The sequence below is a fragment of the Actinomadura macra NBRC 14102 genome (genome assembly GCF_001552215.1).
GTDB lineage: Bacteria > Actinomycetota > Actinomycetes > Streptosporangiales > Streptosporangiaceae > Spirillospora > Spirillospora macra.
Genome location: NZ_BCQT01000023.1, coordinates 168,801 through 226,471, shown reverse-complemented (window position 1 = coordinate 226,471; position 57,671 = coordinate 168,801). Strand labels below are relative to the sequence as shown.

The 57,671-nt window shown below is 68.1% G+C and carries 45 protein-coding genes and 2 tRNA genes (1 of these 47 only partly in view); 33 read left to right on the top strand and 14 right to left on the bottom strand.

The annotated features are described in order from the left end of the window. Nucleotides 1-128: 128 nt before the first annotated feature. Nucleotides 129-515, bottom strand: a complete 387-nt coding sequence (locus tag AMA02S_RS34270) for a pilin (protein ID WP_218005211.1) — start codon at nucleotides 513-515, stop codon at nucleotides 129-131. Between the two features lie 618 nt (nucleotides 516-1,133). Between AMA02S_RS34270 and AMA02S_RS34265 the strand changes: the two genes are divergently transcribed. The 5 genes from AMA02S_RS34265 to AMA02S_RS42435 all read left to right on the top strand — a co-directional run bounded on the left by AMA02S_RS34265 (nucleotide 1,134) and on the right by AMA02S_RS42435 (nucleotide 5,251). Further along, nucleotides 1,134-2,006 carry a hypothetical protein gene (locus AMA02S_RS34265; RefSeq protein WP_169806949.1) on the top strand — a complete coding sequence of 291 codons (873 nt, stop codon included), beginning with the start codon at nucleotides 1,134-1,136 and terminating at the stop codon, nucleotides 2,004-2,006. A gap of 26 nt (nucleotides 2,007-2,032) precedes the next feature. Next, complete coding sequence (locus AMA02S_RS34260) at nucleotides 2,033-2,884, top strand: TRM11 family SAM-dependent methyltransferase (RefSeq protein ID WP_218005210.1); 852 nt, start codon at nucleotides 2,033-2,035, stop codon at nucleotides 2,882-2,884. Next, complete coding sequence (locus tag AMA02S_RS42440) at nucleotides 2,881-3,246, top strand: hypothetical protein (protein ID WP_157431013.1); 366 nt, start codon at nucleotides 2,881-2,883, stop codon at nucleotides 3,244-3,246. The genes AMA02S_RS34260 and AMA02S_RS42440 overlap by 4 nt, the downstream gene beginning before the upstream one ends. 320 nt (nucleotides 3,247-3,566) lie before the next feature. Then, nucleotides 3,567-4,826, top strand: coding sequence for a recombinase family protein (locus AMA02S_RS34255; protein ID WP_067467134.1), 1,260 nt, complete (start codon nucleotides 3,567-3,569; stop codon nucleotides 4,824-4,826). Further along, nucleotides 4,727-5,251 carry a hypothetical protein gene (locus AMA02S_RS42435; RefSeq protein WP_157431011.1) on the top strand — a complete coding sequence of 175 codons (525 nt, stop codon included), beginning with the start codon at nucleotides 4,727-4,729 and terminating at the stop codon, nucleotides 5,249-5,251. The genes AMA02S_RS34255 and AMA02S_RS42435 overlap by 100 nt, the downstream gene beginning before the upstream one ends. Here AMA02S_RS42435 and AMA02S_RS34250 read toward each other — a convergent pair. After that, nucleotides 5,213-5,301 (bottom strand) — tRNA-Leu (locus tag AMA02S_RS34250). The genes AMA02S_RS42435 and AMA02S_RS34250 overlap by 39 nt on opposite strands. A gap of 126 nt (nucleotides 5,302-5,427) precedes the next feature. On the opposite strand from AMA02S_RS34250, the gene AMA02S_RS34245 reads away from it, so the two are divergent. The 3 genes from AMA02S_RS34245 (at nucleotide 5,428) to AMA02S_RS34235 (ending at nucleotide 9,815) form a co-directional block, all read left to right on the top strand. Further along, on the top strand, nucleotides 5,428-6,738 hold the full coding sequence (locus AMA02S_RS34245; RefSeq protein WP_245667952.1) for a M20/M25/M40 family metallo-hydrolase: 1,311 nt from the start codon (nucleotides 5,428-5,430) through the stop codon (nucleotides 6,736-6,738). 88 nt (nucleotides 6,739-6,826) lie between these two features. After that, complete coding sequence (locus AMA02S_RS34240; RefSeq protein ID WP_067467131.1) at nucleotides 6,827-7,456, top strand: hypothetical protein; 630 nt, start codon at nucleotides 6,827-6,829, stop codon at nucleotides 7,454-7,456. Nucleotides 7,457-7,604: 148 nt separating this feature from the next. Further along, complete coding sequence (locus AMA02S_RS34235; protein ID WP_067467129.1) at nucleotides 7,605-9,815, top strand: chaplin family protein; 2,211 nt, start codon at nucleotides 7,605-7,607, stop codon at nucleotides 9,813-9,815. Nucleotides 9,816-10,082: 267 nt separating this feature from the next. On the opposite strand, the gene AMA02S_RS34230 is transcribed toward AMA02S_RS34235, so the two are convergent. Continuing rightward, the gene (locus AMA02S_RS34230; RefSeq protein ID WP_067467126.1) at nucleotides 10,083-10,268 is read right to left on the bottom strand and encodes a DUF5703 family protein; all 186 of its coding nucleotides are present in this window, start codon (nucleotides 10,266-10,268) and stop codon (nucleotides 10,083-10,085) included. Between the two features lie 271 nt (nucleotides 10,269-10,539). On the opposite strand from AMA02S_RS34230, the gene topA reads away from it, so the two are divergent. The 8 genes from topA to AMA02S_RS34190 all read left to right on the top strand — a co-directional run bounded on the left by topA (nucleotide 10,540) and on the right by AMA02S_RS34190 (nucleotide 22,416). Next, complete coding sequence (topA, locus tag AMA02S_RS34225) at nucleotides 10,540-13,239, top strand: type I DNA topoisomerase (protein WP_067467123.1); 2,700 nt, start codon at nucleotides 10,540-10,542, stop codon at nucleotides 13,237-13,239. 28 nt (nucleotides 13,240-13,267) lie between these two features. Next, the gene (gene tmk / locus AMA02S_RS34220; RefSeq protein ID WP_067467121.1) at nucleotides 13,268-15,403 is read left to right on the top strand and encodes a dTMP kinase; all 2,136 of its coding nucleotides are present in this window, start codon (nucleotides 13,268-13,270) and stop codon (nucleotides 15,401-15,403) included. A gap of 104 nt (nucleotides 15,404-15,507) precedes the next feature. After that, nucleotides 15,508-16,677: a DNA polymerase III subunit delta' gene (locus AMA02S_RS34215; RefSeq protein ID WP_067467118.1), complete on the top strand. Its 1,170-nt coding sequence runs from the start codon at nucleotides 15,508-15,510 to the stop codon at nucleotides 16,675-16,677. A 360-nt stretch (nucleotides 16,678-17,037) separates the two neighbouring features. Next, nucleotides 17,038-18,648 carry a S8 family peptidase gene (locus AMA02S_RS34210; RefSeq protein WP_245667951.1) on the top strand — a complete coding sequence of 537 codons (1,611 nt, stop codon included), beginning with the start codon at nucleotides 17,038-17,040 and terminating at the stop codon, nucleotides 18,646-18,648. Between the two features lie 230 nt (nucleotides 18,649-18,878). Further along, nucleotides 18,879-19,358, top strand: a complete 480-nt coding sequence (locus AMA02S_RS34205; RefSeq protein ID WP_067467111.1) for a low molecular weight protein-tyrosine-phosphatase — start codon at nucleotides 18,879-18,881, stop codon at nucleotides 19,356-19,358. A gap of 5 nt (nucleotides 19,359-19,363) precedes the next feature. Then, entirely contained in the window at nucleotides 19,364-20,215 is an 852-nt protein-coding gene (locus AMA02S_RS34200) for a fructosamine kinase family protein (RefSeq protein ID WP_067467108.1), read from the top strand. A gap of 110 nt (nucleotides 20,216-20,325) precedes the next feature. Continuing rightward, nucleotides 20,326-21,336: a TolB-like translocation protein gene (locus tag AMA02S_RS34195; RefSeq protein WP_067467105.1), complete on the top strand. Its 1,011-nt coding sequence runs from the start codon at nucleotides 20,326-20,328 to the stop codon at nucleotides 21,334-21,336. Nucleotides 21,337-21,561: 225 nt separating this feature from the next. Beyond that, nucleotides 21,562-22,416 (top strand): PSP1 domain-containing protein, encoded by an 855-nt coding sequence (locus AMA02S_RS34190; protein ID WP_439951621.1) that lies wholly within the window; start codon nucleotides 21,562-21,564, stop codon nucleotides 22,414-22,416. A gap of 87 nt (nucleotides 22,417-22,503) precedes the next feature. On the opposite strand, the gene AMA02S_RS34185 is transcribed toward AMA02S_RS34190, so the two are convergent. Beyond that, a complete protein-coding gene (locus AMA02S_RS34185; protein WP_067467102.1) occupies nucleotides 22,504-23,319 on the bottom strand; it encodes an SAM-dependent methyltransferase in 816 nt (271 codons plus the stop codon). A 751-nt stretch (nucleotides 23,320-24,070) separates the two neighbouring features. Between AMA02S_RS34185 and AMA02S_RS34180 the strand changes: the two genes are divergently transcribed. Continuing rightward, a complete protein-coding gene (locus AMA02S_RS34180; RefSeq protein ID WP_067467099.1) occupies nucleotides 24,071-24,916 on the top strand; it encodes a GNAT family N-acetyltransferase in 846 nt (281 codons plus the stop codon). A gap of 185 nt (nucleotides 24,917-25,101) precedes the next feature. On the opposite strand, the gene AMA02S_RS34175 is transcribed toward AMA02S_RS34180, so the two are convergent. After that, nucleotides 25,102-25,839: a DUF427 domain-containing protein gene (locus tag AMA02S_RS34175; protein WP_067467096.1), complete on the bottom strand. Its 738-nt coding sequence runs from the start codon at nucleotides 25,837-25,839 to the stop codon at nucleotides 25,102-25,104. A 307-nt stretch (nucleotides 25,840-26,146) separates the two neighbouring features. Further along, on the bottom strand, nucleotides 26,147-27,613 hold the full coding sequence (locus AMA02S_RS34170; protein ID WP_067467092.1) for an MDR family MFS transporter: 1,467 nt from the start codon (nucleotides 27,611-27,613) through the stop codon (nucleotides 26,147-26,149). A gap of 96 nt (nucleotides 27,614-27,709) precedes the next feature. On the opposite strand from AMA02S_RS34170, the gene AMA02S_RS34165 reads away from it, so the two are divergent. From AMA02S_RS34165 to AMA02S_RS34155, 3 genes are all read left to right on the top strand, one after another. Beyond that, on the top strand, nucleotides 27,710-28,426 hold the full coding sequence (locus tag AMA02S_RS34165; RefSeq protein WP_067467090.1) for a TetR/AcrR family transcriptional regulator: 717 nt from the start codon (nucleotides 27,710-27,712) through the stop codon (nucleotides 28,424-28,426). Nucleotides 28,427-28,528: 102 nt separating this feature from the next. Further along, a complete protein-coding gene (locus AMA02S_RS34160) occupies nucleotides 28,529-30,001 on the top strand; it encodes an alpha/beta hydrolase (RefSeq protein ID WP_439951623.1) in 1,473 nt (490 codons plus the stop codon). Nucleotides 30,002-30,065: 64 nt separating this feature from the next. After that, nucleotides 30,066-30,141: transfer RNA gene (locus tag AMA02S_RS34155), tRNA-Thr, on the top strand. 160 nt (nucleotides 30,142-30,301) lie between these two features. Here the strand turns inward: AMA02S_RS34155 and AMA02S_RS34150 are convergent. Then, entirely contained in the window at nucleotides 30,302-31,627 is a 1,326-nt protein-coding gene (locus AMA02S_RS34150) for a sensor histidine kinase (protein ID WP_067467084.1), read from the bottom strand. After that, nucleotides 31,624-32,280, bottom strand: a complete 657-nt coding sequence (locus AMA02S_RS34145) for a winged helix-turn-helix domain-containing protein (RefSeq protein WP_067467081.1) — start codon at nucleotides 32,278-32,280, stop codon at nucleotides 31,624-31,626. Before AMA02S_RS34145 ends, AMA02S_RS34150 begins: the two co-directional genes overlap by 4 nt. 139 nt (nucleotides 32,281-32,419) lie before the next feature. Between AMA02S_RS34145 and AMA02S_RS34140 the strand changes: the two genes are divergently transcribed. Next, nucleotides 32,420-33,592 carry a serine hydrolase domain-containing protein gene (locus tag AMA02S_RS34140; RefSeq protein WP_067467078.1) on the top strand — a complete coding sequence of 391 codons (1,173 nt, stop codon included), beginning with the start codon at nucleotides 32,420-32,422 and terminating at the stop codon, nucleotides 33,590-33,592. Nucleotides 33,593-34,625: 1,033 nt separating this feature from the next. On the opposite strand, the gene AMA02S_RS34135 is transcribed toward AMA02S_RS34140, so the two are convergent. Then, entirely contained in the window at nucleotides 34,626-35,237 is a 612-nt protein-coding gene (locus AMA02S_RS34135) for a dihydrofolate reductase family protein (RefSeq protein WP_067467075.1), read from the bottom strand. Between the two features lie 323 nt (nucleotides 35,238-35,560). On the opposite strand from AMA02S_RS34135, the gene AMA02S_RS34130 reads away from it, so the two are divergent. Further along, nucleotides 35,561-36,904: an MFS transporter gene (locus AMA02S_RS34130; protein WP_067467072.1), complete on the top strand. Its 1,344-nt coding sequence runs from the start codon at nucleotides 35,561-35,563 to the stop codon at nucleotides 36,902-36,904. A 173-nt stretch (nucleotides 36,905-37,077) separates the two neighbouring features. Beyond that, entirely contained in the window at nucleotides 37,078-38,295 is a 1,218-nt protein-coding gene (locus AMA02S_RS34125; RefSeq protein WP_245667959.1) for a hypothetical protein, read from the top strand. Nucleotides 38,296-38,904: 609 nt separating this feature from the next. On the opposite strand, the gene AMA02S_RS34120 is transcribed toward AMA02S_RS34125, so the two are convergent. Continuing rightward, complete coding sequence (locus tag AMA02S_RS34120; protein ID WP_067467260.1) at nucleotides 38,905-39,297, bottom strand: MarR family winged helix-turn-helix transcriptional regulator; 393 nt, start codon at nucleotides 39,295-39,297, stop codon at nucleotides 38,905-38,907. A gap of 75 nt (nucleotides 39,298-39,372) precedes the next feature. Here AMA02S_RS34120 and AMA02S_RS34115 point away from each other — a divergent pair, with 75 nt between their 5' ends. Beyond that, on the top strand, nucleotides 39,373-40,848 hold the full coding sequence (locus AMA02S_RS34115; RefSeq protein WP_067467069.1) for an MFS transporter: 1,476 nt from the start codon (nucleotides 39,373-39,375) through the stop codon (nucleotides 40,846-40,848). Between the two features lie 187 nt (nucleotides 40,849-41,035). Here the strand turns inward: AMA02S_RS34115 and AMA02S_RS34110 are convergent, their stop codons facing one another. Both AMA02S_RS34110 and AMA02S_RS44435 read right to left on the bottom strand, forming a co-directional pair. Next, nucleotides 41,036-43,600, bottom strand: a complete 2,565-nt coding sequence (locus AMA02S_RS34110; RefSeq protein ID WP_067467066.1) for a VIT domain-containing protein — start codon at nucleotides 43,598-43,600, stop codon at nucleotides 41,036-41,038. Further along, nucleotides 43,597-44,487: a MerR family transcriptional regulator gene (locus AMA02S_RS44435; protein WP_245667948.1), complete on the bottom strand. Its 891-nt coding sequence runs from the start codon at nucleotides 44,485-44,487 to the stop codon at nucleotides 43,597-43,599. The genes AMA02S_RS34110 and AMA02S_RS44435 overlap by 4 nt, the downstream gene beginning before the upstream one ends. 89 nt (nucleotides 44,488-44,576) lie before the next feature. Here AMA02S_RS44435 and AMA02S_RS40905 point away from each other — a divergent pair, with 89 nt between their 5' ends. Then, on the top strand, nucleotides 44,577-45,392 hold the full coding sequence (locus AMA02S_RS40905) for a nuclease-related domain-containing protein (protein WP_084265896.1): 816 nt from the start codon (nucleotides 44,577-44,579) through the stop codon (nucleotides 45,390-45,392). A gap of 181 nt (nucleotides 45,393-45,573) precedes the next feature. Here AMA02S_RS40905 and AMA02S_RS44430 read toward each other — a convergent pair whose 3' ends face one another. Then, nucleotides 45,574-46,146 carry a hypothetical protein gene (locus AMA02S_RS44430; protein ID WP_067467058.1) on the bottom strand — a complete coding sequence of 191 codons (573 nt, stop codon included), beginning with the start codon at nucleotides 46,144-46,146 and terminating at the stop codon, nucleotides 45,574-45,576. A 1,335-nt stretch (nucleotides 46,147-47,481) separates the two neighbouring features. Between AMA02S_RS44430 and AMA02S_RS34085 the strand changes: the two genes are divergently transcribed. Continuing rightward, nucleotides 47,482-48,783, top strand: coding sequence for a C40 family peptidase (locus tag AMA02S_RS34085; RefSeq protein ID WP_084265895.1), 1,302 nt, complete (start codon nucleotides 47,482-47,484; stop codon nucleotides 48,781-48,783). Nucleotides 48,784-48,984: 201 nt separating this feature from the next. On the opposite strand, the gene AMA02S_RS34080 is transcribed toward AMA02S_RS34085, so the two are convergent. Further along, nucleotides 48,985-49,476 carry an inorganic diphosphatase gene (locus tag AMA02S_RS34080; protein ID WP_067467049.1) on the bottom strand — a complete coding sequence of 164 codons (492 nt, stop codon included), beginning with the start codon at nucleotides 49,474-49,476 and terminating at the stop codon, nucleotides 48,985-48,987. Between the two features lie 265 nt (nucleotides 49,477-49,741). On the opposite strand from AMA02S_RS34080, the gene dacB reads away from it, so the two are divergent. The 7 genes from dacB to folP form a co-directional block, all read left to right on the top strand. Next, nucleotides 49,742-51,007 carry a D-alanyl-D-alanine carboxypeptidase/D-alanyl-D-alanine endopeptidase gene (gene dacB, locus AMA02S_RS34075; RefSeq protein ID WP_245667947.1) on the top strand — a complete coding sequence of 422 codons (1,266 nt, stop codon included), beginning with the start codon at nucleotides 49,742-49,744 and terminating at the stop codon, nucleotides 51,005-51,007. 182 nt (nucleotides 51,008-51,189) lie between these two features. Continuing rightward, nucleotides 51,190-52,302 (top strand): zinc-dependent metalloprotease, encoded by a 1,113-nt coding sequence (locus AMA02S_RS34070; protein ID WP_067467046.1) that lies wholly within the window; start codon nucleotides 51,190-51,192, stop codon nucleotides 52,300-52,302. A 44-nt stretch (nucleotides 52,303-52,346) separates the two neighbouring features. Continuing rightward, nucleotides 52,347-53,393 (top strand): tRNA lysidine(34) synthetase TilS, encoded by a 1,047-nt coding sequence (gene tilS, locus AMA02S_RS34065; protein WP_067467043.1) that lies wholly within the window; start codon nucleotides 52,347-52,349, stop codon nucleotides 53,391-53,393. 99 nt (nucleotides 53,394-53,492) lie between these two features. Beyond that, nucleotides 53,493-54,056: a hypoxanthine phosphoribosyltransferase gene (gene hpt, locus AMA02S_RS34060; RefSeq protein ID WP_067467040.1), complete on the top strand. Its 564-nt coding sequence runs from the start codon at nucleotides 53,493-53,495 to the stop codon at nucleotides 54,054-54,056. 441 nt (nucleotides 54,057-54,497) lie between these two features. Next, nucleotides 54,498-56,513, top strand: a complete 2,016-nt coding sequence (ftsH, locus tag AMA02S_RS34055; RefSeq protein ID WP_067467037.1) for an ATP-dependent zinc metalloprotease FtsH — start codon at nucleotides 54,498-54,500, stop codon at nucleotides 56,511-56,513. 32 nt (nucleotides 56,514-56,545) lie between these two features. Then, nucleotides 56,546-57,133 (top strand): GTP cyclohydrolase I FolE, encoded by a 588-nt coding sequence (gene folE / locus AMA02S_RS34050; protein ID WP_084265909.1) that lies wholly within the window; start codon nucleotides 56,546-56,548, stop codon nucleotides 57,131-57,133. Nucleotides 57,134-57,330: 197 nt separating this feature from the next. Next, a protein-coding gene (gene folP, locus AMA02S_RS34045; protein ID WP_169806947.1) for a dihydropteroate synthase crosses the window boundary here: on the top strand, nucleotides 57,331-57,671 show its beginning. Its footprint extends 595 nt past the window's final position; only the first 341 of its 936 coding nucleotides appear in the window; it begins with the start codon at nucleotides 57,331-57,333; its stop codon lies beyond the right edge, outside the window.

Sequence of the window (57,671 nt, the reverse complement as noted above, 5' to 3'; positions counted from 1 at the left end):
CGCGGCTCGCACCGGTTCCGCCGACATCCATAGCCACGCACCCGCTACCAATGAGGTCAGCACGATGACTCTGCCTGGGCGTTTCAGCAGTGCTGTCCTGTCCGATGCAGGCGAACCGGTGGTGGGTGTCATGATGGTTCGCCCACGATGCTCTGCAGCAGTTTGACCAGGACCGGGGCCAGCGCCGCGACCGAGTATCCGATCGCGGCGTACCGCAGCGTCTTCTTGGCTGCCTCGACTTCACCGGGATCACCGCCGGCCAGCATGTAGCGGACGCCGCCGATGGTGGCGAACAGGGTCGCGAGCCCCACCAGCAATCCGGTGATCACGTTGCGCAGGTTGGTGATCACCTCGTCCAATGACGCTGCCGCGGCCAGGTTCGTGCCGGCCTCGGCGACGCCGGGCACCAGCAGCGCGGTCACCGCGCACCCCGCCGACCATGACAGCGATGCGGCCAGCAGCCGCCTGCGGCCGGGGCGCTGTCTGATGGGAGGCGTGGTGGCTGGCGGCTCCACGGTGGGCTGACTGCTGACAGGACGCCGTGGACGGCGGTCGTTGAAGCGTGGACGGACTCGGTTGGTGTGCATGGCAGCAGCTCCGGAACATTCAGCACGTGTACGGACTGCCAGGCGAGATCACCGGCGGATGGCGCTGCCCTGAAGGCTGCGGGTGTCCTCCTCTAATGGGACACGAGGTGGCGGGATGGATGCGGCGGGGACCGGGTCTCGACCGTCCGCCCTTAGAGCAGCACCATCCGCCGGTGATCTCGACTGGCACCCCTGAAGCACCGCGCCACGGTCCCGAATTGGCCTCGATCCCAGCAGGGATTACCGAATCTTGATCATCGATGGTCGGCTGATTCTCACACTGCGCGCCGACGCAACCTCGAGCGGACCAGCGATGTGTCCCCTTGTGCCGTCCGGGGCGCGCGGGGTGCGGGCAAAGGGGCGAGCGGGTGATCTTGACCGGATCCTGGTGCGGTTCGAGGGACAAAACCGGGGCCGACTGCGGTGCTTCAACGGTGTACGGGGATCGGGTGGCCGTCTCGGGTCACCCAGCACATGAACCACACACCGTTTAATCCCGACCAATCACCTGCCGGTCACCGCACCGGTCCGACTACTACCCGCCGGATGGTGCCGCTGACTGTCTGGTTGTGCTCCGACACCACCACCGGCGGCAGCAACGACAACGCGCACCGCACCGGCACGACCAACCCCGCCCGTTCGCGGGCCACCAGCGCAGCGCTGCTGATCTGCCCGCAGCATCGGCGGTCGGTCGGCCGAGAGTTGGCGCGGCATCTGATCAGCACGTGCACCCGGGAGGGCGACGTCGTCGCAGAAGGGTTCACCACCAGCGAGGCCACCCTGGTTGCGGCCGCTGACCTGGACCGCCGCGCCATCGCGCTAGTCCCGCACTTTCCGCTCGCCCAGCACATCGGCACCCGCCTTCGCACCGTGCTTACGCAAGAGCATCTGGGGCGGGTGCAGATGCGTCCCTGCCGGCCCGACCAGATGGCCCGTGGCTTGGCTGACCATATCGGTGACATTGCCTTGGTCATCGCCGCCCCACCAGTGCACGAGACCGGCGGTCGCACGTCTGGGAACAGCAAGCGTGGCTGCCCGGCGTGCCGGGCGGAGGTGTGGATGCTCACCAGCCAGCAAATCGGGTTGTTCCTGGCCGCGGCCTGGCGGGTGCTGCGACCTGGCGGGGTCCTGGCGGTCACCACCACCGCCCGCCACCAGGCCGGACGTCTCATCGACCCCGCTCCACGCATCATCCGGCAGGCCCAAAGGCTTGGGTTCGGCTACTCCCAGCACGTCATCGCCTTGCGCGTGCCCATCGACGGCGACGTCCTGGTCGTTCAGGGCGGGCCCGCCGATCTGGCTCAGCTGCGCGACACTCGCTCGCGCGCTCTGCCGCCCGTCGTCAGCGTCCACGCCGACGTCTGCTTGTTCACCAAACCGAAGGCGCCGCATGACTGGCAGGACGGTGTCACCCGATGAACCATCATCATCCGCTCGCGTCGAGGATGACCTCGGTGTTGGCGACCGGGCAGCGCCCCTCCCGGCTCCAGCGCCGGGGCCGCTACACACCCGAGTCGATGCGCCATCCCGGCAAGATGCTGCCCGCTATCGCCGCCACCGTCATCAACGCCTTCACCCACCCCGGCGACCTGGTCATCGACCCGATGTGCGGGATTGGCACCACCCTCATCGAAGCCATCCACCTGGACCGCGACGCCGCCGGCATGGAGTACGAACCCCACTTCGTCCACCTCACCCTGGACAACGTGCGCCACGCCCACCACCAAGGAGCTACCGGCCGAGCCCAGCTGATCAGCGGCGATGCCCGCAACATCGCTGTCGTCTACGGAGTTTTGCGCGGCAGGGCGGCGCTGGTGCTCACCTCACCGCCGTATGGGGCCCGCACCCACGGACACATCCGCTCCGGCCGCGACAACGGCGGCGGCAAGGTCATCAAACGCCACCACCGTTACTCGGCCGATCGCGGAAACCTCGCTCACCAGCCTTTGACCGGCCTGCTGGAGGGATTCGGCCGCATCCTGGCCGGCAGCGCCACCCTGCTGCGGCCAGGCGGCGTAGTCGCGGTGACCATCCGCCCTATCCGGATCAAAGGCGAACTGACTGATCTGCCCGGACGAATCATCGAGACCGCCCAACGGCACGGCCTGACCCTCGTCGGCCGCCACGCCGCCCTGCTGGCCGGACTGCGTGACGGCGGTCTGGTCAACCGGGCCTCCTTCTTCCAGATGCTGGAGACCCGCCGCGCCCGAGACCGCGGTATCCCCGCCTGCGCCATCGCCCATGAAGACCTCCTGGTCTTTCAACCCACCCTCGGCCTGGAGGAGGCACGCCGATGAACCAGCACCGGCACCGGCACCGCATACGACCGGCGGAAGGCAAGGCGTTGGAAGTGCTGGCACTCCTTCAGATCGGGCTGTGCGGACGCTGCGGACGCGCCCGCTACGCCACCCGCCGCCACGCCCGCCACGCCGCCCGAATCGCCGCACCCGGCACCCGGCTGCGCGCCTACCGATGCGGTGACTCCTTCCACCTGACCACGCCCACCGGCCGACCGCAGCTCATCGCCCCACCCGTCACCGTCTCAAACACGCGTCCAAGGACCGGACTTGACCAGCGCAAACGAGATGAGCGTCGATACGGCGACCGCCGTGATCGCAGGCACCCCGATGACGGACCGGACGAGGCAGGACGGCGGTGACCGGCAGGAGGCTGCGTGTGATCACTCCCGACGAGCCGCCAGGGCTCACTCCAGGTGCAGCTCGGGCGCTGCTGCGGATCTTGCACAAAGCAATCGAGAACCGTTCAGATCCGCATGGGAAGGAGTCGCGGACGAAGTGATCAGACCGTGCGCGGTCTCAGCGCGGCCCTGTCTAAAGGAGCGGCACTGTATCGACCTGTTCTCCATCACCGATAGGAACATTCATGATCGGAAGACCAGGCAATCCGCCACCGCGGGAAGCCGGAAGAGCCAGCGAGATGCGTTCAGGGCCGCCAGAGGTCACCGCGGCGAGATCGGCATTGCTGGTACCGCCGATTCTTCGGTTCGCGTTCTATGGGCGCGTCTCGACCGAGGACAACCAAGACCCGGCGGCCTCGCGTGCCTGGCAGCTTCGCCGGGCCCGGGCGCTCATCGAACCCAAAGGCGGCTCGATCACCGCCGAATTCTTCGACGTGGACAAGTCCCGATCGATTCCCTGGGCTCGCCGTCCGTACGCCTCGGCGCTGATCGAGCAGCTCAAGAACCCAGCACGCGACTTCGATGCGGTTGTCGTGGGGGAACCGCACCGTGCCTTCTACGGCAACCAGTACTCGCTGACCTTCCCGTTGTTTGAGCACTTCAATGTGCCGCTGTGGGTTCCCGAGGTCGGCGGGCCGATCGACCCGGCCAACGAAGCCCACGACATGATCATGGGGGTCTTCGGGGGGCTGTCCAAGGGAGAGCGGAACCGGATCAAGATCCGGGTCCGCTCGGCCATGGCCGCGATCACCGCGACCGAAGGCCGCTACCTCGGCGGGCGCCCACCCTATGGGTACGAGCTGTTCGACACCGGGCCGCACCCCAACCCCGCCAAGGCGGCCGACGGCAAGCGCCTTCGGCGGCTGGTTCCGCATCCGGTGTACTCGCTGGTGGTGAAATGGATCTTCGCCCAGTTCCTCCAAGGCAGGGGCCTGTTCGACATCGCCGAGGAACTCACCCGCGAAGGTGTGCCGAGCCCCTCGGCGGCCGACCCGGCCCGCAACCGTCATCGAGAACAGCGGGCCTGGTCGAAGTCGGCGGTGCGGGTCATCATCACCAACCCGCGTTACACCGGTCGCCAGGTCTGGAACAAACAGCGCAAGGACGAGGTGCTGCTCGATGTCAACGACGTCTCGCTCGGCCATGTGTCCAGGCTCCGCTGGAACGAACGCGACCAGTGGGTCTGGTCCGAGCAGCAGGCGCACGAGCCGCTGGTGTCGGTAGAAGACTTCGAGCGCACCCAAGCCGTTCTGGCCTCACGCGGACGTGGCCCCGCCACCCACAAGCCGCACCGGACCCGGCGCCCCTACGCGTTCCGAGGGCGCCTGCACTGCGGATTCTGCAACGCAGGATGCAAGGGAGCTGGAACAACGACCAGGCGTACTACCGATGCCGGTTCCCCGCGGAATACGCCCTGGCGAACAAGATCGTCCATCCCAAGGTGGTCTATCTACGCGAGGCCGAGATCATCGGCGACATCGACGCCTGGCTCATCACCGCGTTCTCTCCGACGCGGATACAGGCCACGATCCAGACGCTGACCGAGCAGACCACCGGCGGGCAGAACCCGGCCGCCGCCCGGCTGCGCACACAACTCGCCGATTGCGACCGGCGCCTCAATCAGTACCGCGCCGCTCTCAACGCAGGCGCCGATGCCGGCCAGGTAGCGAAATGGATCAACGAGACCGAGCAGGAACGTGCGCGCCTCGAAGGTGAGCTACGCCTGATCCCCGCTGACCAGGCGGTCTCCACAGACGGGCTGGCGGAACTGCTTCGCCAGACCGGAAAACTGGCTCACGCCGTCGTCAGCGCTGATCCTGGTGAGAAGGCGGAGCTCTATGCGCAGCTCGGGCTGAAGATGACCTACTACCCGCAGAAACAACTCGTGGAAGCCAAGATCGTCCCGGCTTCCACATGTGCGAATGGTTGGTGTCCGAGGGGGGACTTGAACCCCCATGCCCCGTAAAGGGCACTAGCACCTCAAGCTAGCGCGTCTGCCTATTCCGCCACCCGGACAGGTTGCAGGCCGCAGCCGGGGCTGCGGCGGGCTTCACCATACCAAAGGTCCCGAGTCGCGGCGAAGTCGATCGTAGGGGCACCATGGGACGTGTACGGAGGACGCTAGGTGCGAAGGTGATGACTGTGGCCCACCAGCCGACCGCTGAGGACGAGGTTGTCCGGCTCTGCCAGGAGCTGATCCGGATCGACACCAGCAACCCCGGGGATCATTCGGGGCCTGGGGAGAGGGTGGCGGCGGAGTACGTCGCCGAGAAGCTGGCGGAGGTGGGGCTGGAGGCGCAGATCTTCGAGTCGCATCCGGGACGGGCGAGCCTCGTGGCGCGGATCGAGGGGGAGGATCCGGGACGGGACGCGCTGTTGCTGCACGGGCACCTGGACGTGGTGCCGGCGCGTAAGGAGGACTGGACGCGGGATCCGTTCGGGGGAGAGATCGCGGACGGGTGCATCTGGGGTCGCGGGGCCGTGGACATGAAGGACATGGACGCGATGATCCTCGCGGTGGCGCGGCAGCGGTTGCGGGAGGGGCGCAAGCCCCCGCGGGACGTGGTGCTGGCGTTCCTGGCGGACGAGGAGGCCGGTGGGAAGTGGGGTGCCCGGTGGTTGGTGGACCGGCATCCTGAGCTGTTCGAGGGGTGCACGGAGGCCGTGGGGGAGGTCGGGGGGTTCAGCCTGACCGTGCCCGGAGACCGGCGGATGTACCTCATCGAGACGGCGGAGAAGGGCATGGGGTGGCTGAACCTGACCGCGAAGGGGACGGCGGGGCACGGGTCGATGGTGCATCCGGACAATGCGGTCACCGCTGTGGCGGCGGCGGTCGCGCGGCTTGGGGCGCATGAGTTTCCGGTGCAGTTGACGAAGTCGGTGCGCGCCTTCCTTGAGCGGGTGTGCATGGCGTACGGGGTGGAGTTCGATCCGGAGCGGCCGGAGGAGTGCCTGGCGAAGATCGGGCCGTTGGCGCGGATGATCGGGGCGACGTTGCGGCACACGTTGAATCCGACGCGGCTGGACGCGGGGTACAAGACGAATGTCATTCCGCAGAGTGCCACGGCTCAGGTGGACGGACGGTTCCTTCCCGGATACGAAGCGGAATTCTTCGCGACTGTGGACGAACTTCTCGGTCCGGATGTCGAGCGTGATTTCGTCCATCACGACCAGGCACTCGAGACCGATTATGAGGGGGCGCTCGTCGAGGCCATGGAGGCGGCGCTGACCTCGGAGGATCCCGGTGCGATGCCGGTTCCCTACTGCCTGAGCGGGGGGACGGACGCCAAGTCGTTCGCGCGGCTGGGAATGCGGTGCTTCGGTTTCGCGCCGCTTCGACTTCCCCCAGAGTTGGACTTTTCCGGAATGTTCCATGGGGTGGACGAACGGGTTCCCGTGGACGGTCTGAAGTTCGGTGCCAGGGTTCTCGATCGGTTTATCGATCGGTCCTGATTTTCTCGCGCATTACCGCCACCGGTGCGATCCGTGGTGCTATGGTTACCGTCTGTAGGGATGAGTCGGGCCATAGAAGGGACGACCGGTGGCGGACGAGCGGGCGCAGACGGGTTTCGTCTCGCTGCGCCGTGTCCTCCGAGGGTTGCTCGTCCTGGCCGGCCTGCTGTTCGCGGGCTGGCTGCTCGGTGGTCTCGCACAGTCGGCGCATGCCGACGAGCTGCCCTCGGCGACCACGATCGTCGAGCCCACGGTGGAGCGTGTGGTGAACGAGGTGATCCCGCCTCATACCGCCGTGGCCTCGCCCGTCGTAGAGAAGAAGGCGTCGAAGCCGGCGCCGCCTCCGGTGAGGGTCGCCTCGCCCGCCAGGCCGCGTCCAGTGGAAAAGGTCGTGCAGGCCCCGCGAGCACCGGAGAAGCGGCAGCGTGCGCTGCCTGAACGTTCTGTGGTGCGCAAGTACAGGGTCACCCGCCACCAGACCGCGGCGCCGGCCGAGGCTCATATTCCGGCTCCCGTTGTCCGGCCGGCGCCTGTTCCGGCGCCCGTCCAGGACGAGTCGACCGCGGCCGGCGCTCTCGTCTTCGGTGGCTCCGCAGGGCTCCCGGGCGTTCTCGTCTGGGCCCCGGCGCAGCCGCGGGCGTCGCTCTCGCACGCCTTGAGTCCGGTGCCCCCGGCCGTCCGCACTGCTGCGGACGAGCCGTCCTTCGCGCCCGACTAGTCCCTGATTCCAGGCTCCGGACCTCCCGCGCGGCTCGGGCGGTTCCGGGACGTGCAGTCGCGGCACGTCATCCCCATGAGATCCGAGTGCGTCGACGGACGCGCACGTCTCGTTCCCTTTCAACGAACAATCCCCCGAACGGAGCATCATGCGAACGTGGGCAAAGGGCACCTCGCGTGCCGCGGTGCTCACCGCGAGCTTTGTCGCTCTCGGTGTCACCGCCATCCCCACCAGCGCCTTCGCCGACATCTCGAACGGTGATGGCAGCGTTCTCGGCGGCAACCAGGTCAACCTGCCGGTCTCCGCACCGGTCGACGTCAGCGGCAACGGCGCGGGCGTCGCCGGTTCGGCGCACGGCGTCTCCAAGGGCGGTGCGTCCGTCGCCGGTGGTGGCGGCAGCGGGCAGAAGGCGTCCGGCAAGGGCAGTGTGGCGTCCGGCAACCAGATCAACGCGCCGATCTCCGCCCCCGTGAACGCCTGCGGCAACGCCGTCGCTGTCCTCGGTAAGGCGGAAGCCGGCTGTGAGGGCGGCGCCACCGTCAACAACGGTGCTGAGGGCGGCGGGGTCACCGATGGCACGAGCGGTGTGGTCGCCGGCAACCAGGTGAACGCGCCGATCTCCGCGCCCGTGAACGCCTGCGGCAATGCCGTGGCGGCTCTCGGCAGGACCGTGGCGGCGTGCGAGGGCGGTGCCAAGGTCAAGAACGGCGGCAACACCGGCGCCGGGCAGGCCACGTCCGGTGTCTCCAGCATCGGCGGCGGAAACCAGGCGAACGTCCCGATCAGCATCCCCGTGGACGCCTGCGGCAACGCGGTCGGCAATGCCCTCGCCGGTTGCGAGGGCGGTGCGTCCGTCCGCAACGGTGGGCACGGGTCGGGTAAGCAGACGACCGGCGGCGTCTCCAGCGTCCTCGGGGGCAACCAGGCCAACGCGCCCATCAGCATCCCGGTCACGGCCTGCGGGAACGCCGGGGGCGTGATCGGTGAGGCGGGTGCCTTCTGCGAGGGCGGCGCGCACGCGCGCAGCAGCTCCGGTGGGGACCAGAGCACCTCCGGGCGGGGCGGGATCCTGGCCGGTAACCAGGGCAACGCGCCCATCAGCATCCCGGTCACGGCCTGTGGGAACGCCGCCGCGGGCATCGGCGGAGCGGCCGCGAAGTGCACCGGCCAGACGCTGGTCACGGGCTCGCACGGGTCCGGCGCCCAGACCTCCGGGGAGTCCGCCGTCGGTGGCGGCAACCAGGCGAACGCCCCGGCCGTCGCCCCGGTCATCATCTGCGGCAACTCCGCCGCAGTCATCGGCGGCGCCGCCTCCGAGTGTGAGGGCGGTGAAGGCGGCTACCAGCCCTACGGCCGGACGAGGGGCACGGACGGGCTTTCGCCGGTCGCCGGTGCGGGCGAGTCCCTGCCGCTGAGCCCGGGGGCGGCCCTGCCCCTCCTGCCGAAGCTCACCGGGACCCCGGCCCAGGGGTCGGACTACCGTCTCGGGGCAGGCGGAACGCCGCCGCTGCCCGGTACCGGGGGTCTGACCGGGTCCAAGGGGCTGCCGGGAGTCAAGGCCCTGCCGGGAACCAAGGGGCTGCCGGGAACCAAGGGGCTGCCGAAGGTCCCCAGGACCCCGAAGATCCCGGGGGCGTCGAAGTCCAGGGCGATGCCCGAGGTGAACGGACTGCTCGGTTCTGGCCGGACGGACGGGATGCGATCCGCCGGTGCGGAGATGCCCGTCACGTCGCTGCCGATCGACCCGTCGGCGCCGATGGGAGCGACCCGGGTTCCGGGCGTGGGGCAAGGCGTGAAGCTGCCCGGGACGCCGGTCGTCCCGGTGCCCTCGTCCTCGCGGACGTCCGAGCCGCCGATCCCGGGCGCCCAGCTGCCGGGCGTGGAAGGCGTCACGTTGCCGCAGGTCGACACCATCAAGGTGCCGGGTCCGAGTGACCCGAAGCTGCTCGGCGCCGACGGTGTCACGGTGCCCGCGGACGACGGTTCAGAGCCTGCGGGCGAGGACGGCTCGGAGCTTCCGAAGGCGGACGCTCCGAAGCTGCCGAAAGTGAACGGCACGAAGCTGCCGGACGCGGACGCTCCGCAACTGTCGGGAGCGACCGGCGGGAACGGCACGAACGGCGCCGAGGCGCCGAGGCCGGCGGGCGCCGTGCCGTCCGGGCTGCCCGTCACCAGCGACGTCAAGGCGCCCCAGACCGACCCGCAGATCGGCCCGCTGAAGCCGGTCGCCGCCCAGGAGTCGATCAGCGCGGGCACCAAGTCCGGATCGATGTGGGTGCTGGGCGTGGCGGCGGTGTTCGCCGTCGTGTCCGGGGCGCTGGCGCTGACGCGGCGGGTCCGGCTGGGTGGCCGCCGCTGATCGGATGTGACCGGCCGGACGGCCGGTGACCCGGCCGCCGCCGGGGCCAGGGTGGTGCAGCCATGGCGCCGGCGGGCGGCGGAGGGGGTCGAGAACGCTTTGCCCGTCCCGGATGCGCGGTCTGGGGCGGGCAAAGCCATGTCGTCAGCGGTTATGATTACGCCATGTCATAGGATTCGTACGTAGTGCTACGCTCTGGGCGCGGACGGACGGGTCACCTGCGACGGGCGGGCTACGGACGTGAGAGACGCGAACCCACGCGGACGGTCAGAACGTGCGGATCTGACGGATGACCTTGCGGCGAAGTTGGATACGGCGGCTACCGTCGGGGTAGAGGCGCAACCGATCGATCTCCCAGCCGCCGTGTTCGGCGTGCTCGGTCAGGATCTGCCGGGCGGTATCACGCGTGGTGCCGCGGGGCAGTGACAAGACGAGGTAGGTGTACTCCACCATTGCGACCATTATTACTTGGTCCACCGGGGGCCGGACACCGTACGGTGGCGGCCCTGTCCTCGCTTGTGCCGGCGGCATGTCATCCTGTCGGGGGCGTGGACGGCGCCGGGAATTGCGCCCGCTCCACCGGGCGGGGGCGATGATCGCAGGGCGGGCCGCGGGAACCGCGGGGCATGACGCGCCGTCATGTGACGTTGTAGGAGCCTGAGCAAGCAGAGCCGAGTAAGCAGAGTCTGAGCAAGAAGACCAGGACAGCGAGGTTGGAGCGACTGTGCCAGCCAAGAACGGCACCGCGGGAAGTGGCCGGAACAATGGCGCCGGTACGCGCCTGGTGATCGTCGAGTCGCCGGCGAAGGCGAAGACGATCGCCGGGTACCTGGGCCGTGGCTACATCGTGGAGTCCAGTATCGGCCATATCCGGGACCTTCCCGGCAGCGCCTCGGAGGTGCCGGCCAAGTACAAGGGCGAGCCGTGGGCCAAGCTCGGCGTGAACGTCGAGCAGGACTTCGAGCCGCTGTACGTGGTCAACACCGACAAGCGGCAGCAGGTGGCCAAGCTCAAGAAACTGCTCGCCGAGGCCGACGAGCTGTTCCTCGCGACGGACGAGGACCGGGAGGGCGAGGCGATCGCCTGGCATCTCCAGGACGTCCTCAAGCCGAAGGTGCCCGTGCACCGGATGGTCTTCAACGAGATCACCAAGGACGCGATCCAGCGAGCCGCCGCCAATCCGCGCCAGCTCAACATGCGTCTGGTGGACGCGCAGGAGACGCGCCGCATCCTGGACCGCCTGTACGGGTACGAGGTCAGCCCCGTGCTGTGGAAGAAGGTCATGCCGAAGCTGTCGGCGGGCCGGGTGCAGTCGGTGGCGACGCGGCTCGTCGTGGAGCGCGAGCGGGAGCGGATCGCGTTCGTCCCGGCGCACTACTGGGACATCGCCGCGCAGTTCGACGCGGGCAAGGACGAGGAGCCCACGGCGTTCAAGGCCGGGCTCATCTCCGTGGACGGCAAGCGCGTGGCGCAGGGACGCGACTTCTCCTCCGAAGGCCTGCTTAAGACCAAGGACGCCCTGCATCTGGACGAGGCGGCGGCGCGCGCGCTGGCTGAGCGTCTGCGTGAGCGTCCGTACTCGGTCAAGTCCGTCGAGCGGAAGCCGTACACCCGCAAGCCGTACCCGCCGTTCCGTACGACGACGTTGCAGCAGGAGGCCAGCCGCAAGCTGAGCTTCTCCGCCAAGTACACGATGTCCGTTGCGCAGAAGCTGTACGAGAACGGCTTCATCACCTACATGCGAACCGACTCGATCACCCTGTCGGAGACCGCGATCACGGCGGCGCGGCGGCAGGCGGCGTCGCTGTTCGGTGGCGAGTACGTGCCGGACAAGCCGCGCGTCTACGCGTCCAAGGTGAAGAACGCGCAGGAGGCGCACGAGGCGATCCGTCCGGCGGGCGAGACGTTCCGCACCCCGGCGGAGACGGGCCTGTCCGGCGACCAGTTCCGGCTGTACGAGCTGATCTGGAAGCGGACGATCGCCTCCCAGATGAAGGACGCGGCGGGCCAGTCGGTGTCGATCCGCGTCACCGGGATCTCGACCCAGAACGAGACGGCGGAGTTCGGCGCGACCGGCAAGACCATCACCTTCTACGGCTTCCTCAAGGCCTACGTGGAGAGCGCGGACGACCCGTCCACCGACCGGGACGACCAGGAGCGGCGCCTGCCGAACCTGGAGGAGAACGACCCGCTGAGCGCGCTCGCCGTGGACGCCGAGGGTCACTCGACCCGCCCGCCGGCCCGCTATACCGAGGCGAGCCTGGTCAAGGAGCTGGAGGAGCGCGAGATCGGGCGGCCCTCCACCTACGCCTCGATCATCGGGACGATCCTCGACCGCGGGTACGTGTTCAAGAAGGGCACGGCGCTCGTCCCGTCGTTCCTGGCGTTCGCCGTGGTCAACCTGCTGGAGCAGCATTTCGGGAACCTGGTCGACTACGACTTCACCGCGCACATGGAGGACGGTCTCGACGAGATCGCCCGCGGTGAGGCCGAGCGCGTCCGCTGGCTGACGCGGTTCTACTTCGGCGCCAACGGCGAGGAGGGCCTGAAGGAGCTGGTCGGCGACATCGGCGACATCGATGCCAAGGGGATCAGCTCGTTCCCGCTGAAGGGCTCGGACATCATGGTGCGCGTCGGCCGGTACGGGCCCTATTTGGACCGCGACGGCGAGCGGGTCAACATTCCCGAGGACATCGCGCCGGACGAGCTGACCGCGGAGAAGGCCGAAGAGCTGTTCGCGCAGCCGAGCGGTGATCGGGAGCTCGGCACCGACCCGGAGACCGGTCACGTGATCGTGGCGAAGTCCGGGCGGTTCGGCCCGTATGTCACCGAGTTGCTCCCGGAGCCCGCGCCGCCCGCCGAGGGGGAGAAGAAGAAGCGGACGAAGAAGGCGGACGCCCCCAAGCCGCGCACCGGTTCGCTGTTCAAGTCGATGTCGCTCGACACGATCACGCTGGACGACGCGCTGAAGCTGCTGTCCCTGCCGCGCACGCTGGGCGAACTGGACGGCGAGCCGGTCACCGCGCAGAACGGACGGTTCGGGCCGTACATCAAGAGGGGCACCGACAGTCGTTCGCTCGGCTCGGAGGAGGAGCTCTTCACGGTCACGCTGGACAAGGCCAAGGAGCTGTTCGCGCAGCCGAAGCAGCGCGGGCGGGGCCGGGCCGCGTCCGCCGCGCCGCTGCGCGAGCTGGGCACGGATCCGGCGAGCCAGAAGCCCGTGGTGGTGAAGGAGGGGCGGTTCGGCCCGTACGTGACCGACGGCGAGACGAACGCGAGCCTCCGCAAGGGCGACGAGGTCGAGTCGATCACCATTCAGCGCGCCGCGGAACTGCTCGCGGAGCGTCGTGAGAAGGTGGCGGCGGGTGGCGGGAAGAAGAAGACGACGACGCGTCGCCGAACCTCCGCAAAGTCCGGCTCCTAGGGACATCTACGCCGATACCCTGACCGACATGACCAGAACGGGCGCCACCCGGCAGCACCCCGCCGAGCCGTCCCCGGGCGTCTCGTCGATCAGACCGTTCCGGCGGCTTTGGACCGCACTATCGGTGTCCGGTCTCGGCCAATGGCTGAGTGTCCCGGCGCTGACCGCCATGGCCGCGGTACTGACCCGCGATGAGGACGCGGCAGCGCGCGCGCAGGCGGTCGGTGGCGTGCTGGTCGCGCTGCTGCTGCCCGCCGTCCTGCTGCCGCCGCTCGCGGGCCTGGTCGCGGCCCGGCTCGACCGCCGGCTGACGTTGCTGATCGCCGACGCGCTCCGGGTCGTCATCATCGTGACGGTCCCGCTGGTGGACGCCCTGCCGTGGACGATCGCCGCCGCGTTCCTCGTCGCGTGCGTGACCGTGGTCTGGGCGACCGTCGCGACCGCGGCACCGCCCGCGCTCGTCCCGGAGGATCTACGGCCCGCCGCCCGCCGGTCGACCGCCCGCGCCGTGTACGGGCCCGCGCCCGTCGCCGCGCTGCTGTTCGCCGTCGTCGCGCTCGTCGCGGACGGGACGTTCGGCGTCGGCGATCGCGCCGACCTCGCGCTGTACGTGACGTCCGCGCTGTTCCTGGCCTCGACCGCCGCCGTCGCCGCGCTCGGCGAGGTGCCCGGGACGGAGCCGATCACCGTCCGGGCGCCGCTGAAGGTCCTCTTCCAGGGGCCGGGAAGCGGGCACGCCGCCCCGTCCGGCCACGCCGCCGCGTCCGCCCCCGGCGTCTCTGGCGCTCGCAAAGCCGGCAATCCGGCCGCTCGCGGTCTCGGCCTCGCGATCACCGGCGGGGCCCTGGCCGTGGCCGCGGTCGTCGCGGTGGCCCGCGTCTACACGGGCCAGCTCGGCGGCGGGGACGCGGGCTACGGCGCCGTCCTCACCGGCCTGACCGCCGGGCTCGGCTTCGGGCTGTTCCTCGGCCCGCGCATCCTCGGCCCGTTCAGCCGCCGCCGCCTTCTCGGCCTCGCGGTCATCGCCGCCGCGCTCGCACTGGTCGTCGTGTCGCTCGTCCAGAACCTCGTCGTCGTCGCGTTCGTGACGGCGTTCCTGGGTGTCGCCGCCGGGGCCGCCTGGTCCACCGCGACCGCCGCGCTCACCGCCCCGGACGCGCCCGACAAGCCGGACGACGACCGCCCGGTCGCCTTCCTGCGCTCGGTCGCACTCGTCACCGCGCTGATCGTGTTCGCCGCCGTCCCCCCGCTCACCGGGGTGATCGGCTCCCGCCGTCTCGACCTCGGCGGCGGCGCCTACGACTTCGACGGGACGGGCGCCACGCTGCTGATCGCCGGGCTGCTGGCCCTGCTCGCCGGCCTCGTCGCCTTCCGCCGCCTGGACGATCGGCACGGCATCCCGCTGGTCGCCGATCTGCGCGCCGCGCTGCAAGGCCGCGTCTACACGCCGCCCGAGCCGGCCGGCCCCGAAGATCGAGTGGTCGCGCGCCGCGAGCGCGGCGTGTTCATCGCGTTCGAGGGCGGCGAGGGCGCGGGCAAGACGACGCAGGCCAGGCTCGCCGCGATCTGGCTCCGTGACCACGGCTACGACGTGATCACCACGCATGAACCGGGTGCCACCAAGATCGGCATGCGGCTGCGGGCGATGCTGCTGGACCGCGACACCACCGGCCTGTCGGACCGCGCCGAGACCCTGCTGTACGCGGCCGACCGCGCTGACCATGTCGCGAACGTGGTCAGGCCCGCGATGGAGCGCGGCGGGATCGTCGTGAGCGACCGCTACATCGACTCGTCCCTGGCCTACCAGGGTTTCGGACGGCAGCAGCCGGTGGACGACATCGCCCGCGTCAACGCCTGGGCGACCGGCGGCCTCGTCCCGGACCTGACCGTCCTGCTGGAGATCCCCCCGCATGCCGGCCTCGGACGGCTGTCGGCCCCGGCCGACCGCATCGAGTCCGAGCCGCGGGAGTTCCACGAGCGCGTCCACGCCGGTTTCCGCGCCCTCGCCGAGACCGACCCCGACCGCTACCTGGTCCTGGACGCGAGCCGCCCGCAGTCCGAGCTGAGCCGCGAGATCCAGTACCGCATCCGGGAGATCCTCCCTGACCCCATCCCGGCAGGCACCGAGGACGTCACAAGCACCTTCCCCATCATCACCGACTGATGTACAGACGCTCAAGCTGCCGGGGGTTCGGATCCAACAGGCGAGCTATTGCGCTCGTGTGATGGTTGAGGTCGCTTTGCCGCAGACCCCCTAGCCTTGAGGGCATGAGCGTGTGGGATGACCTCGTGGGCCAGGAACTGGTTGTCGCGCAGTTGTCGGCGGCTGCCGGGGGTGCTGCGGGTGCTGCGGGCGGGCCGGGGGTGGCGGACGGCATGGCGCACGCCTGGCTGTTCACCGGGCCGCCCGGGGCCGGGCGCACGGCGGCCGCGCGGGCGTTCGCCGCGGCGTTGCAGTGTTCCGAGACGCCGCGCGGGTGCGGGTACTGCCCGTCATGCCACCAGGTGCTCCAGGGGACGCACGCCGACCTTGAGGTCGTCCGTCCGGCGGGCCTGTCGTACGGGGTCAAGGAGACCCGTGAGCTGGTGCTGCGAGCGTCGTCGTCCCCGAGCGGAGGGCGGTACCAGATCGTCCTGTTCGAGGACGCGGACCGGGCGACCGAGCAGGCGGCCAACGCGCTGTTGAAGGCGATCGAGGAGCCGCCGCCGCGCACCGTGTGGCTGCTGTGCACGCCCGCGCCGGACGACCTGCTGGTCACGATCCGGTCCCGCTGCCGTCTGGTGACGCTGCGGACGCCACCGGTCGCGGCGGTCGCGGACGTCCTCGTCCAGCGGGACGGGGTCGACCGGGAGACGGCGGACGTGGTGGCGCGGGCGGCGCAGGGACACATCAGCCGGGCGCGGAGACTCGCGACCGACCCGCAGGCGCGCGCGCGGCGGGCCGAGGTGCTCGCGGTGCCTCGCAGGTTGACGTCGGTGGGCCCGGCGGTGATGGCGGCGGAGGCCCTGGTGAAGGCCGCTGAGGCCGAAGCCAAGACCCAGTCCGAGGAGCTGAACGAGTCCGAGACGTCCGCCCTGCGGCAGGCGCTCGGGGAGAGCGCCAAGGGACGCATGCCGCGCGGTACCGCAGGGGCGTTGAAGGAGCTGGAGGACCGGCAGAAGTCCCGCGCGACGCGGGTTAAGCGGGACGCGCTCGATCGGGCGCTGCTCGATCTGGCGTCCTACTACCGGGACGTGCTGACGTTGCAGCTCGGCGCGGGAAGTGAGCTGGTCAACGCCGAGCTGGGACCGGAGCTGCGGACGGCGGCGGCGGGCGGCCGTCCGGAGGACACGCTCCGCCGGCTGGACGCGATCATGGAGTGCCGGGAGCGGCTGGAGGCGAACGTCAACCCCCTGCTCGCGGTCGAGGCACTGACCTTGGCGCTGCGCACCGGCTGACCGGACCGCGCATCGGCTGACCGGACCGCGCATCGGCTGACCGGACCGCGCATCGGCTGACCGAGCCGCGCACGGGCCGACCGGGGCGAACACGGGAACGACCACAATCTTGATTTCGGACGCAGGACTCACCGCACGACTTACAAGAGATGTCCCCTTTCGTTACATTCTTGTACGCCACTCTCGACAAGAACATCAGTAACGTTCCCTGGCTGAGCCCACCAAAATGGGGCATGCTCCCCCCACGCCAGGAGGTCTGCTTTGCGGCGCGTCCTGATTTCCGCTGCGTGCGCCGTCGTCACGACGACGGCCCTCGCCTTCCCAGCGTCCGCGGCTCCGAGCCCACCCGAGAACGAGGGTGTGACATCGGAGTATGTCGTCCTCTACAAGGAGGGCGTCTCTCTAGGCAAGGCCCACGCCGCCGTGAAGGCCGCCGGGGGCAGGATCGTCCACGAGAACGAGGACGTGGGCGTCGCCACCGTGCGGTCGAAGAACCCGGAGTTCACCACCGACGCGATGGGTCAGCGTGCCCTGGAGGGCGTCGCGCACAACCGCGTCATCGGCCAGGCACCCAAGGCACCCAAGAAGGCCGCCACGACCGTCGAGCGGACCACCGGCACGCAGGGCAAGGTGACCGTCGCGGGCAAGCCCAGCAAGGACGCCGAGCCTCTGGCTGATCTGCAGTGGGACATGAAGCAGATCCACGCCACGAACAAGGGCTCGTACAAGACCGAGCCCGGCGACAAGCGTGTGCTGGTCGGTGTTCTGGACACCGGTGTGGACGGCGACCACCCCGACGTGAAGCCTAATTTCAACAAGAAGCTCAGCCGGAACTTCACCCAGGACATCCCCAAGGACGCCGACGGGAACGAACTGGACGGCCCCTGCGAGTTCAAGTCGTGCGTCGACCCCGTCGACTGGGACGACAACGATCACGGCACCCACGTCGCGTCCACCATTGCCTCACCGCGCAACGGGCTCGGCATGTCGGGCGTCGCGCCGAACGTGTCGCTGGTCAACATCCGCGTCGGCCAGGACTCCGGCCAGTTCTACCTCCAGCCGACCGTGGACGGGCTGACGTACGCGGGCAAGGCCGGGATCGACGTCGTGAACATGTCGTATTACATCGACCCGTGGTTGTTCAACTGCGCCGACAACCCGGCGGACAAGCCCGCCGACCAGCTCGAACAGCGCACCATCGTCAAGGCGACGCAGCGCGCGCTGGACTTCGCGCACAAGCGCGGCGTCACCCTGATCTCGGCCGCCGGCAACGAGCTCATCGACTACACCAAGACCAACGTGGACGAGACGAGCCCGGACTTCCCGTCCGTCCCGGGTGAGAAGCCCTACAAGCGGACGGTTCCGGCGAGCTGCGCGTCGATGCCGACCGAGGGCGACAACGTGATCCCGGTGTCGGCGACCGGCCCGAGCACCCGCAAGTCGTACTACAGCAGCTTCGGCAACGGCTTCATCGCCGTCGCCGCCCCCGGCGGCGACAAGGTGGACGCGCCCGATGGCAAGCCCGACGACCGGCGCGGCATCTGGGCCGCCTACCCCGAGCGCCTCGCGAAGGAGCGGGGGGAGCTGAACTCCGACGGCAGCCCGAAGGTGCCGAACATCATCCGCAGCTGCGTCGACGGCAAGTGCGCCTACTACCAGTCGATCCAGGGCACCTCGATGGCCTCGCCGCACGCCGTGGGCGTCGCCGCGCTGATCGTCAGCAAGTACGGCAAGAAGGACCACAGCAACGGCGGGCTCACGCTGAACCCGCGGATCGTGGAGGGGGTACTGCGTGCCACCGCCACCACCACGCCCTGCCCGAACCCGAACACCGTCGAGTACGTCTGGTACAGGCTCACCGACGGCAAGTGGGTGAAGAACACGTCGAAGCAGACCTGTGAGGGCTCCAAGGGCCGGAACGGGTTCTTCGGTAACGGCATCGTGGACGCGCTGAACGCCGTCAAGCACTGACCCATCCCCAACGCGGCCCCTGACCGCGACCCCCGAACGCGGCCCCTGATCGGACACGGTCAGGGGCCGCGTTGCCGTCCTGTCGCTCCTGCGTCGGACGTCGGCGATATCAGGGCAGCGCGAGATGCGTCCACGGACTGCCGGGAGGGGACGCCGTCGTCGTGGCAGGACCCTGACCTGCGGCGGGGTAGGGGCGTCGGCGAGAGTGGGGGCTGCGGCATGATGGTGCCATGCCGTACCGGGTCACGTTCGTCTGCACGGGCAACATCTGCCGCTCCCCGATGGCCGAATGGGTCCTGCGCCACCACGTCGACGAGGAGGGCCTGGACGTCGAGGTGGACAGTTCGGGCACGGGCGGCTGGCACGTGGGCCATGCGGCGGACTCCCGGACGATCGCGGCCCTGCGTCGGGCGGGCTACCGCTCGGCGCACACGGCCCGCCAGTTCGAGGTCGACTGGTTCGACCGATATGACCTGATCCTGGCGTTGGACGAGGGGCACCTGCGGGCGCTGCGGTCGATGGCGCCGGGCGAGGAGGCGCGCGGCAGGATCCGGCTCCTGCGCGAGTTCGACCCGGACGCGGGCGCCGACCTCGACGTTCCCGACCCTTACTACGGGGGACGCGCCGACTTCGACCGTGCCCTGGAGATGGTGGAGGCGGCGATGCCCGGTCTTCTGGACGAGATCCGCGCCGAGCTCAAGGCCGCCTGACCGCCATGCGCGAGCGGATCGGGCGGCTGCTCGGGACCAGGGTCGACGACCTCGGCGACCTGGGGTCCAGCCATTCCTGGACGCTGCACCGCGCGAGAGTCGCCGACGGGCGCGAAGTGTTCGTGAAGGCCGCCCACGACCGGACCGGCGTCTTCGCTGCGGAGGCGGCCGGGCTGCGCTGGCTGGCCGAGGCGGGGCCCGGCATGCCCGTCCCGGACGTCCTCGCGGTGGACGGGCAGACGCTCGTCCTGCCGTGGCTGCCGTCCGCCCCGCCCACCGCGGAGATCGCGGAGCGTTTCGGACGCGAGCTGGCGGCCCTGCACACCGGCGCCCGGCCAGAGGCGTACGGCGCGCCGTGGGAGGGCTTCATCGCCGACCTCCCGCTCGACAACACGCCGGACCGGCGCGGCTGGCCGGCCTGGTACGCCGAGCGCCGCCTGGACCCGTTCCTGCGGCGCGCGTCCCGCCACCTCTCCAGTGCCGACCTGCGCCTCGTCGAGCGCGTCATCGCCGGCATCGGCGAGCTGGCAGGTCCGCCCGAGCCGCCGTCCCGCGTCCACGGCGACCTGTGGTCGGGCAATGTCCTGTGGACGGACGCCCGAGCCCTGGTCATCGACCCCGCCGCGCACGGCGGGCACCGTGAGACCGATCTCGCGATGATGGCCCTGTTCGGGACTCCGCATCTCGATCGGGTCCTCGCGGCCTACGATGAGACGGCGCCACTGGCGGACGGCTGGCGGCAGCGGGTCCCGCTGCACCAGTTGCACCCGCTGCTCGTCCACCTGGAGCTGTACGGCGGCTCGTACCGCTCGTCCGTCGTCGAGGCGGCCGGTGCGGCGCTCGCCGCGGGAACCTGAGGCATCGAAGTGACAACTCAGCATTTATGGCTGTTTGCCGGAAGGTAGATGAGATAGAAACTACGGGTCGGTAGAGCGGGATCAACGAAAGGCTGGTGCGGGGCAACCCCATGGACGGAAGTTCACGGATCGGCTCGGCATGGAAGGGCCTCCTCCCGGTCGGCGTCGCCACCGGTATGGCACTGGTCATCGGCGGTGGCCTGGACGTCGTCCACCACCGCCAGCGCGCGACGAAGACCGAGCACGCGGCCAAGCCCGCCGCCAAGAGCGAGCAGACCACGTCCCGCTTCGTCGTCGGCGTCCGCGAGGCCGGCACCGCCCTGCTCGTCCGCGATTTTCGAGGCGCCGACGTCGGACTGCCCGTCGCCGCACCGCGCGGCACGCGCTTCCGGCACGTGTCGGCGGTGAAGAGCGGCTCGTTCATCGTCTCGTCCTCCACTGCCCGGCAGGTAACGTTCCAACGCCTCAAAGTGGACGCCAACGGACGTCCCACGGCATTGCAGCCGCTCCCCAAGGCCACCATCTCCGGAGTCTCCACCGCCTATTCCGACCAGGCCGCCAACCCGGACGGCGACCGCATCGCCTACGTCACCTACCGCGGCACCGCGAGCCGCGTGGACGTCGTCTCCGCCCGCACCGGAGCGCGCAAGTCCTGGATCACCAAGGGCCCGGCGCATGTCAACAGCCTCTCCTGGGCCGGCGACACGCTCGCGTTCGTCTGGAGCCCGCTCCGCGACGTCAACGGCAAGGTGACCGAAGCCCGGCACCAGGTGCGCACCCTCGACACCACGGTCCCGTCCGGCGACCTCAAGGTCAGCAAGCCCGTCCTGAACCTGCCGAAGGGCGCCACCAAGGCCGTCCTCACCCGAGACGGCCGGACGATCATCGCCGGCGTCGCCCAACGCGGCCAGGTCACGCTGCAGGCCTTCGCGGTCGGCACCCGCAAACCGACCAAGGTCATCGCGCGGCAGAAGTCGGTGCGACCGAAGGTCAGACTCCACGTCTTGCGCCTCGACACCGACCACACGGGCCGCCACCTGCTCGCCGCCCTCACCGACGGCCGCCTGTACGCGGACGGCACCGCCCTCACTGCCCCGGACCTCACCGACGCCGCCTGGTAACCCGTAGGCCCGCCGTCCGGCGGATCACCGTCCGGGCTACCGCTCAGCGGATCACCGTCCGGAATACCGCCCAGCGGATCACCCGCCGGATTGCCGTCCGGCGGATTGCGTGCCGGATCACCGAACTGGATCACCGGAGCAGATCGCCAGGGACCGCCGGGCGGATGACGCCCTAGAGTGGTCCCCACGGAATCGGGTGAACGGAGCGAAACCGTGGGCATGGTGATGGCAGTCAGTTTCACCCGGTATGGCCGCCTGTACTATCTCGACCCCGGCCCGCACACCCCGAAGGTGGGTGACAAGGTCCTCGTCCCGACCGACTCGGGCCCCGAGGTCGCCGAGTGCGTCTGGGCGCCGCAGTGGGTCTCCGACGACATCGGCGGCCTCCCCGAATGCGCCGGACCCGCCGCCGACGAGCACCTCGCCCGCGACGAGACCAACCGCCGCCGCCGCGCCGAGGGCCGCTCCATCGCCAAACGCCTGATCCGCAAGCACGATCTCCCCATGAAGGTGATCGGCGTCGACTACCTCGACAACGACAACATCTTCAAGATCTACTTCTCTGCCCCGCACCGCGTCGACTTCCGTGCCCTCGTCCGCGACCTGGCCCGCGGCATCAAGGCCCGCGTCGAGCTCCGCCAGGTCGGTCCCCGCGACGAGGCCCGCCTGCAAGGCGGCATCGGTCCCTGCGGCCGCGACCTGTGCTGTGCCACCTTCCTCAAGGACTTCGAGCCCGTCTCCGTCCGCATGGCCAAGGAGCAGGACCTCCCCGTCAACCCGCTGCGCATCGCCGGTGCCTGTGGCCGCCTCATGTGCTGCCTGAAATACGAGCACCCGCTCTACATGGAGTTCAAGGAGAGCGCGCCACGTCTGGGTTCGCGGGTCAGTACGCCGGAGGGCGAGGGGCAGGTCATCGGCTACAACGTCCCAGGCGACCGCGTCACTGTGAAGGTCGGGTCGCGGCGCTGCTCCTGCCCGTCCGCCTCTGTCTGCTCACCCCGCAGACAACACGACGCGGCGTACGGCACGCCCCAGACGCCCCAGACGGACGACGCTCAGGCCGGCGACGTCCCAGACTGACGGCGCGCATGCTGGCGATGCTCGAACTGACGGCGCTCAGGCTGGTGGTGCTCGAACTACAACGCCGTCCTGCATGGTCCCTAGCGGTCAGGGCTTGCGAGCCACTCCGCAGAGCGCGTCGACCTCCCCGGCCTCGCCGAACGCGTTCGGTTCCGGACGCCAGCGGGACAGGCTGACGATGCCGGGTTCGATGAGTTCCAACCCGTCGAAGAAGCGTGCGATCTCGTCCGGGCTGCGCAGGTGGTACGGGATCGCGCCGCCCTCGTTGTAGTCCTCCTGCGCCTCGTCGAGGGCCTCGCCGGTGACAAGGTTCACGCCGTCCCAGATGGACAGGAAGCTGCCCGAGGGCAATTCCCGCACCAGGCGTTCGACGATCTTGTGCGGCTGCCGCTCGTCGGGGATGTGTCCGAGGATTCCCATCAGCATCAGCGCGATCGGCTTGTTGAAGTCGAGCGTGTCTTCGGCCTGCTTGACGATTGCGGCGGGATCGCACAGATCCGCGTCGACGTAAGAGGTACGCCCCTCGCGCGTGCTCGTGAGGAGTGCACGGGCATGCGTCAGGACGAGCGGGTCGTTGTCGACGTAGACGATCCGCGCGTCGGGCGCGACACGCTGCGCGACCTCGTGCGTGTTGTCCACGGTGGGAAGCCCGGTGCCGATGTCGAGGAACTGCCGGACGCCCTCCTCCCGCGCGAGGTGCTGGACGACTCGCGTCAGCAGGTGCCGGGAATGGCGTGCGATCTCGACGATGCTGGGAAACGTCGCGATGAAGTGGTCGCCGGCGGCACGGTCGGCGGGGTAGTTGTCCTTTCCGCCGAGCCAGTAGTTCCAGACCCGCGCCGAGTGCGGAACGGATGTGTTGAGATCCGGTGACTCGGTGTTACCTTGCGGGTCGTGTGTCATGGAGAACTCCCGTCCATGGCGAAGTGAGGCGATCCTTATCTTGTCCGGAAACGAGCGGCTGCGCGAGCCGATCCGCGCAGAACGGCCCGTCCTGGCCGCTGAGCAGAAACGGGAACGCCCTCCGTTTTATCGCCGCCGTCCTGTCGCGCACCGAGACCAGCCAGGCCACGGCGCGGCGACTCGCATGGGGATGACCGTTGCGATACCAAGGCCACCGCAGCGCACCCGGTGCCGAGGGTCCAAGCGATGCGGGCCTGAGCGGTGGACCCGCCATTCTTGACGGTGACCTCCTCCGACATCAATCCGGCCTTGGCGAGCTGCGTGGGCCGCAGTTCCTGGTTGATGCAGAAACCGGGCTCGAACCCCACGAACCGGATTATGTGCCGGTAGCCCTCAAAGGACCGTCGGAAGAACCGAGTTCGCGCACTTCGTGGTCACTCGACTACAGAACAGATTGCCGACCGGCTCGACCTCGCGGGCAGACAATCCGGCTCCTCCTTTCGGCGCCAGCCCGACTCGCCGAAATGGTCGTGCCCCTCTGAAGAGAGGATCGCCCAAGGTTCGCGCGAACCAGGGAGGCGCCGGCCGGGCCTTCCCGCCCCTCCCCCCTCCCGCCCTCCCGCTCTTCTGATCCTGTCGATCAGAGCAATCCCACTCCCTTCTGTTCCATCACCACGCGGCCGGGTTGGTGCCCGGACGAACGGCAATCTAGGGTCCGATAGGGCGGCGGCCGACACGAGGGGATGCCTGGATGGACAAGACGGTACGGCGGCTCGGACTCAACGACGTGCCGGCCTGCCAGAGTCTCGCCATTAGCCGCGGTTGGGGAGCCGAAGACCGCAAATGGCAACTGCTGTTCGCGGTGGGCGAGGTCTATGGCCTCGACGCCCCAGATGGGGACGGTCTCATCGGAACAACCGTGTCCACCTCGTACGGAGAGGACGTTGCCGCCATCAGCATGGTCCTGACCGCGCAACGCTATGAACGCCAGGGCATCGCCGGGAAGCTCATGCGCCACGCGATGGAACACGCGGGCACGGCCAGTCTCTGCCTCACCGCCACGGAGTACGGCCGTCCACTATATGAGCGTCTGGGATTTCGCTCGGTAGGACGCTGCACGACTTACAAGGGCACCCCTGTGGGTTACAGGGGTACCCCCGTGGGCCCGGATGGGGGAGACGTCTCCGCGTCAGCCGCCCCTAGCGACATCCCAGACGTAATCGGTCTCGACACCGAAGCCTTCGGTGCCCCACGTACGACCCTTATGGACAAGATGGTCTCGTTCTCTGACGAGTTCCGCGTCATCCGGGACGAGACTGGCTTGGTGGGCTTCGGAGGCCGATGGCGGAGTGGCGACCAGACCATGATGGGTCCTATCACCGCGCGGGACGAGAGGACGGCCATGACGCTGATCAAGGAGCTGGCCGTCCCGGAACTTCTGCAGATGGACATCGACCACAGGCATCCGGAAGTCATCGACTGGGCCGAGAAGCAGGGCCTCCGCGCCGCGTCCAGCACCGTGATCATGGAATACGGTGCTCCCATCGCGAACGACCCCGCACGTCTCTTCCTGCCGGTCGCTCAGGTGCTGGGCTGACTGACCCGCCGCCGGACTCCACACCGAAGGCGCGATCGGCCGCTCCGCGCGTATTCAAGCGCAGCAAACACCCGCAGCCGAACAAGGACAGCACGCCATCGCAGGAAGTCCCCGCCGATCCTGCACTGCTCTCGGCAGGGCAACCGCAGCGCTGCCCCTTCGAGCGAGCCCGTGAAGCGCTCGGCTCAGAATTTCGTCTTGGGCCGCTCCTGCAACACACCGTCCAGGTAGATGTCCACTTTCTCGTTGTAGAAGCAGACGAGACCGATCACCCTGCGGCTCTCGTCGAGCGGCCCCGGATACGACCACGCCAGATCTTTGTGGACCTTGCCACCCGCTCGCACCGCCCAGTACTCGGCATCCCCCTTGTAGGGACAGCGCGTGATGGTGTCAGTGTGCTCCAGCAGGTCCATGCGGACGTGCGTCTTCGGCAGGTAGTAGCGCACCGGCAGGCCCGTCTCGAACAGCAGCCGGGGGCTGGACGACTCCGCCACCGTCACCCCGTCCACCTCCACGCGCACGTGTCGCGAGCTGGGCAGGACGTCAACGCGCGTGTACGGGCTGCGCGGATGGACGAAGACCTCCTCGTCCTCCTCGAACCAGGCGTCCATCGCGCCCCATTCGAGCCGGACGAGGTCACGTAGCTCCTCCACCGGCGAATCGACCTGACGTAGCGCGGCACCGGGCGCCTGCGCACCATCCACCTTCACGGTGTAGAGGGTGCCGCCGTCACGCCCCGGCCCGTCCTCCACGAGTTCGGCCCGCACATCGTCCACCGGCAGATAGTAGGTCGGGTAGTAGGAGTTCTCCCAGACGAGGGACGGTGCCGTGGTGTCGGCCACCAGCTTGCCGCCGAGGTACGCCCTGACCCGCCGGACACCAGGCTCGATCCGGCCGCGCAATTCCACATGTCCTATGCCCATGACCGAGCCAACAGCCCGTCCCCCGCCCCTATTTCACGAACCCGCCCAAGAGCCGCCCACCGCCGAGGCTCGGAAATCCACCACCGTCACGCCGCGCGAAGTAGCCGGCTCACCCGGCCACGCAAACACGGCGGGCGGGTGAATGCGGCACGCCAAGAACGGCCAGGCCGCATGCACTAAAACCTTGCCTAACCGACCCGGGCTCCCGACCACGTAGCGGCACACAGATCTGCGACAGGTTCGGTCCACGCACATGTACACCCGATCGGGACGTCGCTGAGCAAGGTCTGTGGACGAGGGTGCGCGCCTACGAGGCGGCGGACATTCGCTTGCGGGGGACGGCAAGGACGGGGATGAGCGCGGCGAGCAGGATTGCGGTCGTCCACCAGAAGGTCTCGGTGAAGGCGTTCGTCAGCAATGCCGGCGAGTGCGTGGCTGCTTCGTTCAGACTGCCGCTCGACCCGGGAATCTCGTCCCGGATCGCGATCTGGAGGATGACGGCCGATACGGCTGTGCCGAACGAACTGCCGATGCGGACCAGGATGTTCGCGCCGGTCGTCGCGGCCGGAATCGCGACATGGGGGAGGCCCTGGTAACTCATCGCCATGAGAGACGGGGCGATCATGCCGTGTCCGAGCCCCACGACGAACATCGCCGTCATGATCACGATGCGTCCGGTCGAGGGATCGAGAGTGGTGAGGACGAGCGTCCCGGCGAGGACGACGACCAGCCCGGTCGCGGCTATCCAGCGCCCACCGAATCTGTCGGAGAGGCGACCGGAGACCAGCATCGTGATCATCGCGCCGACCCCCATCGGGGCCAGCAACCAGCCGGCGTCCAGCGCCGACTCGTCTCGGACGACTCGCGCGAACAGCGGAATGAGGATCATCACCCCGAACACCGCCCCGCTGTAGAGGAAGAACCCGCCTGTCGCGCTGGTGAAGGCCCGCGTACTCAGCCGCCGGACGTCGATGAGCGCGCCCTCGCCTTTGCGTGCCGCGTGGACGACGAATCCGGCCACCAGGACGCCGCCGGAGATGACACTTCCGAGGAAACGTCCGCCGGTCAGGCTCGCCCCGTTACCGGCCTCCGACAACCCGTACACCAGGGCGGCCAGGCCGGGCGAGAGGAACAGGATGCCGAGCAGATCCAGCCGGGCGCCGGCGTCGCGCTCGGTGTCGCGTGGCAGCATCCGAATCGCAGCCAGCAGCGCGAACGCACAGAACGGGATGTTGACGTAGAACATCCAGCGCCAGCTCAGATGATCGACGATCACGCCCCCGAGCAGCGGGCCGAGCACCGGGGCGAGCATCGCGGGGACCGAGACGATGCTCATCACCCGCCCCATCCGGTCGGGGCCCGCCTCCCGGACGAGCATGGTCTGCCCGATCGGCATCAGCATCCCGCCGCCGAGCCCCTGCAGAACGCGGAACGCGATCAGCGAGGGCACCGACCACGCCAGTCCGCACAGCAGCGAACCGCTGATGAACAGCCCGAGCGAGACGAGCCACATCGTCCTCGCGCCGAACCGCCGCACCGACCACCCCGTCAACGGGATCGCCATGGACAGCGCCAGCGTGTAGCCGGTCACGACCCACTGGATGGTCGCCAGCGAGGTCGTGAAGTCCTCGCCGAGCGCGCTGATCGCGACATTGACGATGGTGCTGTCGAGGACGGTCATGATCGCTCCGAGCACGACCACGATCGCGAGATTGCGCAGACGCGGGTCGATCCCCGCCCTTACCTGGGGAGATGAGGTCGTCGTGGTGTCCATCGCGCTTCCCTCCGTACACCGTATCGACATCACCGTACACCGTATCGCTCAATCCGTACAGCGTATCGATACGCCGTATCACGTACGATCTTTCCCGTGGCAGGTACTCCCAGGCGCCCCCGTGAGCGGCCCGGCGACGTATGGACGCGTCCCCGCGGCGGACGCCGTCCGAAGCTGACCCGGGAGGCGATCGTCGAGACGGCGGTCAAGGTCGCGGACGCGGAGGGCCTGGCCGCGGTCTCCATCCGCCGCATCGCCGCTGAGCTGGGAGTTCGGGCGATGAGCCTCTACACCCACATCGACGCCAAGGAAGAACTCTTCGATCTCATGTACGACGAGGTGGCGGAGGAGGTGCTGATCGAGGGTGACATGCCGGACGATTGGCGCGAGGCGCTCCTGGAGATAGCCCGCAGGGAACGCGAGGCCGGTCTGAAACACCCCTGGATGTTCGAACTCGCCGGCCGTGCCCCCCGTGTCGGACCGAACGGCCTGAGGCACGCCGAACAGTCCCTGGCCGCCGCCGCACGCCTCACCGACGACCCGAAGGCGATGCTGGCGATCATCACCACCGTGGACCACTACATGCTCGGCTTCATCCTTCGCGAGCAGCGCATACGTGAGCTGGGCGAGAACGGGCTACAGCAGGCCCAGAGCAGTCTGCTGGAGCAGAGCTACGTTCAGACCCTCATGGACAGCGGCGAGCTTCCCAACCTCAAGCCCGTGTTCGAGGCCGGCATCTTCGGACAGGAAGACTTCGACCGTGGCCTCCAGTGGCTTCTGGACGGCATCGGACTCGAATACGGAGAGAAGTAGCCTCGGACCATCATGCCGACGTAGCGTAGGCGTCGGCATACGGGGCGCTACGACGAGACGGGGACCAGAGTGCGGGCAGCGAGGCTCATCAGCGTGGCCACAGTGCTAGCGTTGGCAGCGACCGGTTGCAACGCGAGCGGGCAGAAGGAGGCCGTCTCCTCAACGGGCACCCCCACGGGGCTCGACCTGGTCTACAGCCAGCAACTGTCGTGGAAGGGCTGCGGCGGCGGCTTCCAGTGTGCGACGGCTCAGGTCCCTCTGGACTACGCAAAGCCGTCCGGTGAAAAGCTGGGCATCTCCCTCATCAAGCTCCCTGCACAGGACAAGTCCAACCGGATCGGCTCTCTCTTCACCAATCCCGGCGGTCCCGGCGGTTCTGGTGTCGACTTCATCCGCCAGGCGGCCGGCAGCTTCGGACCCGATCTGCGCAAACGCTTCGACATCGTCGGCTTCGATCCCCGGGGTGTCGGCAAGAGCGGTCCTGTCCGCTGCAACACCGGCTCCCAACTGGACCAGTTCTTCGCCACAGACTCCTCCCCGGATGACCGGCAGGAGACAGACGCCCTCGCCGCCGCCAGCAAGAACTTCGCCCAGAACTGCCAGGCCAAGGCCGCCGCCGAACTGCCGTACGTCGGCACCACCAATGCCGCCCACGACCTCGACGTACTGCGCGCCACCGTCGGCGACAAGCAGCTCACCTATTACGGCGCCTCCTACGGCACCTACCTTGGCGCCTTCTACGCCGAGCAGTTCCCGTCCAACGTCCGCGCGCTTGTCCTGGACGGTGCCGTCGATCCCACAGCCTCGTCCACCGGCCTCCTGATCGAGCAGGCCAAGGGCTTCGAGACGGCCTTCCGCGCCTTCGCCGACGACTGCGTCAAGAAGCCGAACTGCCCCCTCGGCACCTCCACCGACGCCGCCCTTGCCAAGATCACCGATTTCCTGAACCAGACCGACAAGAAGCCCCTCGCCAACACCCGCGACAAGCGACAGGTCACCGAGTCCCTAGCCGTCATGGGCATCGCCACGGCCCTCTACCTCAAGGAGTACTGGCCCGTCCTACGCCAGGCCCTCGCCCAGGCCATACAGAAGTCGGACGGCACGCTCCTCTTGACGCTCGCCGACCAGATGGTCGAACGCAAGCCAGACGGCTCCTACAGCAACCAGACCGACGCCAACATGGCCGTCAACTGCGTCGACAAGCCCAACCCGTCCTCCGCCAAGGAGTACGGCAAGGCGGCCGACGAAGCCACGAAGGTCGCCCCCCGGTTCGGCCCCTTCGTCGTCTGGGGCGGCCTTCCCTGCGTCTACTGGCCCGTCCAGACGAAGAAGCAGCCCGCCCCAATCACCGCCAAGGGCGCCAAGCCCATCGTCGTCATCGGTACCCTCCGCGACCCCGCCACCCCGTATAAGTGGGCACAGAGCCTCGCCTCCCAGCTCTCCAGCGGCGTCCTCCTCACCCTCGACGGCGACGGTCACACCGCCTACCTTCAGGGCAACCCCTGCATCACCCAGGCCACCGACAGGTACCTGGTCACCACCGAGCCGCCCAAGGCCGGGACGGTCTGCCGCTGATTAACCGGTGCGCACCCACACCCAACACCCGGTAGACTGCTTCCCGCTGTGCCTCGCGCAGCAAGCCGCCTTAGCTCAGTCGGCAGAGCGATTCACTCGTAATGAATAGGTCATCGGTTCGATTCCGATAGGCGGCTCCAGCTCATAGCCCTCCTTGCGATCTTCGCAAGGAGGGCTATTGCTAACAGGCTTGCTAACAGCGGCCCCGAGGCCTCACTCATGACCCGCGCGAACACGTCAGGCGCAGTCACCCCGGCCGACCGGATCACATGCGCGTAGACCCGCAGTGTGATCGCCGGGTCAGTTGTCTCGTCGTGTCGGTCGCCATCGTTTGCGTTCGTCCGGGTTCCGCGTCGGTAGAGCCAGGACGAAGACGGCGCCTTCCTGGGCGCTTGAGGTGACCGAGAGGGTGCCGCCGTGGGTGTGCGCGATCCATCGGGCGATACTCAGTCCCAGCCCGGACGAGCCCGACCCGCTCTGGAAGCGGGTGAAGATCGTGGCGGCGATGTTCGGGTGGATCCCGGGCCCCTGGTCGGCGACCGTGACCCGGCCGTCGGCGACGGTCACTGTGACATGGGCGAGTTCACCGGGGGCGTGCCCGTACCGCAGCGCGTTGTCGATCAGGTTGCCCACTGCCCGCCGCAACAGTTCCGGGTCGCCGGCGACCACGCTCGGCTGTAGATCGGCGACCGGTCGCTTCTCTTCGGTGTGCTCCTCCAGCACGCTTTCGACCAGCTGGTCGAGACGGAGCGGCTGCGGGAAGATCTGCTCGACTCCGGACGCGAGCCGGGCCCGGGTGAGGAGCCCGTCGATGAGGGCGCTCATTCGTTCCGCCAGCCGTATGGTGCGGGGGAACAGTTCCGCTCGCTGGGTCGGGTCCGCCTCCGCCGTTTCGGCGAGCACGCGCAGCGCGGCGACGGGGGAGCGCAGGTCATGCGCCGCATCGGCCAGCAGAGTCTCCTGCTGCTCCAGCGCCGTGACGACGGGACGCATCGCTGGACGGGCAAGGGTGTGGCCGGCCAGTCCGGCGAGGGCGAGCAGGGCCGCACAGCCCAGGCTGGTCAGGAGGATCACCTGCCGGTGGGCCGCTTCGACGCGTCCCGTCTCGGCCATGGCGATGACCGCTCCGCCCCAGGTCTCGGTGTCCTCGTTCCAGATCAGCTCCATGGAGATGCGAAGCCGTTCACCGTCGGCTGTACGGATCGTCCGTGGACGCGAGTATTCGGCGTGGTGTCGCATGGCCTCGGCGGCTTCGCCGTTCAGTTGGTTGGCCACTGCGGCACGGTCGAGGGAGACGCACTTACGCTGGCTCCAGTGCGCGGGGAATGCCGGAGCTGAGCCCGGCACCACCACGAAGCCTGGGCAGTCGGTGTGCAGATCGTCGGCTTTGATGTCGTCGAAGGCGATCCTGCCGCGGTGGAAATACGCGAGGCGGGTCTCGGCAACGCTGACACGACTCAGTTCGTCGTCGAGCTTTTGACGGCGGGACGCTCCGTCGGACCACACGATCGTGACCGCGAGAATCGCCAGTGCCGGGACGAACATGGTCGTGAAGAGGAGGGTGAGCCGCCATCGCAGCCGCCGTAGCCGGCCGCTGGCGGTGTGGAGGATCGCCGCGCGGCTCATGCCAGCCGGTATCCCGTGCCGCGCACGGTCACGATCGGTTGCGGGTCGCCGAGCTTGCGGCGCAGGTTGGCGATCACCACGTCGACGACGTTGGACATGGGCTCGGCCATCTCGTCCCAGCAGTGTTCGATGAGGACGCCGCGGCCGACGACGCTTCCCTCACGGATCATGAGTTGTTCGAGCACGGCGAATTCTTTGCTGGTCAGTGTCAGCAACACCCCGGCACGCCGGGCCTGACAGCGTGCAGTGTCCAGCTCGATGTCGGCGTGACGCAGGACCGGCGGCCGGGCGACCTGTCCACGACGGCACAGATTACGGACCCGGGCGATGAGCTCGGCGAGTGCGAACGGTTTGACCAGATAGTCGTCCCCGCCGTGTTCGAAGCCGGCCACCCGGTCGGCGGTGGAGTCGCGTGCGGTCAAGAACAGGACCGCCGAGGTCCACCCGATGCCGCGGCGCTGCCGTACGTAGTTCAGCGCGTCCCCGGTCGGGAGGATCCGGTCGAACACGACACAGTCGTAGTCGTTGACCGTCAGCGCCTCATCGGCCTCGGGGAGATCGGCGGCGGTGTCCACGGCGAGCCCCGCGGCGCGGAGCGCGGCTTCGACGCCGTATCGGAGGTCCTCGTCGTCCTCCACGATGAGTACACGCATCGCGGTAACGTATTCGCGCCGGTCAACGGGCGGCAACCTCGGTGTGCGCGTGCTGAGCCGCATCCGGGCGGGCAGTCCGGGGTGTGCGGAAGCCGTCACTTCATCAAAGCCTCATGTTGCCTCTCTTATCGTCCGTCGCATGAACGGTCACATCGTCAAGACGGCCGCAGGGGCGTCGCTCCTTGCGATCGGCCTCGCGGTCGCGACGGTCAGCGTGGTGGGTGCAAGGGACTCCAATCCTGAGGGGTCTCGTCCGACCGGTTGCGAGCGGGTTGGGGACGGCAGCTTCTACGAAGACAACCCGGTCTACCGCGATCCGGTACTGACCGAGTGGCCAAAAGCCAGTCCGAGAATTCAGGGTCTGGATTCTGCCCGTCTCAATCGGGGCGCCGAGCAGGTCGCACGGAAGGACTCCGCGCTCAGCCTCCTGGTCGTTCGCCGGGGCAAGTTGGTGATGGAACGCTATTTCCACGGTGCTGGGCCCCAGGGCTCAGCCAACGTGCACTCCTCTTCGAAGAGCATCCTGCGCATCCTTGCGGGAATCGCCATCGATGCCGGCTACAAAGTGGGCGGACGCCCGCTTTCCCTCGACACCCGCGTTGCCGAAGTGCTGCCAGAGTATTTCGTTGGCAACGAGCCGGGCAAGCGGGATATCAAATTGCGCGACCTGGTGGAGATGTCGGCAGGCCTCGACTGGCGCGAGGATGAGACCGAGGAACAGATCCAAACCAAGGACGACTGGACGGCCGCCATCCTTGGGCGCAGGTTGGGGTCCCGGCAGCCGGGGGAAAGTTTCCTCTACAATACGGGACTAACACATCTGCTGGCGGTTGTGCTCACCAGGGTCACCGGCGAGAGCCTGTGGGATTTTGCCCAAGATCACCTTTTCGGGCCGCTGGGAATTTCGCCCGAACATTGGGGGCGAGATCCTCAAGGGATCTGTTCTGGTGGCTACAACCTGTATCTCACCCCGCGCGAACTGGCACGATTCGGGGAGTTGCTCCTCCGCAAAGGCGTGTGGAACGGCCGGCGGATCGTCTCGGCATCGACGATCGCGGACGCGCGGCGGAAGATCTGGCGGGATCCGGGCGAGGGCAACTGGTACGGGCAACTGTTCCGCGTCAACACGATCAAGGGCGTCGAGGTGTTCTACGCGGAAGGGCACGGTGGCCAGTTCGTCTACCTGCTCCCTGACGAGGACATCGCGCTCGTGCTGACAGCCGCTACGGCAGCACCGTACGGGGACGACTACTACGACGCCCAGGCCTATGTCGAGAAGTACCTCATACCCGCGATCACGGATCGGATATGAGAATGACGGCGTAGCCGCGCCCTGGGCTCGCGGCCATCGAGCGGAAAAGCAACTTCGATCTCGTCGCTGGAACGACTCGCTGGCGCTATCCGTTCCTCTCGGTGCCCATCCGCGGTTGCGAACATCGGGTCTCGGCCCTCAAGTGCTCCGCGGGTGGCTGTCACGTTGGGTGAGGGCGAAGTTGCCCGCAATGGCCCCGTTTCCCGGGTGACGGGCCGCCGCGAGACCCAGCTTGTGACAACCTGGCTATAAAGAGCGGTCCTGAAGCCACCGCCGAGCGGTCAGAGGTAAGACTCCCGTACGGCGACAGATGTGTGTCCGACTACGCGTGCGCGATGTGGTCCGGGCAAAACCGGTGACCAAGTTAGCCCCCGCGCCTGCGTGCTCCCTCGTCGGCTTCCAGATGACCACCGGCCGGCTGGTTGTACTGGCCAACCCGGCCTCGGTGCCGTTCTATGAGCGCAGGATGGGATAACACCGGCAGAGCATCGTCTTCACCAAGCGGCTTCGCTGAGCTTGACCCTCTGATCCCTGAGCCCGGTATTCCAGCCCAGGCACGGCGGCGAGTTCGTCGTCGGCGGCCCGGAGGCCTACGGCGAACCCCACGCCGAGACCGTCCCGGCAACCGACCGTTGCGGCACCGCCGTCGCCGCCGGCTGGGACCGGCTCCTCCCCGCCTGACCCGCGGGGAAGCCTGGACCGGCTTCCCCGCCGAGCTCCCCATCATCGAGGGGACCGGCAGCCGCCTGCCGGTCGACCACTTACCGTCAGGCGGCGACGTCCCGGGTCAGCGCGGTTTCGGAACCTCCGCACGAAGTGCCCCCTGCCCACCAGTGCACCCAAACCGGACAGACTCGGCCCCGGTCGGCCTCCCGGCTCCCGCCCACCACAAGAAGGGCACGAAAGCTCGCCGCAGAACCGGAGAAATCACCCTCGGTCACTGCCCGACTGATACCCGGCTGCCTGGACCGCGTAGATCTAGGGTTAATGTCAGGCTCGGAGGTTGTGTTCTCCGGTCTTGAGGAAACCTCGCCTACTTCTCGGAAAGGTGGGTCTTGGCGTCGTCATAGGTCGCGTCGGCGGGCGGGTCGGCGGGACCATAGAAGAGGCTGAGCACACCTGTCTCGAAGGTCTCGGACGAGATCAGCTTCAGCGGGAGCGGGGTCTCGTCCTCGTCGAACAGGCGCATCCCCTTGCGGACAGCGATCGGGTGCACCAGCAGGTGCAACTCGTCGATCAGTCCGGCGGCCAGGAGCGCCCGGACGACCGAGATAGAGCCGGACATGCCGATGACACCGTCGCCCGGCTCGTTCTTCAGGGCGGTGACCTCCTGGACGAGATCGCCCTTGAGCCGCTCGGAGTTCCGCCAGGTGAACTCCAGTTGCTGGTTGGACACCACGATCTTCCGAGCATCGCCGAGGCGCTTGGCGAAGTGGGCGTCCTCCCCGCCCGCCGCCTCCCGGTCGGGCCAGGCCCCCGCGAAGCTGTCGTAGGTCTTACGCCCCAGCAGCAGCGTGTCCGCCACCCCCAGGGTGGCGTCGACCGCGGCCCCCATCTCGTCGTTGAAGTAGGGGAAGTGCCACTGGTCAGGCGCCTCGACCACGCCGTCGAGTGAGATGAACAGCCCGGCGATGATCTTCCTCATGGTGTGTCTCCTCGCATGTCGTCGCTACAGCCTGCCTCCTTTAGACCACACAAGCAGCCTGAACTCATCGGCGACCCGGCAGAAGGGGATCAATTGCCCGGCCCGGCTTCTGGACGCCCCGTTCGCCGGGCGGCGCAGCGCCTGGGCGGCACATCCGGCCGGATGTGCGAGTCTGGAAAGCTCTGTTGATGAAGTCAACTAAGTGTCGCTACAGCAATGCATGACGGTAGATCAAGTGCGCGCTGGGTGTTGACAATGACAACAGACGTGTTTGAGACTGCTGGCTCATCAGCCGTGCCCCTCCACAGATCCAGGAGCGCAGCGTGACCCCGCCCTCGCCGCGTAATGCCCGCCCCGCCTCCGGAACCGTCGACAGGACCTCCCGCGACGCTCTGTACCGGAAGATCGCCTTTCGCGTCATGCCCTTGCTGCTGCTGTGCTACGTGGTCAGCTTCATCGATCGCACCAACATCGGCATCGCGCAGGTCAGGATGGAGAAGGACCTCGGATTCAGTGCCCAGGTGTACGGGCTGGCCGTTGGGTTGTTCTTCGTCGGCTTCATCCTGTTCGAGGTGCCGAGCAACATGCTCCTGGCCCGCATCGGCGCCCGCAAGACGCTGCTGCGCATCATGGTGACCTGGGGCGTGGTCACCATCGTGACCTCGCTGGCGACCTCTCCGGTGCTGTTCTGCGGAGCCCGGTTCCTCCTCGGTGTCGCGGAGGCGGGCTTCTTCCCGGGCGCGCTGTTCTACCTCGCGCAGTGGTTCCCCTCGGCCCGCCGGACCAGGATGACCGGCCTGTTCTTCCTCGGCGTCCCGCTGTCGGGAATCATCGGCCCGCCGCTGTCGGGCTGGATCATGCACAGCTTCGGCGGCGTCCTCGGCCTGCACGACTGGCAGTGGCTGTTCGTCCTGGAGGGCATTCCGCCGGTGCTGCTGGGGCTGGCGGTGTTCTTCCTGTTCCCGGACCGGCCCGCGGACGCGGGTTGGCTTTCGGCGGAGGAGAAGCGCGTCGTCATGGACGATCTCGCCGCAGATCAGAAGCACAAGGGCGGTGCCGAGCGGCACGGGAGCATGCTGCACGCGCTGCGCGACCCGCGCGTGTACGTGCTGGGCCTGGTCTCCTGCGGCGCGTACACGCTCGCCAACGCGGTCTCCTTCTGGACTCCCATGATCATCGATACGTCTGGCGTCGGTGACGTCCTCGACATCGGGTTGCTCGCGGCGATCCCGCCGACGCTGGGCATGGCGGTCATGCTGATCGTCGGTCGGCACTCCGACCGGACACTGGAACGCCGGTGGCACGCCGCCGGCGCGGAGTTCATCGCCGCCTGCTGCCTGATCGCGCTCTCCTTCGCCGCCGCGAACCCGTATCTGGTGATCGTGCTGCTCGCGATGATGACCGCGGCGCACTACTGCGGGCTGACGGTCTTCTACTCCATCCCGTCGATCTATCTGTCCGGGCCGGCGGCGGCCAGCGGGATCGCCTTGGTGACCACGATGGGTTCCTTCGCCGCGGCCACCAGCCCGGCGATGCTCGGCTGGATCAAGACCACGACCGGGAGCCTCGACCTCGGACTCCAGATCAGCGCCGTCGTGGTCACCCTCGGGGGCCTGCTCCTGCTCGTCGGGATCCCGGCCCGGGCGCTGCGCGAACGTCCTTCATGAACCAACGCCAGGGCGACAGGACGTCACTTTGAGTCGCGCTCGATGAGGTCCGTCGCACGTCCGGAGATCATCCACGCTTCTGATCCGTCCGCTTGCGCCCGAGCCATCCGCCCTGCGCCGCTCCCAACTTTCGGGTGATGGGCGGGCGCAGCTTTGGCTGATTTGGCTCTGTGATGAGGGTCATGTCGGCAGTTAAGGTTCGGATGAACCTGATCTTGGAGTGGCCCGTGGAACAGCAGGGAGTCGACATGGTGCGGGACGAGGCGGAGACAGTCCTGCGGGCGTGGCATGCGTACGAGATTCGCCGCGGATGCTCCCCGGTGATCGACTTTGATTGTCACCCTGTGGATACGGATGTCGAACCGGCGGAAAGCAGGCTCGATGTCCATCGGCGGCTGAGCGAATTGAGAGATCGCGCCGATGAAGGCGTGGCCGAGCGCCTGGACGCGGACATCGCCTACCTCGGCTCACTGCTCGGTGAGCGGAGGCCGCTGACCGAGTACGTCCAGGTCACGCAAGGATGCGGGGCCGCCGGTTGGTCGGCGGAGTACGTTCTCGAGCGCGGGGAACAAGCCCGGGAGGCCCTGGCGGCGCTGGGTGTCGGCTGGGGTCCCGGCACCGGCGACGAACTGAACGAGGTCGAGGGACCGCTCGGCCTGGACGAGGCGCCGGACGCCATCCGCAAGGCGAGCGATCAACTTGAGGCCGCCGTCCGCGAGGCCACGGGCAGCGTCGCACCATTCGAGCTGGACATCGAGACCGCTCATGTGGACGCGTACTGGGCGTACTGGTTGGACGGTGCGGGGCATCGGGTGCGGTTGCGGTTGAATTTGCGGAACGCGGTCTTCACCGAGGTCGGTGCGAGACGTTTTGCGCTGCATGAGGTTCTGGGGCACGGCCTCCAAAGTTCCAGCTGGACCGAGGCGGCGAAGGTCCCCGCGCCATGGATCCGGCTGATGTCCGTTCATGCCTTGCAGCAGGTGCTCCTGGAAGGGCTGGCCCAGGCGTTGCCGCTCTTCGTCACCCCGGACGACGAGGCGCTGATCGCCCGAATACGGCTCGACCACTTCATCCAGCTCGTGCGCGCCGAACTGCACCTCGGTCTGGAGGACGGACTCCCGATCCGGGAACTGGCCGCCCATGCTCGCAGCCGCATTCCCTGGTGGAGCGACGCCGTGATCGCCGACACCCTGACCGATCGGGGTGATCCTCAGCTGCGGACCTACCTGTGGTCCTACCCGGCCGGTATCGACTGGTTCGTCCACCTCGCCGATGCCGACCCGGAAACACGTCGCAAGGTGCTCCACGCGGCGTACTCGAAGCCGCTGACGCCTGCCGACCTCGTCTCTCTCTGGCCGGACGGGCCTCAGATTGGCGGCCCGGGTCGCTGAGCGGATTCCCTCGTCTCCTCGGTGGTACGAACCGGGCCCGGCTTTGGGCTTGTCGACAGCTGACTGCTTGCTGACGGCTCGAATGTGTTCCGATAGGAGGCCGTGTTCGGTGTTGCTTGCTGAGTCCGTGTCCCTCTCCTTGCTCTGACCGCGCATGTCAGGAAGGTTTGTTCATCGGCAAGGTCACTTTGCGATGTGCGTTGTTGGTGGCAGTGCCGGGAAAACTCCTCTTCGGGTCCTACCGTCCAGGCTGCGCTTGGGCTCAGAGTAGTGCTCAGGTGGGGCACGCCTTGGCCTAGGACCGCAAGCTCGCTGGAGTGCTTAGGTCCGTCCGCGCCGGGGTGAGTTGGGGGCGTGCGGAGAGCGGTCGATGGGGTGAAGGCCGGAAGTACTTTGGGTGCGCGACGTCCGTGAGCTGACCGGCCTTGGGTCTGCTGCCCGCCGGATCAGCTACCCCGGAGATGCGCGGATGGATCCGGTGCGTCTATGACGCATAGTCGGGAGGTGGATACCTCCAGGTGTCCTGGCGGGTCACGCTGTCGGCAAGTCCCGGCGGGGAGTGCGAGCCGTCGCGCGGTGGGGAGTCGGAGAACGCCCCGCCTGATGGGGTCAGGCGACCGCTTGCGGGACGGGCGAAAGGTGCTTGGCGAGGATGTCCAGGTGCGTCTTGCTGGCCTGGGCGTGACACCGGCGGCCGGCCTCGGTGACCTCCACGAAGACGCCGCGTCGGTCCGACTCGCAGAGGCCGCGCTGGACGAGGCCGTTCTTCTCCAAGCGGGCCACCGTGCGGGAGAGGGCGCTCTGGCTGAGGTACATGGCCGCCGCTAGCTCCTGCATGCGGCGCTTCTCACAGTCGGACTCGACAAGCCGGTCGAGCGCCTCGAACTCGCTCATGGTCAGGCCATGGGCATCGTGCAGCGTGCGATCGAGATCGCACGCGATGGTGTTGTAGCAGGTCAGCAGCGACCGCCACCGGCCGACCAGAGCAGCGTTCGACTCCATGCCGCGCATCTTAGCATGCGCGCGCATCAGATGCACTCGCATTAAATTCTGAGGAATCTAGTGCGTAGACATTTGATGCATGTGCATGTACTGTCCTTCGACGTGACTATCACTGACACCTCACCTGCCTCCGCTGTCCGCGCGCCGGCAACCGGCGCGCCGGCCGAACAGACCTGGACTCCCCGGCTGTGGGGGGTCCTCGCGGTGCTCTGCGCCGTCCTGTTCCTCGACGGACTCGATGTCTCCATGGTGGGCGTCGCGCTGCCCTCGATCGGAGCCGAGCTCGGCCTGTCGACGACCTCGCTTCAGTGGATCGTGAACGGTTACGTGCTGGGTTACGGCGGGTTGCTTCTGTTGGGCGGTCGTACCGCCGACCTGCTCGGACGTCGCCGGGTCTTCCTCGCCGCGCTGGCCGTGTTCGCCGTCGCGTCGCTTGTGGGTGGCCTGGTCAATGACGGCACGCTTCTCATCGTCACCCGTTTTGTGAAGGGCCTCGCGGCCGCGTTCACCGCGCCGACCGCCCTGTCCATCCTGACCACCAGCTTCCATGAGGGGCCCGCGCGCAACAGGGCGCTGTCGGTCTTCTCGGTTTTCGGCGCCAGTGGCTACTCGTCCGGGCTGATCCTCGGCGGGCTGCTGACGAGCTTCGGGTGGCGTTGGACGTTCCTGACCCCCGTACCGCTCGCACTGATCGCGCTTGTCGCCGGTATCGCCCTCATCCCGCGTGACAAGCCGGCGGCGGAGGGTGGGCATGACCTCGTCGGCGCTATCACCCTCACCGGAGGGATGCTCCTCGCCGTCTACACCGTTGTCTCCGCACCGGATCGGGGCTGGCTCGACCCGGTCACACTCGGCTCGGTCGCGCTGGCGGCGGCCCTGCTGATCGGCTTCGTCATCACCGAGAACAAGGTGCGCCACCCTCTGATCCGCCTCGGCATCCTGCGGATCGGCACGATCGTCCGCGCCAACCTGAGCATCGTCGCGCTCTTCGGCTCGTACCTGAGCTTCCAGTTCATGATGACCCTCTACCTGCAGGACGTCCTCCACTGGTCGCCGTTGAAGATGGCCATGGCGCTGCTGCCCGCCGGACTGCTCGTGGCCTTCGGATCCCCGTTCGTCGGTCGCCTCATCGACCGGTACGGGACGGCGCCGCTGATCTTCAGCTCGATGCTGTCGCTCAGCCTCGGCTACGTGTGGTTCCTCGCGACCGCCGGTGACACGCCCCACTACGCGTTCACCGTCCTGCCCACGATGCTCTTGCTGGGCGGCGGGTTCGCGTTCGGATTCAGTTCGATCATGGCCCAGGCCACCGACGGCATCGACGACTCGGAGCAGGGCCTGGCCTCCGGTCTCGTCCAGACGTCGGGCCAGGTCGGTGCCGCCCTGGTGCTGGCCGTGGTGACCGCGCTGGTCGCCGGGGGGGCGCACGGCGGGGGTGGTGACTTCGGGGAGTTCCACCCGGGTGTCAACCTCGTCAGCGGCGTCGCGGTCGTGGGTCTGGTGCTGAACCTGATCCCGCTGCTCCGCCGCACCCGTTCGGCTCTCGTCTGATCGAATACCGGCAGTCACGGGGGCGCCTTCCAGCCGGGAAGGCGCCCCCGGCGTATGCCCACTTCTACCTCTTCTCTTCCCGCTGTTCGGCGGTGGTCGGGCCAGTCTGGGCACGGTTCGCTCTGGGGTCCTGTTGGTCTGCGCGAGGGATCGGCTTGTGAATCGCGGGCCCCGTAGTCATGACCTGCTACTTGCGGCGTTTCCAGAAGGGGCGGCGGGTGGACTGTTTGGTGAGGTCAGCAAGGGTCTGGAGTGCACGGGTCCATAGTTCGTTCACCCGTGGCCGATCGGACATGGCATCGAGTAGGCGGAGATCGTCACGGAGGGCCGTGAGAGCTGTGGTGTTCGGCCGACCGGCCTCCATCCGTTGGATCAGCGAGTCAAGGAGCGGGAGGAGCTCTGTCACCAGGTGGTCGAGTCGCTGGTCGTGAGCGTCGGGAATGCCGTGGAGCCGATCCAGCTCTGCGGAAAGCTCCTGGAGGAACGGGGTGCGAGCTCGGCTTGCGGACTCCGGCGCCCGTTTCCTCGCGGGAGTGTCGGTCGCGGGCGGCTCGTGTGAGTGTCCTCCTTCCGGCGTCGTCGACGCGGAGGTCTCCGGTACGGCCGCATCGTGCGTGGAAGCGTCGTGGCTGGATGCGTTGTGCATGGTGGTTTGCGGGGCTGGTGCCGGCGGGTTGGGCAACGCCTGTGGAGGCATCCCGTAAGCGCCCGCAGTTGAGCGGGCCGAGCCTCGGCGAGGGGGGCTGCTGGGGGGCTTGGAAGAGCCGCCGGCCGGTGGGGGACTACCCGGCGCTGGTGCACCGTAGGCCATGGCGGGTGGCGGGACAGGTGCGTCCATCGGAGCCATGAACGCCGCGTGCACGACCCGAGGGGCCGGCGGGGCGCTCCATCCGTCGGGCATCTCCACCGGCTGGACTGCCTGGTGGAGCGTGCCGCTCTCCGTTGCCACCCGGCTGTCGACGGCTACGAAGGCGGTGAAGCGGCACAGGACGCCGAATCTGAGAGACGTCTCCACGATGCGGCGTTCGAGATCATCAGAGCCATCGACCGTGTAGTGATCTTCCAGATCGCGCAGGTGTGCGCGGGCCCAGATCGACACGGCGGCGCGGTCGCTGGAGGTGACACCGGTGGCATGGTGTTCCCAGCTCGTGTCGTCGGCTGCGGTGCCCTGGACGGACACCGCACCAGAGGGCGCGCCCCTGAACCGGCCTGCGATCACTAGGGGAACGCCGGGGAAGAGCGCTCCCAGGCGCCGCGGGGTGACTGAATCAGGGACGACCTCCAGGCCGGTGGGGCGCAAGGTGAGGCCGGTGGCGATCGGTGCGCCGATCTGATGGTGAATGCGCTCCATCGCCTCGTCGAGGCGGTCTTCGGATTCGACGAGCTGGCAGACGCCCTGACCGATGGTGGCGAGCCGGTTCAGGAAGCCTGCGTTCACCGCTCTGTCGATACCGACCGTATGGACGCGGACGCCGTGCAGGCGTGGCTCCAAGCGGGCGAGGATCTGGTCTTCGTTTCCGATCTGGCCGTCGGTGATGAGGACGAGGACCCGGTCGCGGGTGGAGTCGGCGAGAAGGGTACAGGCCTCGTCGAGCGGGGCGAGCATCTCCGTGCCGCCGCGCGCGCTCAGCGTCGCCAGGTGCTCGACGGCGCGGAACCGGTTGCGGTCGGTACCGTCCGCCAGCCCGGAGGTCAGGTCGCCAGGACGCTCGATGACAGTGTCGAACGACAGGACGGCGAATCCGTCCTCGTTGCGGAGGGTGTCGATGATCCGGGCGGCGGCCCGGCGGGCCGCGACCATCTTCCAGCCCTGCATGCTGCCGGACCGGTCGAGGATGAGCACCACGTCGCGCGGCCTCGGCCGGGATTCACCGGACGGCAGGACGGTCAGGGTGAACGTTCCCTCCTCACCGGACTCGTCCGCGATCAGCGACAGGGACGCGCTCTCGCGCGCCGCGTAGCCGAGACGCAGGATGAAGTCGCGGTTCAGGCGCTCCCCCGGCTGGACTCGCAGGCGGGTGCGCTGGCCGTCACTCTCCTCTGTGATCACGTGCAGCGCGGAACGGATCTCGGTGAGGGGCAGGCCGGACGGATCGACGTCGGCGGTGATGGCCAACCGGACGGGATTGGGGAAGCCGGGCAGGAGGACGGGTGGGCTGATCCGTGAGGCGTCGGGCACCGCGTCGGTGTCGTCCGCCACTCCGCTGCCCGCGCGCTCGTCCTCCAGGGGTGTTCCGGGGATGTAGCGGGGGGCTACGACCAGCGGGAAGCGGAACGTCGCGGTGGAGCCCGACTCGTTGTTCTCATAGGACAGGGGCTGGTTGAGCGTGAGCCGGATCGTCACCCGCTCGCCCGGCAGGATGTTGCCCACCCGCATGGTGAAGACATCCGGACGGTCTTCTTCGGCGATAGCCGCCCGCTGGCCCGCCGCTATGGCGGCGTCGTAGTCCTGCCGGGCCTGTCCGCGCTCCTTCAATGTTCCCTCGACCACACGGTCTGCTGCTTCCATGCGCAGTGCCGTGACGGCGGCGCGGTCGGGAAGGGGGAAGACGTAGGTCGCTTCCAGCGGCATGTCGAAGGGGTTGCGGAATCCCTGGACGACGTCGATGCCGGCGGCCAGCCCTGTGATCGAGGCGTGGACATCGACAGAGTCGAGCGGCAGGTTGCCTTTGTCGGTGGTCAGCGCACCGAGGCCGCGATCCGGGGTCGGAGGCGTCGCGGTTTCGGGCAACGGCAGGATGCGCACGGTCACTGTGGCCTCCGGGGAGGATCGACGGGCAGGGGCACGGGCTCTTCAGGGGATGGCTGTGGGGGGAGTGGCGTTTCGGGGGGCGCCTCTGTGGGAGATGGCTCCGCGCGAGATGGCTCTGGGCTTGGTGAGACGAGACCCCGCCGGCGCAGCTCGTCGAGCAAGGGCCGGGCGGCGGCTTGGATTGCGGCGACGTCGTCGCCGCTCAGTGCGGGGACGTCCAGAAGTAGCGTCAGGCCAGGCGTCAGCCGGACACCTTGGACGACCCCCGGCGGGGAGGTTCCGTAGTCGACGGACGCGGCGGCGCGCCCATAGGAGACATCAGGACGGACGCTCCAGAAACGTGCTCGGCCGCGCGCATCCGGGCTTGAGCCTCCTGAACTACCTGCGAGGTCTCCTGCTTCTGCCGTGCCTGGAGTCTGTCCACGGGCGGCATCCGGTGCTTCGTTGACGTTGATCGTCGAACTCTGGGCGGGTTCGGCGGAGGGAAGCAGTGGTCCGGCAGGGCCGCTCTCGGAGACGTGGGAACCGTCCGCGGCGACTGGGTGTCGAGGCTCTTCCGGGACGCCGGCATCGGCGGGAAGGGCAGCGATCTGTTCGAGTCTCGCGTCGGTGGCGGCGGCCAGCTCCAGCTGGATCTCGGCGATCGTGCGACCCATGGCCTGGCGTCGCTTCACCGCGACGAGCTGAAGGAGGTGACGCGAACCGTAGAGCGCGGTGCGGCCGCGGCGCCCCAGCGGCGGGTCGACGAGGCCGATCGTGGTGTACCACCGGATGAGCCGTTCGTTGGGCATGTCCCGCACCCGGCCGCTGACCTGCGCGGACTCGCTCGCGGCGAGTGCCGCGGCGGCGCGGTCCGCCAGTTCGCTGATCGTCCAGGTGCCGTCCATGAAGCCATGGTGACACTGTCACGATGACAGTGTCAAATTTGAGATGTCTTGTTCGCGGCGAAAAGCAGCAAAGACGCCGAAGGTCTTGAATGAGCCGGTGGCCTGACGGACGCTTGTGCCTCCGGAAGCGGCTTCGGGGCGGGCGGAAGGGCGTTCACGTGCGAAGCAGCGGTGTCGGCGTGTCCCGTGCCGGAGCCTCGGCGCTGTTCCGGTATCGCAAGCTGGCTGCCGAGCACCGTTGGGAACGCCGCGCAGTGCGGGGAGTACTGGCGTGCAGCGCCGGTGTGGTCGCCGCGGGGGTGAGCGTCTGGTGGGCGGGGCCCGCTGTCGCCCTCCTGGTCTTTCTCGGGCATGCGGTGTTCATGCGGATTCGGCCTGGGCCTACGACGAACTGGCGTCGGGGTGCGAGGGCTGAACGTCGTACTGGGCGGCGACTGGCCAGGCTGGATCCAGCGGGGTATCACGTCTTGCACGATCGGGCACTGCCGGGGAGTTCGGCCAACCTTGATCACCTTGTGATCGGGCTGACGGGTGTCTACGCGGTTGCCAGCAGACGGTTTCGATGGGGGGCGCTGCTGCGTGTGGAGGATTCACGGCTGCGGGCGGGAACGCGGTCCGTCGATGACGTCATGCGCGCCGCCAAAGGTGCGGCCAGCGCGGTCGCCGAACTGCTCGCTGGGGAGTTGGACGGCAAGGTGCAAGTCCAGCCGGTGGTCGTCGTGCATGGGGCGAGGGTGAGGCGGGACGGCTTCCGGCAGAGCGGGGTGTTCTTCTGCCGAGCGCGGGCGGTGCCGCGTGCCCTTGCCGGACGGCCAGTGATCCTTACCAGTGCGCAGGTCACCACGATCGCCGCGGCCGCTGAACGGTTGCTGCGTCCGATGATGGAAATGCTGATCGTGGAGTGAGACCGATCCGACAAGATAGGACAGATTGCCCTCATGTGGCAAAAGTCGCACTCCGGAACTTTATCGCGTAACCGGCAAGAATGACATCTCATTGATCCATCGGATCTCTTGCATTTGCCGGTAAAAGGCTCCCTGAGCCTTTACCTTTTCTAGCATGGACGACCATCTTCTGGTCGATGCGCTACGCGCGCGTGATCCGGACGCCCTGACCGCGGTGTACAACGCGTATGCCGACCGGCTCTACGCCTACTGCTGGTTCCAGCTGCGCGATCGTGACGCGGCCCAGGTCGCGCTGCGCGACACGTTCGTGGTCGCGGAGGCGCACATTGATCGGCTTCGGGAGCCGGATCGGTTCGGGCCATGGCTGTACGCCATCACGAGGCTGGAGTGTGCGCGCCGGCTGCCCACCCGGAGCCGACCGCCCGATGTTCCGGTCGCAAGTCATGATCAGGAAGACGTTGACCAGCGCATCATGGCATGGCAGGCCGTCCTGGCGCTCCCGTTGCTGACGCGGGAGATCCTGGAGTTGCGGGTCCGCCACCAGCTGTCGGTCCCCGATCTGGCGGCCGTTTTCGACCTGCCGGTCAAGGACGCGCAAGCCTCGCTCGACCGCGCGCACGAGGAGCTGGAGGAGGCGCTGACGGCGGAGATCCTCGCGAACCAAGGACCATACGGTTGTGCAGAACGAGCTCTGCTTCTGCGTGAGAGGCAGGGCGAATCCGCTCCGGATCTCAGCGGTCGGCTGCTCAGCCACGCGCAAGAGTGCGTGACATGCGGAGCATTCCGTCCACGTACCGTGTCCGCTGCCAAGGTCTATGGATTGCTGCCAGCTGCGGATCTTCCGCCCGAGTTGCGGCTCCGTGTCATGAGTTGCTTTCTAGATCCCGAACTGATCGGTTATCGGCTTTTCGTTGGCACCCGAGTCGCTGAGTTCACGCCGAACGGGTTTCCGGTTCAGGCTAAGCACAATGCCGCCGCACTTGATTCGTCACGCCCCAGGCGCGGTCCCTTGTGGTTTGGCCGCTTTCGCAGGACGCGCAAGGCGCCGTACCGGAGCGATGTGGGGGGCCAAGCCGCCAGGTTGATCACGGTGCTCGCGTTGGTCGCGCTCCTTGTCGGTGGGGTCTTCGCCTCGGTGCACGGGCTCCTCCGCCTGATGGGGTGGGATACCGGCCCTGTGAGCACCGCCACAGGACGTCGTCCCACAGCCATACCTGGTGTCCCTCAGGAGCCGGCGGACGATGACCCTCCCCAGGCCAAGCCGGACGAGGACGGGACTATGGACGCCGCTCCCGTGTCGGCTACCTTCCCTCTCGGTTCACGCATGTCATCCGCACCATCGATCGCTCATCCCACGCCGTTGAAGACCACAACACCGGCGGGCGGAGGGAAGAGCGACAAGACGCCTGGTCCGCAGCATCTGCTCGATGTCACACCGCTCTTCCTCGACCTGGCAGGTGGTTCGGACGGCTCGATAGAACTGCGTGCAGAGGGCGGACCGATCACCTGGCACGCCACGCTCTGGGGTCGGATACGGACGAGCCAGTCGTCAGGGCATCTTCAGCCAGGGCGGGTGACAACCGTCACTGTGCACGCCGTGCGAGACGCAAGGTCGCGTGGGGAGGGCGGCATTACATTCCAGCCCGGCGGGATCCAAGTGCACATCACCTGGCGTCCAGCTGTTCCGGGCCCAGGACCCGAACCTTCTCCGACACCGACCCCCACAGGTTCGGAGCCCGGAGTGCCTTCGCCTCCGCCGGACTCTGAAAGGCCAGGCGGCCCGTCTTCTTCCTCCGAGCCGAAACCGCCGGTCTCGCAGGGACCTCCACGGTCTGAGCCCACTGCCTCCTCGGGGCCGCCACCATCTGGAGCCGGGCCGGATCCGCTGCCCTCCTCGGGCGCCACTCCGACTTCGGACACACCGGCTTCCCCCATTTCTTCTGGCCCGAGCCCTGCGCCAGTGAGGTCTGGCGGCTGATGACCATCCTCCGGGGCTGGGCTGGGAAAGTTCCGATCGTTGCCCAAGTGAACTACTCTTCGTAGGTGATCGTTTGCGCTAAGTAAAACAGGCTGCGGGGAGGACGTGTGCATGGCATCGAGCACAGCGGGTCTTCGCCATCAGCGGATCTCTTCCTCCATCTGCGGCGTGACGCTGCGCTTCATCGCGTTTTCGACCAGCATCGCCTTTTCGACCAGCATCGCGTTTTCGGTCAGCATGGTGCTCGGGATGAGCATGGTGCTGCCGACCACACCTGTGCATGCCGCGGCCAAGCCCGCACCCACCGCCGAGGATGTGGAGCAGGGCGAGCATCAGGCCGAGGCGCGTGCCGCCGAGGTGGGCCGGACAACGGCCATGCTCGTGCAGGCGGACGGTGAGCTCGACAGGCTCGCGGTCACCGCTGAGGGTGCTGTCGAGCGTTTCAACGGTGAACGGGTCAAGTTGGAACGTGCCCAACAGGCATACCGGGACAGCCAGGTGCGACTCGTCCAGGCAAGTCGGCGGGTGGCGCAGAGCCAGGCGGAACTAGCGACGTTCGCCGCGCAGGCTTATCAGCACAACACCGGCTATGACCAGATGTCGTCCGCCCTCGTCGGGAATGGTGGCCCCCAAGGCTTCATGGACAGGGCCGGGATCGTCGAGGTGCTCGCCAAGCAACGCGCCGGGTTCGTCCACCGGTTGGAGGCTTCCCAGAACGTCGCGGAAGTCTTCCGAAGACAAGCGAAGGTCGCGTTCGACGAACAAGGTGCCGCGACAAGGCGTGCCGAGGACACCAAACGCCTTGCGCAGGACGCGGTGGACCAGCAGCAGACGTCGGTCCAGCGCATCGAAGCGGATAAGCGAACGCTTGAACGACGTCTCGGCAAGGCCGAGGCGCATGTCACCGAGCTGAAGCGCTCGCGAAAAAGGGCATTGGAAGAGGCCAAGGCCCGTTCCGACTCGATGGGGTCAGGACGACCGGCCGCCGCGCTGGCCAGCTCTGCGGCCCGTGGCGCGCTCGTCGCGCGTGCGGCATTGCGGTGGCTTGGCACCCCGTACTCCTGGGGTGGGGGTACGGCCAACGGGCCTAGTTACGGATCGGGGCAGGGCACGGGAACCCTCGGCTTCGACTGCTCCGGCCTTGCCATGTACGCGTGGAACCAGGTCGGCGTGCGACTCGACCATTGGACCGGCACGCAGTGGACCTCCGGGCCTCACGTTCCGCTGGAGGCGCTCCGTCCGGGAGATCTGGTCTTCTTCGCGAGAGACACGTCCAACCCGGACACGATCCACCACGTGGGCATCTACATCGGCGCGAGGCGCATGGTGGAAGCCCCCTACACCGGCGCACGTGTGCGCATCTCCAGCATCGAGCGGAACGGCCTGATAGGCGCCACCCGCCCGTCCGGTTGACCTCCGGCATCAAGTCGGACCAGCGTCCCTTCCGGGCGCCCAAGGGCATCGTAGGCAGCACCAAGACAAGAACCCTTCCGTACGGCATTCCGTACGGAAGGGTTCCCAGATCTCTGTCGCGTGGGCGGCGGGAGCGGATCAGCGCCGTCCGCGACTCACTACCTGAGCGCGACCCAGCCGGTCACCAGGACCGGGCACCGCTCAGTGGCCGCCTTGGTCGACCGCGCGCTTGCGCGAGCGCTCGATCTCGGCCTCAGCCTCGACACGGCCCACCCAGCTGGCGCCCTCCACAGACTTCCCAGGCTCCAGGTCCTTGTAGACCTCGAAGAAGTGCTGGATCTCCAGCCGGTCGAACTCCGCGACGTGGTGGATGTCGCGCAGGTGCTCCATGCGCGGGTCTGTCGCGGGGACGCAGAGGACCTTGTCGTCACCACCGGCCTCGTCCGTCATCCGGAACATGCCCACCGCGCGGCAGCGGATCAGGCAACCGGGGAAGGTCGGCTCCTGGAGCAGGACCAACGCGTCCAGCGGGTCCCCATCCTCGCCCAGGGTGTGTTCGATGAACCCGTAGTCGGCGGGGTACTGCGTCGAGGTGAACAGCATGCGATCGAGTCGGATGCGGCCGGACTCGTGATCCACCTCGTACTTGTTCCGCTGACCCTTCGGGATCTCAATGGTGACGTCGAAATCCAAGATGTCCTCCGCTCCCTGCGCGGTCGCAGTGAATAGTCTTTCGGGACACTGTGCGGGGCGAGGCCGGCCCCACAGGGTGTGTTCCCTTGTATAAGGATGTCGCACGTTGGTGAGTGCTGAGTGGGAGAGGGGCGGTCACGTGCCAGGACGGGTCGGGGCCCTGGCGGTGCTGTCACTGTCCCTCCTTAATGTTTTCATCGTCGCAGCTGGGCTTGCAGTGGTAAAACTCACACCGGAGCGGCATCTGTCGCCACAACCGCCTTCCGTGGCCGCGCGTGACCTTGTGCAGGCGCCGGGCGGGATCCCCGCGGCCGATCCGGCGGCGGCCCGCGCTCCGAACGCCTCCGCTCTCGCGGGACGGTTGTCGCCTCTGATCGGTGGTCCGGGGGCGAAGATAAACGCGGTCGTCATCGACGCCGTGACCCGCCGCCCGCTCTTCGAGCAGCGCGCCGGCCAGCCGGCGACCCCGGCGTCGACGACCAAGCTGGCGACATCGGTGGCCGTGCTGGCCTCGGTCGGTCCCCAGCATCGGATCATCACCCGTGCGGTGCGCAATCCCGGCGGTGGTGTGGTCCTGGTCGGCGGTGGGGATCCCACACTGACGGCTCTACCAGCGCGCCCGGGCGCGGGTCATCCGCCGTATGCCTCGCTTGCGGAGCTGGCGAAGCAGACCGCTTCGGCGCTCAAGTCGTCCGGAGTGATGCGTGTGCGCGTGAACTACGACGCATCGGCGTATCAGGGGCCTTCTACGGCTCCCAGTTGGAAGCCCAACTACCTGCCTGATGGTGAACTCGCTCCCGTGAGTGCGCTGACCGTGGACGAGGGGCGAGTCTCCCCAGCAGACCCGACACGAAACGCCCGGGTCAACGACCCGCCCGCGGCGGCAGCTACCGCGTTCGCGCGTCTTCTCTCCAGGAACGGGGTCTCCGCCAAGGCCGGGCGTCAGGCCGTGGCGCAGAAGGGTGCGGCGCAGCTGGGCGCGGTGCAGTCGCCGCCGGTGTCGGCCCTGGTCGAGCACTTGCTGACCGATAGCGACAACGATGTCGCGGAGGCCATGGCAAGGCAGGTCGCCATCAAGATGGGCCGTCAGGCATCGTTCGCGGGGGCGGCGCAGGCGGTGCGCCAGGTACTCGCCAGGCTCGGAGTCGCGGACGGGGTCCTGGTCAACGACGGAAGCGGACTCTCGCCACGCAACCGGATCTCGCCTATCGCGCTCGCCCGTATCGTCTCGCTCGCCGCCGCACCGGAGCGTCCCGAACTGCGCGCGGTGATCACGGGACTGCCGGTCGCTGGCTTCTCCGGGACACTGCGTCCGCCCCGTTACACGGTCCCGGTGAGCCAAGCGGGCGCTGGGGTCGTGCGTGCGAAGACCGGGACGCTGTCGGGTGTCAGCACGCTCGCGGGCGTCGCTCATGACGCCGATGGGCGGCTGCTGGCGTTCGCGTTCATGGCAGGGGACGGCAAGGGGCCGGTGGATCCGGGGAAGCTCGACCAGTTGGCCGCTGCCGTGGCGACATGCGGTTGTGGCTGACGCCCCACATGGGACGGGCGAGGAGCGGCGGGTGGCGGGTGGCGTGCGGCGGTCAGTGTGTGGCGGTCAGTGTGTGGGCGGAGCCGTACGGGAGATAACCAGAACAGTTGTTCGTTGAACGATTGTGCAGGGGCGCTCCGGCGCCGTCTCCGAAACGTACGGTGGAGTACATGAGCGCCTCAATGATCGACTGGAACGTGGCGGTCCAGGCCGGTACCCGGCTCGTCAGGCCGGGCCCCCAGGTCAGCCATGCCGAGGCCCGTGAGGTGGTGGCGGAGCTGCGCGAGCTGTCGAAGCTCGCCCATGGGCACGTCCGAGACTTCACCGGCATGGCCTCCGAGGTCGATCCGGCCCCGGCGACGATCGTGGACAGGCCCGGGTGGATCCGGGCGAACGTGGACGGCTTCCGGGTGGTCCTCGAACCGCTCATGGAGCAGATGTCCGAGCGCCGCGGCGCCGGGCCACTCGGCGGCGCCGGGAACGTGGTCGTCCAGGCCGTCGGTTCACGTGTCACGGGCATGCAGGTGGGTGCGATTCTCGCGTACATGGCCAGCAGAGTCCTCGGCCAGTACGAACTGTTCCTGCCCCCGGACCCGTCAGGGCGTGCTCCTACGGGGAGGCTCACCCTCGTAGCGCCCAACATCGTGCACGTGGAGCAGGAACTCGGTGTGGATGCGCGTGACTTCCGCTTGTGGGTCTGCCTGCACGAAGAGACGCACCGAGCCCAGTTCACGGGAGTCCCCTGGCTGCGCGAATACGTGCAGGACCAGATGACCCAGTTCCTGCTCGCGTCCGACCTCGATCCCGGTGTCATGCTGGACCGCATCCGGGACGCGGCCGAGGCGGTCGCCGATGCCGTCCGCGGTGGCGACGCCAACCTCATCGACGCGATCCAGAGCCCCGAGCAGCGCAAGATCCTCGACCGGCTCACCGCGGTGATGACCCTGGTCGAGGGGCATGGCGACTACGTCATGGACGCGGTCGGGCCCGAGGTCGTGCCCTCGGTGCAGCAGATCCGGTCGCGGTTCCAGGGGCGGCGCGACGGCGGCTCCAAGCTGGACAAGACCATCCGGCGGCTGCTCGGTATCGACCTCAAGATGAAGCAGTACGCGGAGGGGTCGCGGTTCGTGCGCCGGGTCGTCGCCGAAGTCGGTATGAGCGGGTTCAACCAGGTCTGGGACTCCCCCGAGAGCTTGCCGACCCACGACGAGATCAAGGAGCCGGCTCTGTGGATAGGCCGTGTGGTCGGTCCTCAGGCCATCGATGCGGCACCGCCGGAGGCCAGTGAAGCCTGATCGACCGTTTCACGCCCACCACTGCGTGGTGGTAGAGGTTTTCCATGGGGCCTGATCCGGCGGTGGCGGCGGTACGTCTCGCCGTGCGCGGGACGATCGGCGCTCTGCCGCCCGGTGCGCTGGTGCTCGCGGCCTGCAGCGGTGGCGCCGACTCTCTGGCGCTGGCAGGGGCGCTGGCGTTCGAGGCTCCCCGATCCGGGCGCTCGGCGGGTGCGGTCACGATCGACCATGGCCTCCAGGACGGCTCCGACACGCGTGCCGACACTGTCGTCCGCACTCTTGTCGGCCTCGGCCTGGATCCGGTCGGTTCGATCGCCGTCTCAGTCGGTGCGCAGGGCGGAGTGGAGAACGCGGCTCGCAATGCCCGCTACGGCGCCTTGGACGATGCGGCGGGCCGCTTGAGAGCTGCGGCCGTGCTTCTGGGCCACACCAGGGACGACCAAGCGGAGACCGTTCTCCTGGGGTTGGCTCGCGGTTCCGGTGCTCGGTCTCTGTCCGGCATGCCCTCGTCCTTCACGCGGTCGGTCGCAGACAGGGGGACGAGCGTGAACTATCTGCGCCCCTTCTTGGAACTCGATCGGGCGACCATCCGCAGGGCCTGCCTGGCCATGGGGTTGGAACCGTGGGACGACCCGCACAATGACGATCCGTCCTACGCACGCGTGCGCGTCCGGCACGAAGCCTTGCCCGCTTTGGAAAAGGCTCTTGGACCAGGAGTCGCCGAGGCGCTCGCTAGGACGGCCCGGATGTTGCGGGACGACGCGGATGCTCTCGATGACCTCGCCGAACGGACCTTCGCAGAGCTCACAGACCCCGAGGAGGCCAGCACCGGGGAGGCCAGCACCGGGGAGACAGTCGTTCTTGTGGGGATCCGGCTGGAAGGGCTCGGTGACCTGCCCAGAGCCGTTCGTACCCGGGTGTTGCGGAAGGCGGCCGTCAAAGCCGGCAGCCCACCGGGTACGCTCGCGGCCGTCCATGTCGATGCAGTGGATCGGCTGGTCACGGCCTGGCATGGCCAGCGGCACGTCGATCTCCCGGGGGGCCTTCGAGCGTTCCGGAGGTATGGGAGGCTGCTGTTCGGCCCGGCTTGATGTCGCGCGGTGTGCGAAGCGTCACACGGTGCGTCCGCCGCGCCACGGCGGCGCCCGTCCCGCCGGGCGGGGGAGTGTCACAGCGATGAAGGTGGGGTTGTGGACGAGAAGGACCTGGGCACGGACCTTGCGAAAGTACTGATCCCCGAGAACCAGTTGCAGGACAAGGTCAGGGAGCTCGCCGGGCAGATCGACGCCGACTACGCGGGTAAGGATCTACTGCTCGTCGGGGTCCTCAAGGGGGCCGTCATGATCATGGCGGATCTTGCGCGCGCGCTTCATACGCCCGCGTCGATGGACTGGATGGCGGTGTCGTCGTACGGCTCAGGGACCAAGTCGTCCGGTGTCGTGCGTATCCTCAAGGATCTGGACACCGACATCCTCGACCGCCACGTGCTCATCGTGGAGGACATCGTCGATTCGGGTCTCACTCTGTCGTGGCTGGTCAGCAACCTGCTTTCGCGTGGCCCCGCTTCGCTGGAGATCTGTGCCCTGCTGCGCAAGCCCGAGGCGGTCAAGACTGAGATCGATGTGAAGTACATCGGGTTCGACATCCCGAACGAGTTTGTCATCGGGTACGGGCTCGACTATGCGGAGAAGTACAGGAACCTGCCGTTCGTCGGCACCCTGGCACCGCACGTGTACGGGGGGGCCGGCACCTGACCAGGTGAGGTGCGAGGCCGCATCCAGGCCAACTCGGACCCGGCACCAAGGTCGGTGGAACCCATCGGACGGACGTGCGGCAACGCCTTCTCGGACGTGCGCCGGACGGACCCGCGGATTCGGGTTGTCCGCAGGTTGGTGACGGGCTTGACGAGGGTGGCGGGGAACAAGGGACCGTGACGGATCGTTGCAAAGGTCGTTGACGGGTATATGGACAGGATCAGGAGATCGGCGCTGGCTGCGTCTCCTGCGCACTGCGGTGTACCGTCGGTGTTCCGGGCCATCGGGTCAGGGATCCATCTGAGGGAGATCGCCTCGGTGGGTCCGGAACCCGGGCGACGGGCCTTTGTTGGTCGCAGTGGCGTCCGCCCCCCGGGACGGGCGAGGATCGCACACAGACGTTGGTCAGGAGGGACGGGCCCCGAAGGGGTAACCGGATAAATGGACGTGAAGCGCTATTTTCGCGGGCCGCTGCTGTGGATCCTGCTAGCCGGCCTCTTGGTCGCTCTCATCATGTGGGGCGTCAACCCCGGTCATTCGTACGAGAAGACCGACACTTCCAAGGTGGTCCAGGAGATCGCCGAGGGCAAGGTGAAGTCCGCCAAGATCATTGACAAGGATCAGCGGATCGAGGTTACGCTCAACGACAAGACGCACCAGCAGGCCTCCTGGGTCGACGGCCAGGGCGTGCAACTGCAGCAGCAGTTGCAGAAGCAGGCGGACGCCGGGAAGCTGCCCGGCGGCTACAACGTCGAGGTGCCCAAGCAGAGCTTCTTCCTGAACCTGCTGTTCAGCCTGCTCCCCATCGTGGTCATCGTGCTGATCTTCCTGTTCATCATGAACCAGATGCAGGGCGGCGGCTCGCGCGTGATGAACTTCGGCAAGTCCAAGGCCAAGCTCATCACCAAGGACACCCCGAAGACCACCTTCGCCGACGTGGCCGGGGCCGACGAGGCCCTGGAAGAGCTGGAAGAGATCAAGGACTTCCTGCAGAACCCGGCGAAGTTCCAGTCGATCGGCGCGAAGATCCCCAAGGGCGTGCTCCTGTACGGCCCGCCCGGAACCGGTAAGACGCTGCTCGCGCGCGCGGTCGCCGGCGAGGCAGGGGTGCCGTTCTACTCGATCTCCGGTTCGGACTTCGTCGAGATGTTCGTGGGTGTCGGCGCCTCCCGCGTCCGCGACCTTTTCGAACAGGCCAAGGCCAACGCCCCCTCGATCATCTTCATCGACGAGATCGACGCCGTCGGGCGGCACCGCGGAGCCGGTCTCGGCGGTGGTCACGACGAGCGCGAGCAGACCCTCAACCAGCTGCTGGTGGAGATGGACGGCTTCGACGTCAAGGGCGGCGTGATCCTGATCGCGGCGACCAACCGTCCCGACATCCTCGACCCGGCGCTGCTGCGCCCGGGCCGGTTCGACCGCCAGGTCACCGTGGACCGTCCTGACCTGGAGGGCCGCAAGGGCATCCTGCGCGTGCACGGCCGAGGCAAGCCGTTCGCGCCCGACGTCGACCTGGACGTGATCGCTCGCCGTACCCCGGGCTTCACGGGCGCCGACCTGGCGAACGTCATCAACGAGGCGGCCCTGCTCACGGCGCGCTTCGACCGCAAGCTGATCGACATGGACACCCTTGAGGAGTCCATCGACCGCGTCATGGCCGGGCCCGAGCGCAAGACCCGGGTGATGTCGGAGAAGGAAAAGAAGATCATCGCCTACCACGAGGGCGGGCACGCCCTGGTGGCGCACGCGCTGCCCAACGCCGACCCCGTGCACAAGGTGACGATCCTTCCGCGCGGACGGGCGCTGGGCTACACCATGACGCTGCCGATGGAGGACAAGTTCCTCACCACGCGCTCGGAGATGAACGACCAGCTCGCGATGCTGCTGGGCGGCCGTACCGCCGAAGAACTGGTGTTCCACGAGCCGACCACCGGTGCCGCCAACGACATCGAGAAGGCCACCTCCATCGCGCGCAACATGGTGACCGAGTACGGCATGAGCGAGCGCCTTGGCGCCCGCAAGTTCGGCACTGGTGCCGGCGAGGTGTTCCTCGGCCGCGACATGGGTCACGAGCGCGACTACTCCGAGGACATCGCCTCGGCGATCGACGACGAGGTCCGCCGCTACATCGAGGGTGCGCACGACACCGCGTGGGAGATCCTCGTCGAGTACAGGGACGTCCTGGACGACCTGGTGGTCAACCTGATGGACAAGGAGACCCTGTCCAAGGACCAGGTGCTGCGGATCTTCGCGCCGATCACGAAGCGGCCGCACCAGAACTCCTACACCGGGTACGGAAAGCGCCTCCCGTCCGACCGTCCGCCGGTGCTCACGCCCAAGGAACTGGCCCTGCTCGGCCCGCAGGACGTGACCGACCTGACCAAGGGCAACGGCCAGAGCGGCGTGACCGGCGGAGTCCCCTCTGAGGCCGCCGACCCGGCCCCGGGCGAGAGCTGATCGTCTTGGCCATCCCGTACGACGATGCGCCGATGCAGGACGATCCGCCTGGGTTCGACCATGCGCGGATCGAGAAGGCGGTGCGCGAGATCCTGTTCGCGATCGGGGAGGACCCCGATCGCGACGGGCTCCGCGACACCCCGGCGAGGGTGGCACGGGCGTACGCCGAGCAGTTCGCCGGCCTGCGCCAGCGTCCGGAGGACGCGCTGACCACGGTCTTCGACGCCGACCATGAAGAAATGGTCCTGGTGAAGGACATCGAGGTGTACAGCGTGTGCGAGCACCATCTGGTGCCGTTCCACGGTGTCGCCCACGTGGGTTACACACCGAACAAGAAGGGCCAGATCACGGGCCTGTCGAAGCTGGCCAGGCTGGTGGACGTCTTCGCCCGCCGTCCGCAGGTGCAGGAGCGGCTGACCAGCCAGGTGGCGGACGCGATGATGAGCGTGCTGGAGCCGCGCGGTGCGATCGTCGTGATCGAGGCCGAGCATCTGTGCATGACGATGCGCGGGGTGCGCAAGCCGGGCGCGAAGACGGTGACCTCGGCCGTGCGCGGCGACTTCCGCGATCATGCAGAGACCCGCGCCGAGGCGATGAGCTTGATCCTCGGCCGCTCCTGATCGCCGAACCTATCCCGAGTCCTCGGAACGCCTGAACGGGCCTCAGCGTCAAACTGAGGCCCGTTCAGACGTTCTCTGTCTGCGTAGGCCCAGGCGCCGGGTTCCGGCCGCCGGGCTTTCTCGGGCTTTGCCCCACCGACGTTCGGCGGCTCGGGGGCCGCCCCGGAGCGGTGAGATCAAGGCATAGGCTTGGTCATATGACCAGTCCCGTTGTTCGGGGGTTGCCCGCGCCAGGGCGCTGCCTTGTCATGGGCGTGGTCAACGTCACCCCCGATTCGTTCTCCGACGGCGGCGCCTGGTTCGACCCGGAAAAGGCCATCCGGCATGGGCTGGACCTCGTCGCCGAGGGCGCCGACATCGTGGACGTGGGCGGAGAATCCACCCGGCCCGGTGCCCAGCGCGTGTCGCTGGAGGAGGAACTGCGCCGCGTCGTGCCGGTCATCGAGGCGCTTACCGATGAGAACGTTCCCGTCAGCGTCGACACCATGCGCGCAGAGGCGGCCGAGGCGGCGGTGGCGGCCGGTGCCCGGCTGGTGAA

Coding starts and splice junctions, on each gene's coding strand:
- AMA02S_RS34265 (WP_169806949.1), top strand. CDS start 1,134: ATGGTGCCGCTGACTGTCTGGTTGTGCTCCGACACCACCACCGGCGGC.
- AMA02S_RS34260 (WP_218005210.1), top strand. CDS start 2,033: ATGACCTCGGTGTTGGCGACCGGGCAGCGCCCCTCCCGGCTCCAGCGC.
- AMA02S_RS42440 (WP_157431013.1), top strand. CDS start 2,881: ATGAACCAGCACCGGCACCGGCACCGCATACGACCGGCGGAAGGCAAG.
- AMA02S_RS34235 (WP_067467129.1), top strand. CDS start 7,605: ATGCGAACGTGGGCAAAGGGCACCTCGCGTGCCGCGGTGCTCACCGCG.
- AMA02S_RS34230 (WP_067467126.1), bottom strand. CDS start 10,268: ATGGTGGAGTACACCTACCTCGTCTTGTCACTGCCCCGCGGCACCACG.
- tmk (WP_067467121.1), top strand. CDS start 13,268: ATGACCAGAACGGGCGCCACCCGGCAGCACCCCGCCGAGCCGTCCCCG.
- AMA02S_RS34215 (WP_067467118.1), top strand. CDS start 15,508: ATGAGCGTGTGGGATGACCTCGTGGGCCAGGAACTGGTTGTCGCGCAG.
- AMA02S_RS34205 (WP_067467111.1), top strand. CDS start 18,879: ATGCCGTACCGGGTCACGTTCGTCTGCACGGGCAACATCTGCCGCTCC.
- AMA02S_RS34200 (WP_067467108.1), top strand. CDS start 19,364: ATGCGCGAGCGGATCGGGCGGCTGCTCGGGACCAGGGTCGACGACCTC.
- AMA02S_RS34195 (WP_067467105.1), top strand. CDS start 20,326: ATGGACGGAAGTTCACGGATCGGCTCGGCATGGAAGGGCCTCCTCCCG.
- AMA02S_RS34190 (WP_439951621.1), top strand. CDS start 21,562: ATGGCAGTCAGTTTCACCCGGTATGGCCGCCTGTACTATCTCGACCCC.
- AMA02S_RS34185 (WP_067467102.1), bottom strand. CDS start 23,319: ATGACACACGACCCGCAAGGTAACACCGAGTCACCGGATCTCAACACA.
- AMA02S_RS34180 (WP_067467099.1), top strand. CDS start 24,071: ATGGACAAGACGGTACGGCGGCTCGGACTCAACGACGTGCCGGCCTGC.
- AMA02S_RS34175 (WP_067467096.1), bottom strand. CDS start 25,839: ATGGGCATAGGACATGTGGAATTGCGCGGCCGGATCGAGCCTGGTGTC.
- AMA02S_RS34170 (WP_067467092.1), bottom strand. CDS start 27,613: ATGGACACCACGACGACCTCATCTCCCCAGGTAAGGGCGGGGATCGAC.
- AMA02S_RS34150 (WP_067467084.1), bottom strand. CDS start 31,627: ATGAGCCGCGCGGCGATCCTCCACACCGCCAGCGGCCGGCTACGGCGG.
- AMA02S_RS34145 (WP_067467081.1), bottom strand. CDS start 32,280: ATGCGTGTACTCATCGTGGAGGACGACGAGGACCTCCGATACGGCGTC.
- AMA02S_RS34140 (WP_067467078.1), top strand. CDS start 32,420: ATGAACGGTCACATCGTCAAGACGGCCGCAGGGGCGTCGCTCCTTGCG.
- AMA02S_RS34135 (WP_067467075.1), bottom strand. CDS start 35,237: ATGAGGAAGATCATCGCCGGGCTGTTCATCTCACTCGACGGCGTGGTC.
- AMA02S_RS34125 (WP_245667959.1), top strand. CDS start 37,078: ATGAGGGTCATGTCGGCAGTTAAGGTTCGGATGAACCTGATCTTGGAG.
- AMA02S_RS34120 (WP_067467260.1), bottom strand. CDS start 39,297: ATGGAGTCGAACGCTGCTCTGGTCGGCCGGTGGCGGTCGCTGCTGACC.
- AMA02S_RS34115 (WP_067467069.1), top strand. CDS start 39,373: ATGCATGTGCATGTACTGTCCTTCGACGTGACTATCACTGACACCTCA.
- AMA02S_RS44435 (WP_245667948.1), bottom strand. CDS start 44,487: ATGGACGGCACCTGGACGATCAGCGAACTGGCGGACCGCGCCGCCGCG.
- AMA02S_RS40905 (WP_084265896.1), top strand. CDS start 44,577: ATGAGCCGGTGGCCTGACGGACGCTTGTGCCTCCGGAAGCGGCTTCGG.
- AMA02S_RS34085 (WP_084265895.1), top strand. CDS start 47,482: ATGGCATCGAGCACAGCGGGTCTTCGCCATCAGCGGATCTCTTCCTCC.
- AMA02S_RS34070 (WP_067467046.1), top strand. CDS start 51,190: ATGATCGACTGGAACGTGGCGGTCCAGGCCGGTACCCGGCTCGTCAGG.
- tilS (WP_067467043.1), top strand. CDS start 52,347: ATGGGGCCTGATCCGGCGGTGGCGGCGGTACGTCTCGCCGTGCGCGGG.
- ftsH (WP_067467037.1), top strand. CDS start 54,498: ATGGACGTGAAGCGCTATTTTCGCGGGCCGCTGCTGTGGATCCTGCTA.
- folE (WP_084265909.1), top strand. CDS start 56,546: ATGCAGGACGATCCGCCTGGGTTCGACCATGCGCGGATCGAGAAGGCG.